Annotated in this window: 49 protein-coding genes and 4 pseudogenes (2 of these 53 cut by a window edge); 27 read left to right on the top strand and 26 right to left on the bottom strand. The window is 72.4% G+C overall.

What is annotated here, in order from left to right:
• Window positions 1-1,323, top strand: the 3' portion of a protein-coding gene (locus tag ACFY3N_RS27655; protein ID WP_390819452.1) for a uroporphyrinogen-III synthase. Its footprint begins 375 nt before the window's first position; 1,323 of the gene's 1,698 nt are visible here — the last part of the coding sequence; the start codon falls outside the window, past its left edge; its stop codon occupies window positions 1,321-1,323.
• Window positions 1,324-1,980: 657 nt separating this feature from the next.
• On the opposite strand, the gene ACFY3N_RS27650 is transcribed toward ACFY3N_RS27655, so the two are convergent.
• Window positions 1,981-3,735, bottom strand: a complete 1,755-nt coding sequence (locus ACFY3N_RS27650) for a LysM peptidoglycan-binding domain-containing protein (protein WP_390819451.1) — start codon at window positions 3,733-3,735, stop codon at window positions 1,981-1,983.
• 201 nt (window positions 3,736-3,936) lie between these two features.
• Here ACFY3N_RS27650 and ACFY3N_RS27645 point away from each other — a divergent pair, with 201 nt between their 5' ends.
• The gene (locus tag ACFY3N_RS27645) at window positions 3,937-4,164 is read left to right on the top strand and encodes a hypothetical protein (RefSeq protein WP_390819450.1); all 228 of its coding nucleotides are present in this window, start codon (window positions 3,937-3,939) and stop codon (window positions 4,162-4,164) included.
• Window positions 4,165-4,166: 2 nt separating this feature from the next.
• On the opposite strand, the pseudogene ACFY3N_RS27640 reads toward ACFY3N_RS27645, so the two are convergent.
• From ACFY3N_RS27640 to ACFY3N_RS27630, 3 genes and pseudogenes are all read right to left on the bottom strand, one after another.
• A pseudogene (locus tag ACFY3N_RS27640) lies at window positions 4,167-4,693 on the bottom strand (SMI1/KNR4 family protein).
• A 113-nt stretch (window positions 4,694-4,806) separates the two neighbouring features.
• Window positions 4,807-5,391 carry a class I SAM-dependent methyltransferase gene (locus tag ACFY3N_RS27635; RefSeq protein ID WP_390819449.1) on the bottom strand — a complete coding sequence of 195 codons (585 nt, stop codon included), beginning with the start codon at window positions 5,389-5,391 and terminating at the stop codon, window positions 4,807-4,809.
• Between the two features lie 211 nt (window positions 5,392-5,602).
• On the bottom strand, window positions 5,603-6,061 hold the full coding sequence (locus ACFY3N_RS27630) for a glycine-rich domain-containing protein (RefSeq protein WP_390819448.1): 459 nt from the start codon (window positions 6,059-6,061) through the stop codon (window positions 5,603-5,605).
• A 184-nt stretch (window positions 6,062-6,245) separates the two neighbouring features.
• On the opposite strand from ACFY3N_RS27630, the pseudogene ACFY3N_RS27625 reads away from it, so the two are divergent.
• Together ACFY3N_RS27625 and ACFY3N_RS27620 are read left to right on the top strand one after the other, a co-directional pair.
• Window positions 6,246-6,491: pseudogene (locus tag ACFY3N_RS27625) on the top strand (helix-turn-helix transcriptional regulator); the annotation flags it as partial.
• Between the two features lie 90 nt (window positions 6,492-6,581).
• Window positions 6,582-7,574: a transcriptional regulator gene (locus ACFY3N_RS27620; protein ID WP_390819476.1), complete on the top strand. Its 993-nt coding sequence runs from the start codon at window positions 6,582-6,584 to the stop codon at window positions 7,572-7,574.
• 221 nt (window positions 7,575-7,795) lie between these two features.
• Here the strand turns inward: ACFY3N_RS27620 and ACFY3N_RS27615 are convergent, their stop codons facing one another.
• From ACFY3N_RS27615 to ACFY3N_RS27590, 6 genes are all read right to left on the bottom strand, one after another.
• A complete protein-coding gene (locus tag ACFY3N_RS27615; protein ID WP_390819447.1) occupies window positions 7,796-8,446 on the bottom strand; it encodes a DUF4232 domain-containing protein in 651 nt (216 codons plus the stop codon).
• A gap of 357 nt (window positions 8,447-8,803) precedes the next feature.
• Window positions 8,804-10,408, bottom strand: a complete 1,605-nt coding sequence (locus ACFY3N_RS27610; RefSeq protein ID WP_390819446.1) for a carboxylesterase/lipase family protein — start codon at window positions 10,406-10,408, stop codon at window positions 8,804-8,806.
• Between the two features lie 183 nt (window positions 10,409-10,591).
• Window positions 10,592-11,521, bottom strand: a complete 930-nt coding sequence (locus ACFY3N_RS27605; RefSeq protein WP_390819445.1) for a hypothetical protein — start codon at window positions 11,519-11,521, stop codon at window positions 10,592-10,594.
• A gap of 99 nt (window positions 11,522-11,620) precedes the next feature.
• The gene (locus ACFY3N_RS27600; protein ID WP_390819444.1) at window positions 11,621-12,061 is read right to left on the bottom strand and encodes a peptidase inhibitor family I36 protein; all 441 of its coding nucleotides are present in this window, start codon (window positions 12,059-12,061) and stop codon (window positions 11,621-11,623) included.
• Between the two features lie 205 nt (window positions 12,062-12,266).
• A complete protein-coding gene (locus ACFY3N_RS27595; RefSeq protein WP_390819443.1) occupies window positions 12,267-13,238 on the bottom strand; it encodes a D-2-hydroxyacid dehydrogenase family protein in 972 nt (323 codons plus the stop codon).
• A gap of 239 nt (window positions 13,239-13,477) precedes the next feature.
• Window positions 13,478-14,689 carry a hypothetical protein gene (locus tag ACFY3N_RS27590; protein ID WP_390819442.1) on the bottom strand — a complete coding sequence of 404 codons (1,212 nt, stop codon included), beginning with the start codon at window positions 14,687-14,689 and terminating at the stop codon, window positions 13,478-13,480.
• Window positions 14,690-14,985: 296 nt separating this feature from the next.
• On the opposite strand from ACFY3N_RS27590, the gene hemB reads away from it, so the two are divergent.
• Window positions 14,986-15,987 carry a porphobilinogen synthase gene (gene hemB / locus ACFY3N_RS27585; protein ID WP_390819441.1) on the top strand — a complete coding sequence of 334 codons (1,002 nt, stop codon included), beginning with the start codon at window positions 14,986-14,988 and terminating at the stop codon, window positions 15,985-15,987.
• On the opposite strand, the gene ACFY3N_RS27580 is transcribed toward hemB, so the two are convergent.
• Complete coding sequence (locus ACFY3N_RS27580) at window positions 15,981-16,691, bottom strand: DUF4232 domain-containing protein (RefSeq protein ID WP_390819440.1); 711 nt, start codon at window positions 16,689-16,691, stop codon at window positions 15,981-15,983. The two genes, hemB and ACFY3N_RS27580, sit on opposite strands and share 7 nt — an antisense overlap.
• A gap of 213 nt (window positions 16,692-16,904) precedes the next feature.
• Between ACFY3N_RS27580 and ACFY3N_RS27575 the strand changes: the two genes are divergently transcribed.
• A complete protein-coding gene (locus tag ACFY3N_RS27575; RefSeq protein ID WP_390819439.1) occupies window positions 16,905-18,467 on the top strand; it encodes a helix-turn-helix domain-containing protein in 1,563 nt (520 codons plus the stop codon).
• Between the two features lie 172 nt (window positions 18,468-18,639).
• Here the strand turns inward: ACFY3N_RS27575 and ACFY3N_RS27570 are convergent, their stop codons facing one another.
• Complete coding sequence (locus ACFY3N_RS27570) at window positions 18,640-19,209, bottom strand: sigma-70 family RNA polymerase sigma factor (protein ID WP_390819438.1); 570 nt, start codon at window positions 19,207-19,209, stop codon at window positions 18,640-18,642.
• Window positions 19,210-19,819: 610 nt separating this feature from the next.
• On the opposite strand from ACFY3N_RS27570, the gene ACFY3N_RS27565 reads away from it, so the two are divergent.
• The 3 genes and pseudogenes from ACFY3N_RS27565 to ACFY3N_RS27555 all read left to right on the top strand — a co-directional run.
• Window positions 19,820-20,176, top strand: a complete 357-nt coding sequence (locus tag ACFY3N_RS27565; protein ID WP_390819437.1) for a peptidase inhibitor family I36 protein — start codon at window positions 19,820-19,822, stop codon at window positions 20,174-20,176.
• A gap of 445 nt (window positions 20,177-20,621) precedes the next feature.
• Entirely contained in the window at window positions 20,622-21,455 is an 834-nt protein-coding gene (locus ACFY3N_RS27560; RefSeq protein WP_390819436.1) for an alpha/beta fold hydrolase, read from the top strand.
• A gap of 180 nt (window positions 21,456-21,635) precedes the next feature.
• Window positions 21,636-21,870: pseudogene (locus ACFY3N_RS27555) on the top strand (IS5/IS1182 family transposase); the annotation flags it as partial.
• A 35-nt stretch (window positions 21,871-21,905) separates the two neighbouring features.
• Here ACFY3N_RS27555 and ACFY3N_RS27550 read toward each other — a convergent pair.
• Window positions 21,906-25,085 (bottom strand): BTAD domain-containing putative transcriptional regulator, encoded by a 3,180-nt coding sequence (locus ACFY3N_RS27550; protein WP_390819435.1) that lies wholly within the window; start codon window positions 25,083-25,085, stop codon window positions 21,906-21,908.
• Between the two features lie 622 nt (window positions 25,086-25,707).
• Here ACFY3N_RS27550 and ACFY3N_RS27545 point away from each other — a divergent pair.
• Window positions 25,708-26,856: a serine hydrolase domain-containing protein gene (locus ACFY3N_RS27545; RefSeq protein ID WP_390819434.1), complete on the top strand. Its 1,149-nt coding sequence runs from the start codon at window positions 25,708-25,710 to the stop codon at window positions 26,854-26,856.
• 499 nt (window positions 26,857-27,355) lie between these two features.
• Here ACFY3N_RS27545 and ACFY3N_RS27540 read toward each other — a convergent pair whose 3' ends face one another.
• Window positions 27,356-28,069 (bottom strand): AAA family ATPase, encoded by a 714-nt coding sequence (locus tag ACFY3N_RS27540; protein WP_390819432.1) that lies wholly within the window; start codon window positions 28,067-28,069, stop codon window positions 27,356-27,358.
• Between the two features lie 171 nt (window positions 28,070-28,240).
• Here ACFY3N_RS27540 and ACFY3N_RS27535 point away from each other — a divergent pair.
• Window positions 28,241-28,818 (top strand): annotated as a pseudogene (locus tag ACFY3N_RS27535) (aminotransferase class I/II-fold pyridoxal phosphate-dependent enzyme); the annotation flags it as partial.
• 31 nt (window positions 28,819-28,849) lie between these two features.
• Here the strand turns inward: ACFY3N_RS27535 and ACFY3N_RS27530 are convergent.
• Window positions 28,850-29,662, bottom strand: coding sequence for a helix-turn-helix domain-containing protein (locus ACFY3N_RS27530; protein ID WP_390819431.1), 813 nt, complete (start codon window positions 29,660-29,662; stop codon window positions 28,850-28,852).
• Window positions 29,659-30,498, bottom strand: coding sequence for a peptidoglycan-binding protein (locus tag ACFY3N_RS27525; RefSeq protein WP_390819430.1), 840 nt, complete (start codon window positions 30,496-30,498; stop codon window positions 29,659-29,661). Before ACFY3N_RS27525 ends, ACFY3N_RS27530 begins: the two co-directional genes overlap by 4 nt.
• A gap of 288 nt (window positions 30,499-30,786) precedes the next feature.
• Between ACFY3N_RS27525 and ACFY3N_RS27520 the strand changes: the two genes are divergently transcribed.
• The gene (locus tag ACFY3N_RS27520) at window positions 30,787-31,236 is read left to right on the top strand and encodes a peptidoglycan-binding protein (RefSeq protein ID WP_390819429.1); all 450 of its coding nucleotides are present in this window, start codon (window positions 30,787-30,789) and stop codon (window positions 31,234-31,236) included.
• A 69-nt stretch (window positions 31,237-31,305) separates the two neighbouring features.
• On the opposite strand, the gene argS is transcribed toward ACFY3N_RS27520, so the two are convergent.
• Entirely contained in the window at window positions 31,306-33,054 is a 1,749-nt protein-coding gene (gene argS, locus ACFY3N_RS27515) for an arginine--tRNA ligase (RefSeq protein ID WP_390819428.1), read from the bottom strand.
• Window positions 33,055-33,259: 205 nt separating this feature from the next.
• Between argS and lysS the strand changes: the two genes are divergently transcribed.
• Window positions 33,260-35,002: a lysine--tRNA ligase gene (lysS, locus tag ACFY3N_RS27510; RefSeq protein ID WP_390819427.1), complete on the top strand. Its 1,743-nt coding sequence runs from the start codon at window positions 33,260-33,262 to the stop codon at window positions 35,000-35,002.
• Between the two features lie 65 nt (window positions 35,003-35,067).
• Here lysS and ACFY3N_RS27505 read toward each other — a convergent pair whose 3' ends face one another.
• From ACFY3N_RS27505 to ACFY3N_RS27495, 3 genes are all read right to left on the bottom strand, one after another.
• Window positions 35,068-36,399, bottom strand: a complete 1,332-nt coding sequence (locus ACFY3N_RS27505; RefSeq protein ID WP_390819426.1) for a DUF2637 domain-containing protein — start codon at window positions 36,397-36,399, stop codon at window positions 35,068-35,070.
• A 90-nt stretch (window positions 36,400-36,489) separates the two neighbouring features.
• Window positions 36,490-37,362 carry a DUF3558 family protein gene (locus ACFY3N_RS27500; protein WP_390819425.1) on the bottom strand — a complete coding sequence of 291 codons (873 nt, stop codon included), beginning with the start codon at window positions 37,360-37,362 and terminating at the stop codon, window positions 36,490-36,492.
• A gap of 130 nt (window positions 37,363-37,492) precedes the next feature.
• Complete coding sequence (locus tag ACFY3N_RS27495) at window positions 37,493-38,299, bottom strand: DUF3558 domain-containing protein (protein ID WP_390819424.1); 807 nt, start codon at window positions 38,297-38,299, stop codon at window positions 37,493-37,495.
• 216 nt (window positions 38,300-38,515) lie between these two features.
• Here ACFY3N_RS27495 and ACFY3N_RS27490 point away from each other — a divergent pair, with 216 nt between their 5' ends.
• Window positions 38,516-39,709 carry an RtcB family protein gene (locus tag ACFY3N_RS27490; protein ID WP_390819423.1) on the top strand — a complete coding sequence of 398 codons (1,194 nt, stop codon included), beginning with the start codon at window positions 38,516-38,518 and terminating at the stop codon, window positions 39,707-39,709.
• A gap of 43 nt (window positions 39,710-39,752) precedes the next feature.
• Here ACFY3N_RS27490 and ACFY3N_RS27485 read toward each other — a convergent pair whose 3' ends face one another.
• Together ACFY3N_RS27485 and ACFY3N_RS27480 are read right to left on the bottom strand one after the other, a co-directional pair.
• Entirely contained in the window at window positions 39,753-39,986 is a 234-nt protein-coding gene (locus ACFY3N_RS27485) for a hypothetical protein (RefSeq protein ID WP_390819475.1), read from the bottom strand.
• Window positions 39,890-40,666: an SDR family NAD(P)-dependent oxidoreductase gene (locus ACFY3N_RS27480; protein WP_390819422.1), complete on the bottom strand. Its 777-nt coding sequence runs from the start codon at window positions 40,664-40,666 to the stop codon at window positions 39,890-39,892. Before ACFY3N_RS27480 ends, ACFY3N_RS27485 begins: the two co-directional genes overlap by 97 nt.
• 108 nt (window positions 40,667-40,774) lie before the next feature.
• Here ACFY3N_RS27480 and ACFY3N_RS27475 point away from each other — a divergent pair, with 108 nt between their 5' ends.
• Entirely contained in the window at window positions 40,775-41,209 is a 435-nt protein-coding gene (locus tag ACFY3N_RS27475) for an ester cyclase (protein WP_390819421.1), read from the top strand.
• A 6-nt stretch (window positions 41,210-41,215) separates the two neighbouring features.
• Here the strand turns inward: ACFY3N_RS27475 and ACFY3N_RS27470 are convergent, their stop codons facing one another.
• Window positions 41,216-41,551: a YnfA family protein gene (locus ACFY3N_RS27470; RefSeq protein WP_390819420.1), complete on the bottom strand. Its 336-nt coding sequence runs from the start codon at window positions 41,549-41,551 to the stop codon at window positions 41,216-41,218.
• Window positions 41,552-41,647: 96 nt separating this feature from the next.
• On the opposite strand from ACFY3N_RS27470, the gene ACFY3N_RS27465 reads away from it, so the two are divergent.
• The 6 genes from ACFY3N_RS27465 to ACFY3N_RS27440 all read left to right on the top strand — a co-directional run bounded on the left by ACFY3N_RS27465 (window position 41,648) and on the right by ACFY3N_RS27440 (window position 47,312).
• Complete coding sequence (locus ACFY3N_RS27465) at window positions 41,648-42,148, top strand: MarR family winged helix-turn-helix transcriptional regulator (protein WP_390819419.1); 501 nt, start codon at window positions 41,648-41,650, stop codon at window positions 42,146-42,148.
• Window positions 42,149-42,415: 267 nt separating this feature from the next.
• Window positions 42,416-43,510, top strand: coding sequence for an LLM class flavin-dependent oxidoreductase (locus ACFY3N_RS27460; RefSeq protein WP_390819418.1), 1,095 nt, complete (start codon window positions 42,416-42,418; stop codon window positions 43,508-43,510).
• Window positions 43,507-44,133: an FMN reductase gene (locus ACFY3N_RS27455; RefSeq protein WP_390819417.1), complete on the top strand. Its 627-nt coding sequence runs from the start codon at window positions 43,507-43,509 to the stop codon at window positions 44,131-44,133. Before ACFY3N_RS27460 ends, ACFY3N_RS27455 begins: the two co-directional genes overlap by 4 nt.
• A gap of 73 nt (window positions 44,134-44,206) precedes the next feature.
• A complete protein-coding gene (locus ACFY3N_RS27450) occupies window positions 44,207-44,926 on the top strand; it encodes a response regulator transcription factor (protein WP_390819416.1) in 720 nt (239 codons plus the stop codon).
• Entirely contained in the window at window positions 44,927-46,357 is a 1,431-nt protein-coding gene (locus ACFY3N_RS27445; RefSeq protein WP_390819415.1) for an ATP-binding protein, read from the top strand.
• 289 nt (window positions 46,358-46,646) lie between these two features.
• Window positions 46,647-47,312, top strand: coding sequence for a maleylpyruvate isomerase family mycothiol-dependent enzyme (locus ACFY3N_RS27440; protein WP_390819414.1), 666 nt, complete (start codon window positions 46,647-46,649; stop codon window positions 47,310-47,312).
• Between the two features lie 47 nt (window positions 47,313-47,359).
• On the opposite strand, the gene ACFY3N_RS27435 is transcribed toward ACFY3N_RS27440, so the two are convergent.
• On the bottom strand, window positions 47,360-48,241 hold the full coding sequence (locus ACFY3N_RS27435; RefSeq protein ID WP_390819413.1) for an NAD(P)-dependent oxidoreductase: 882 nt from the start codon (window positions 48,239-48,241) through the stop codon (window positions 47,360-47,362).
• Window positions 48,242-48,337: 96 nt separating this feature from the next.
• Here ACFY3N_RS27435 and ACFY3N_RS27430 point away from each other — a divergent pair, with 96 nt between their 5' ends.
• The gene (locus ACFY3N_RS27430; RefSeq protein WP_390819412.1) at window positions 48,338-48,712 is read left to right on the top strand and encodes a winged helix-turn-helix transcriptional regulator; all 375 of its coding nucleotides are present in this window, start codon (window positions 48,338-48,340) and stop codon (window positions 48,710-48,712) included.
• 332 nt (window positions 48,713-49,044) lie between these two features.
• On the opposite strand, the gene ACFY3N_RS27425 is transcribed toward ACFY3N_RS27430, so the two are convergent.
• Complete coding sequence (locus ACFY3N_RS27425) at window positions 49,045-50,016, bottom strand: ferritin family protein (protein WP_390819411.1); 972 nt, start codon at window positions 50,014-50,016, stop codon at window positions 49,045-49,047.
• Between the two features lie 240 nt (window positions 50,017-50,256).
• Between ACFY3N_RS27425 and ACFY3N_RS27420 the strand changes: the two genes are divergently transcribed.
• Complete coding sequence (locus ACFY3N_RS27420; protein ID WP_390819410.1) at window positions 50,257-50,574, top strand: SDR family oxidoreductase; 318 nt, start codon at window positions 50,257-50,259, stop codon at window positions 50,572-50,574.
• 316 nt (window positions 50,575-50,890) lie between these two features.
• On the top strand, window positions 50,891-51,634 hold the full coding sequence (locus ACFY3N_RS27415) for an SDR family oxidoreductase (RefSeq protein ID WP_390819409.1): 744 nt from the start codon (window positions 50,891-50,893) through the stop codon (window positions 51,632-51,634).
• Between the two features lie 173 nt (window positions 51,635-51,807).
• Here the strand turns inward: ACFY3N_RS27415 and ACFY3N_RS27410 are convergent, their stop codons facing one another.
• Window positions 51,808-52,416: a hypothetical protein gene (locus ACFY3N_RS27410; protein ID WP_390819408.1), complete on the bottom strand. Its 609-nt coding sequence runs from the start codon at window positions 52,414-52,416 to the stop codon at window positions 51,808-51,810.
• Window positions 52,417-52,717: 301 nt separating this feature from the next.
• Between ACFY3N_RS27410 and hemL the strand changes: the two genes are divergently transcribed.
• The 3 genes from hemL to ACFY3N_RS27395 form a co-directional block, all read left to right on the top strand.
• A complete protein-coding gene (gene hemL, locus ACFY3N_RS27405; protein ID WP_390819407.1) occupies window positions 52,718-54,034 on the top strand; it encodes a glutamate-1-semialdehyde 2,1-aminomutase in 1,317 nt (438 codons plus the stop codon).
• A gap of 41 nt (window positions 54,035-54,075) precedes the next feature.
• Window positions 54,076-54,723, top strand: coding sequence for a histidine phosphatase family protein (locus ACFY3N_RS27400; protein WP_390819474.1), 648 nt, complete (start codon window positions 54,076-54,078; stop codon window positions 54,721-54,723).
• 244 nt (window positions 54,724-54,967) lie between these two features.
• Window positions 54,968-55,385, top strand: partial view of a hypothetical protein gene (locus ACFY3N_RS27395; protein WP_390819473.1) — the 5' portion only. Its footprint extends 908 nt past the window's final position; only the first 418 of its 1,326 coding nucleotides appear in the window; the start codon lies at window positions 54,968-54,970; its stop codon lies beyond the right edge, outside the window.

The raw sequence follows: 55,385 nt of genomic DNA, 5'->3' as shown, positions 1-55,385 counted from the left end.
GCCGAGGAGATGCTGGCGTGCGCCTCGGCCGGGGTGCCGTTCGAGGTCGTCCCCGGTGTCGCGGCGGCGGTCGGCGTACCCGCGTACGCCGGTGTGCCGCTGCGCGACGCCGAGGGCGCGGACGTGCGGTTCGTCGACGCGCGCACGGCGTCCGACCGGTGCTGGACCGAGGTCGGGGCGTCGGACGGCACGGTGGTCGTCTCCACCACGCTGGACTCCGTGGCCGCGGCGGCGGGCGAACTGGTGTCCGCCGGACGCAAGCCCGACACCCCGCTGACGGTGACGGTCGCCGGTACGACGACCCGGCAGCGCACCTGGACGGCGACGCTCGGCACGATCGCGCAGACGCTGAAGCAGGCGAAGGCGCTGCCCTCCCCGGAGGGCGGCCGGCCGGTGATAGCCGTGGTCGGTGAGCGCAGCGCCGCCGCCCAGCGGGACCGGCTGGCGTGGTTCGAGTCCAAGCCGCTGTTCGGCTGGAAGGTGCTCGTACCGCGCACGAAGGAGCAGGCGGCGTCGCTCTCCGACCAGCTGCGGTCGTACGGGGCCGTGCCGCACGAGGTGCCGACGATCGCCGTCGAGCCGCCGCGCACGCCCCAGCAGATGGAGCGGGCGGTCAAGGGCCTGGTGACGGGCCGCTACGAGTGGATCGCGTTCACCTCGGTCAACGCGGTGAAGGCGGTCCGCGAGAAGTTCGAGGAGTACGGTCTCGACGCGCGCGCCTTCGCGGGGATCAAGGTCGCCGCGGTGGGCGAGCAGACGGCGAACGCGCTGATCGCCTTCGGCGTGAAGCCGGACCTGGTGCCGAGCGGCGAGCAGTCGGCCGCGGGCCTGCTGGAGGACTGGCCTCCGTACGACCCGGTCTTCGACCCGATCGACCGCGTCTTCCTGCCGCGCGCCGACATCGCCACGGAGACCCTGGTCGCCGGTCTGATCGAGCTGGGCTGGGAGGTCGACGACGTCACGGCGTACCGGACCGTGCGCGCCTCGCCCCCGCCCGCGGAGACCCGCGAGGCGATCAAGGGCGGCGGCTTCGACGCGGTGCTGTTCACGTCGTCGTCGACGGTCCGGAACCTGGTGGGCATCGCGGGCAAGCCGCACAACGTGACGGTGATCGCCTGCATCGGCCCGGCGACGGCGAAGACGGCGGAGGAGCACGGCCTGCGGGTCGACGTCATGGCGCCCGAACCGTCGGTGCACAAGCTGGCGGAGGCCCTGGCCGACTTCGGCACCCGCCGCCGGCTGGCCGCGCTGGACGCGGGCGACCCGGTGACCCGGCCGAGCGAGCGGCGGCCGGGGGCGCGCAGGCGCCGGTCGACGACGTGAGGTCGTAGGCGTGAGGTGGTGGCGGGGTGTGCCGTGAGGGCACGCCCCGCCGCTGTGCGTTGCGGCTTGGGTGGTGCGGTGGTGGGTCGACGATTGGAGCGGTTCTCCATCGGCACGCCCGAAACCCGCAGGTGGCCGGCGCGCGGCTCTGGAGAAACGCTCCCATCGTTCTGGCTCAGGCCACCGGCCATCCCAGCACGGTCAGCTCGGGCCACTGCCGGCGCCGGCGTGCCGCCTTGGCCTCGTACTGCGCGTCCATGACGGCGGGCAGCACCTTCGGCACCCGCGGATGCCCTGCCTGCCGCTGCCGACGCGCTGAGGGGAGGCCTGCCGCACCGGGCATCTCACGGACGGCCGTCGGTCACCCCTCCGTGTCGGGGTCACCGATCCCCGTGGTGATCAACTGCCGCCGCGGGAAGGGGCGGTCGGCGGGGCGGAGCCCGGCGAATCCGGGTACGGCCTGCTCCTGGTCGGGGAGCCGGCCGACCGCTGGGGCGTGCGGATGGGTCCGGTGCCGTGCAAGACCGTGTGGGCGGAGCTGGACCTCGGCCGGTGAGTCCGGTCCCAGTGGGGCGATCGCTCGAGGCGGAGCGTCCCTTCCGGGGGCGCTCCGCCTCGTCGTTCCTCGCGGACGGCTCCGTGCCTCGGGAATGCGTCCTACTTGGACTTCGACCTGGGCGTGAAGACCAGCAGGCGGTCCAGGAGGAGCGAGGAGAGGGCGGGGTGGGTGAGGGTCTCGGGCTGCATGTAGGCGCGTGCCACGGCCTGCATGCGGCTCATGTCGACCGGCCGGTCGGCGCCGTACTGCGCGCAGAAGTCGGTTCCGGCGGAAGGCAGTTCGGTGACGTGCGGTCCGGTCGGCCCGGCGTCGCCGGCCCGGCTGAAGGCCCACGCGTAGAGCTTGTCCGCGTCCGGGCTGTCGGGGAGGTAGTCGCGGGCGGTGCCCCGCAGGTCCCGGTGGTTCTTGGCGGTCACCGAGACGGCGGCCTCCTCGTCGGCGTAGAGCGAGATGCTGGAGTAGCTCGCCTGCCGGGTGGCCACGTGGTTGGTGCCGTAGGCGACGACGAAGGAGCCGTCCGGGAGGCTGAAGCTCGGGCTCAGCGGGTCGTCGGCGTCGTTGGACAGGGCGCCGATCCCGGGCGTGGGGGGATCGATCACCTTGTTGGACTGCAGCCCCGGGTACGACTGCTCGAAGCCGCGCTCCGTGACCACGTCGCGTGCCTCGAAACCCGGGTGGGCGTCGATGATGCGCTGCCGCAGCTCCTGCAGCGAGGGGTTGAGGTCGAGCTCGGTGGCCCCGGTCCCGGCGGTGCGCAGCCGGGGTACGGGCAGCGGGGCGGGGGCGTACACCGGTTTCGTCTGGTCGGCCGAGGCGCCCTTCGGCCGTACCCGCAGGATCTGGAGCGGGGGCGCGTCGCGGTAGGCGTCGAGCGCCTTCTCGAAGCCGGGCTCGGGCGCGGCCGTGCGGATGCCGAGCAGGAACTGGTCGGCGTCCTCGCCGAGGCCCAGGCGGAACATGGCCGAGGGGACGGTCGCGTCGTTGATCGCGCCGCCGAGCCCGGAGGCGGCCAGCATCTGGTGCACCTCGGCCCGGGTGCGCTCGTGTCCCGTGATCACGAGGGCGAACGGCTGCCCGAAGGGGGTGGGGCCGGCCGTCTTCACGGTTCCCCTGTTGACCGGGTCGCCGACCGCGGGCCACAGGACCGGGCCGGTGTGCAGGGAGCCCCGCACCATGGTGAGGTCGAAGGAGAAGTAGGCCTCCGGCGGCGGTGTCGTCCCGATCAGGACCACGGCCTCGTCCTCGCGCAGGCGCCAGGTCACGGGCGGGTTGGTGTTGGCCGTCTGCCCCGGCACCTCGGGCAGGTTGGTGACGATGTACGGCGACTGGGGGTTGGGCCACATGCCGCTGAACAGGGTGCCCTCGCAGTACCTGCGGTTCAGGTCGAACACGGCCTCGGAGCCCGCCTGGGACACGTACCCCGACTGTGCCACCTGGCGCTGGAACCGCGCGACGTGCGGGTCGGCCGGGGCCTGGCTGCTCTTGCCCGCGCCGGACGGCTCGGGCGCGGGGGCGTGGATCGCCGTCCCGGCGAAGATGCGGTGTCCGTCGTCGCCGGACGGGAAGCCGTGGGCGTGCGCGGCCTTCTCGATGCCGTCCCGGCTGGCGCGGTAGAGGTCGGGCCACCTGGCTCCGGATCCGTAGATCTCCTCCGCCATGGACCAGAGGGTGTCGCCGTCGGTGACGGTGCGGACGTTCTCGCCGTTGTCCGCCGCGTCCTTCGCCGGGAGCGGCGGTGGGGCGGTCAGTGCGGTGGGCACCGGGGCGGCCGTCGCGGGCCGGGCGAGGGCCGTGGGCGCGGGGCAGAGAACCGTGCAGCCGGCTGCGATGCCGCTGACGGCCGTCACGGCCATGCGGCGTCGGCGGGGCGCCTTCGGGCGTCGTATCGGGAGTTTCTGCACACAGGGCTCCGGGGGTGCGAGTGCGGAGAGTTGTCGCTCATCACGCTATGTGCTCCTTCTGGGGTATGCATGTGGCGTTCACTCGCATGGCGGAGGCTCTGGCCGACTTCGGCGCGCGACGCCGGCCGGCGGCCCGGTGACGAGACCCGGCGAGTGGCGGCCGGGGGCGCGGAGGCTTCGGTCGACGACGCGGGGCAGGGCGCCCTTCCGGGCGCCTCTCCTCGTCCGGCCTCCAGCGTCCCGGTCACGGAACTCCTGGCGGAAGTCGCGGTCCACGGCCTGCTGCTGGTCGAGGAGTCGGCCGACGACCGGGGTGTGCTGCCGGGGCCGTCCCCGTGCAGGACCGTGTGGGCCGAGCCGGAGCCCGGCCGCTTCCGGTGAGGTCAGCGGCAGAGTGCCTCGATGTCCTCGGCGAAGGTCGGGAACTCGGCGCGGGCCTCGGCGATGACGGCGCGGGCCGGCCGCCGGGGGTGGTGGTGTGGCGTTCGGCGAGTGCGGTGAGGGCCGCGTCGGGCCGCGGCCCGCGGTCCTCGTACAGCACGGCCTCCCAGGGGCCGCAGCCATCGGCCAACATCCACAGGAAGTCGGAGAGGTTACCGGCCACCACCCCGCACTCGCCCTCCGAACCCATGAAGACCACGGGCTGCTCGGCGAGGGGGCGGCCGGGCCGCCCGTACCAGAGGGCCGCGAGACCGCCGGTGCCGTCCTGTCCGAACACCCGGTGGGCGTCACCGTCGAGTTCGGGGTTCCCCGTCCACTGGCGCAGCCGGCCGGTGGTCTCCTCGGCCGAGCAGAAGGCGTCGTAGGGCTCGAAGTCGATCCCCTCGCCGTCGGCGTAGTCGATCTCCGTGCGGGCCAGGTCGGCGAGGGCGGGGGGAAGGGCGCGGTCGTCGTCGGTCGTCCGGTTCACCCGCGCACCGTAACCGCCGGTACTGACAAGGGCCCGGAGGACGACGCCTCGGGTGACGGGGCACCGGAACCGGGAAGAGGGATTCTCAAGGGGGCCTTGGGGCGTCTGCCCGGTCAGGCAGGAAGCCGCGCTTCGACAATGATCGTGCCCAGCGCCTGGTCGGTGGGCGCGGGAAGACACCGTGCCCGGACGTCATGGAAGCCGTGCTCGTGTGCCAGGTCGGCCCATGTTCCGGGTAGATGGCACCAGCGGTCCACAGCCATCTCCCTGCCCTCCGGACCCTTCCCGTACATGGGTCCGCGACCGTCGAGGTGTTGGGGGGTCTCGCCGTGCGAGAAGGCGAACACCCCGCCTGGCGAAAGCCGTTCCGCCACCAGCGGGAAGAGTTCTCCGGGGTCGGTGAACCACGCCGCTCCCCAGATCGAGTAGATCGCGTCGTACGTCTGGTCGCACACACGGAGGAAGGCACACGCCTCCCCCTCCTCGATCGTCAGGCCGGGGACGTCCTTCCACCACCTGCGAGCCCGCTCCACCTGCACGGGGGACAGATCCAATGCCGTGACGCGTACTCCCCGGCGCGCCAGCCATGACGCCTCCCGACACTCGGCCGCCCCCAGTTCCAGCGCGCTACGCGGCCGGCCGAGCAGTTCGGCTCCCGGGCCGTGACCTTCGTACTGAGTCCACTCGAAAGCCGTCACGTCGGGAGGCGGCGACGGTCCGTCCCGGTCCGGTTTGTAGCGGTCCCAGAAGAGGACGGGATCGTGTGACGTGCGGGGCATTGGCGTCCTTGGGAGGGAGCGGGCACGGTGCTGGAGCACCGTAGCCGTGGCCCACCCGCGACACGCCATGAAGACGCGAACGGATCCGGGTGTCCACCGACGGCACCCGGACCCGGCCGTAACCGACCGATCAGTGGCAGTTCTCGCCCGGCCTGCACGGACCGCATTTCGCGAAGTCGCGTTCCCACAGCTTCCAGTCCACCGGGAAACCATTCTCCGTGATGATGCGGGCCGTGCGCTCCACCGAGCCGTCGTACTTGAACTCGATCTCCGGAACGTGCTCCAGGAACCGGCCGTCGAAGTGCCGGGCGCAGAACTCGCGGTAGTTCTTCGTGTCCAGGATGAAGACGTGGACGGCGATGTCGACCAGCCGGCCGCAGCACATCTCCAGTCCCTGATCCCACTTCTCCATCGCCGTGACCAGGTACGTGACCGCCGCGGCGAACAGCCGCTCGGCCATGACCTCGTCGAACGGGTGGTCGCGCATCAGGAGCTGGATCTCCCTCTCCCAGACTTCCGGCTCGACATACTCCTTGGGGTCCCGCATCGCGGGGGCCGTCTTCGGGGCGCGCTCAAGGGCTGTCGCCATCGTGGCTCTCCTCCTGTGTGCCGCGTACCCGCTCCTTGCCGGCGGGCCGCATCACCACGGCACCACCTCGCAGGCCTCGGACGTCATCAACGCGCGGTCCACGCAAGCCGTGTGCAGAAGGTGCACGTCCCCTGGGCGCGCCGCTCCACGCCCTCTACCGTGGACAGACGGTCCTGCTCCTGCCATGGGGGGAGGCGCGATGCAGCGCACCATCGACCCGTTGTGGAACTCGTCCAGGGTCCGCTTACTCATGGAACGGTGTGATCCTGGAGGGTTGATCAGAATTGGCCGGGCCTGGCACGGCTGGCGCCAGGCAGACCTCGGTCGTCGGCTCGGCTGTTCGGCGTCCACCGTCTCGCGGCTGGAGAAGTCCGGTCGTGTCAGCGATCTGCGTCTGTTGCAGCGAGCCGCGTGCGAAGTCGGAGTACCACCGGACGTCCTGGGAGCGGCACTGGGTCTCACGGGCCTGCGAGCCACTAGTGTGGCGTCGAACGGTCCACGCCACACCGAGGAGGACCCGATGCGACGCCGTACGCTGCTCGCAGCGGCAGGCCTGGCCGTCCCCACGTCTCTTCTGCTCGGCGTGGAAACGGCCCTTGCGGACATGCCCGCTCCTTCGGGATCGTCGGTGCCCCTCGACGTGCGTCTGGCTCGTGCGCGTGCCCTTTTCGACACCGGCCGGTATGGCGCTCTGCTGGAAGCACTGTCGGACCTCCTTGCCACGGCCCACGCCCGTATCCGTGAGCGTGCGGAGATCGACTACGCGCGCCTGTCAGCCTGCTACTCGCTGACGGCTCAGGTGCTGGTGAAGATCGGGCGATACGACCAGGCGCGGCTCACCGCGGACCGCGCAAACCTCTACGCGGATCTGTCCGGCTCTCCGCTGGCCTCAGCGGCGGCGGCCCGTGAACTGGGCATCGTGCTGCGTCACCAGAATCAGGCGGACACGGCGCAGCGGCTCGTCCTCAAAGCCGCCTCCAGCATCGAGGCCACCGGCTTCAACACCCAGGCACAGGCAGCGGCGTACGCGCAACTGCTCTGCACCACGTCGTACACGGCGGCTCGCGCGGGCGACCGCGACCAGGCGCTGTCGATGATGGGTGAGGCCACGCGGGCTGCCCGCGACCTGCCCGCCGTAGTGCCGGCCGGTCGTCTCTTCGCCATCACCCCCGCCTCCGTGCAGCTGTACCAAGTGGGTGTCCACTGGGCGCTCGGGGACGCTGGAGCCGCGATCAGAGCAGGTGGGCAACTCCGCCAGGAGCAGTTCACCACCGCGGAACGCAAGGGACGTCTGCACACCGACATGGCCCGCGCCTGGTGGCAGTGGGGGAAGCCCGAACAGACCGCACAGTCCCTGCCGGCCGCCTTCCGTGTGACACCCGCCGAAGTCCGGGACCGGCCCAGCATGCGGGCGATCGTCAAAGAGCTGTATCGCTCACACCCCCGTGTCAGCGGCGTTCGTGAGCTGGGCCGTACGGTCCTCGCCGACGGGCCACGAACCGGAGCCAGGTAGTACGGGACCCGGCGGACGCGAGTACTCGCGGTGTGGACCGGGACCCGGAGCGAGCCGCCCTTGTCGCGCTGCTGCGGCGATGGGATCGTCCCGGGGGCGAGCTCACCGAGCGGGTCGGGGCCGGCCGCCGGGGTATGGGGTCGGGGACGGTGCCGTGCAGGACCGTGTGGGCGGAGGGGGAACTCCGCCTCCGGCGGTGACCCCGGTGCTGTCGGTGCGGGTCAGCCGCCCTGGCCGGCGCTTCCGATCGGGCCGACCCGTACCGGGGAGCCGGAGCCGTCCGTGACGGGCAGCGTGGCGGCGCCCGGCCAGTCGAGGGTGACCGACTTCGTCTCGTTCGGCGGGGTCACCACGAGACCGGTGATGCGGACGCCGGAGCCGCCCGTGTCGTTGGTCGGGTAGGAGATGGAGAAGGAGATCGACTTGCCGTCCTTCAGTACGGTCGCGGGGGCCGACTCGCCCGTGCGCTCCGCGGATACCGTCCCCGCGTTGGTCTTCAGGTCCACACCGGCGAAGCCCGCGATCGAGCAGTCCCGGCCGCCGCCGTTCGTGAACGTCACCGCGACGGTATTGTCCTCGTCGCCGTCGATGGTGCTGTCCGTCGCCGTGACCTCCAGTTCGTCGGTGCGGCACTTGCCGATCGTGCCGCCCTCGTTGGAACCGGTTCCGGCGACCGTGCCCTGCTCCTCGTCCGAGTCGTTCCCGGCGGATTCCTTCGCGGTGCCCTGGGCCGGTCCGCCGGAGTCCGAGCCACCCTTCGAGGAGGAGGACGAGTTGCTCCGGTCCGTGGTGGCGTCGTCGTTCTGGCAGGCGGTGAGCGAGAGGCCCGCGACGACGGCCAGGGCTGCGATGGTGAGCTTGTTGACGCGCATGGTGTCTTCCTCGGTGTCGGTCGGTGTGCCGGCCCGTCGGCACGGGCGGCGTCTCCGAGTACCAAGAGCCGCCCGGTCCGTCCGCCGTTTCGCCCGACCACCCGCTAATACAGCCCTGTTACAGGCTGAGACGGGCGCGGCGCACGACCGCCGCCGGGTCCATCCCCGTCCGTACCGCGCCGGGGCACGCCGCAGGCCCGGCCGGGACGGCGGTTCCCGCGCCGTTCCGCGCCCGTTCGCGGCCGCCGTCCGCCGGGACGGATCCGTGACCCGGCGGGCCTTGACCGCGGCCGGTGACGTGCCCTCCCCGCCGACGCCCGGGGGGTCCCCTGCGACATCGTCACCACGGTTTCCGGGTCAACCGGTGTGCAGGGACGTCCAGAAGGCGTAGCGGTGGTTCTCGGCGAAGTCCACGGGGTGGATGCCGTTCGGGCCCGAGGCGAGGGACTGGGTGTTCAGGGCTGCCGGGGTGGTGGGCTTCCAGGGCGCACGGCCCTTGTGGGCGAAGGTGCTCCAGAGGCGGATCATCCGGTCGGACAGGCGGTGCTGTGTCCGGGTGAGCGGTTCGAAGGCGTCGAGGTCGAAGAGGTACGGAAGCTCGAAGGTGTGTCCGGCTCCCACGGGGAAGGAGGGTTTCCGGTAGTTCGGGTCCGCGTACCAGGGGTTCTCCGTCTCGGCGAACTCGTAGGTGTACGTGGGCACGTGGCGGGACAGTGCCCGGCCGGTGTCGACGGTGGGCCGGGCCCATTCGGCGTCGGTCAGGGCCGCCGCGAGGGCGAGGGCCGGTGAGCCGTCGTACGCGGCGACGGGGTAGCGGGCGGCGACGGCGTCGGCCCGCTCCGTGCCGAAGGTCTGCGTCAGGTGGGCGCGGTGGTCGGCCTCGTCGAGGCGTGCGTCCGGGTCACCGGTGGCGGCCTTCTTGGCCGTCTCCAGGCCGTAGGCCAGGGCCCGGGCCTCGTCGCGGTTGATGCCCTGCAGCACCGGGACCTTGTTGAACCGCCCTGTGGAGAAGGCCTGTTCGGGGGTGCGGGGCAGCAGCCCGCCGCCGTGGACCGGTGCGTACTCGGGGCCCGTGCCGAACGGGTTCACCAGGTGCTCCGGGGCCGCGGTACGCCAGTCGTCCACGCCGGGCTTCCCCTCGATCCCGGCCGCCGTTGCGACCCCCTCCGCCAGGGCGTCCGCGCGGTCCCGTCGGCCCATGCCGGCCGTGCACGGGGCGCTCTGCAGGATGACCCGGTCGAAGAGGCCGGCCGAGGAAGGGGCCACCAGGTGGGCGCAGGTGCTGTAGCCGCCGGCGGACTGGCCGAAGAGGGTGACGTTGCCGGGGTCGCCGCCGAAGGCGGTGGCGTTGCGCTGCACCCAGCGCAGGGCCGCCTGCTGGTCGAGGAAGCCGTAGTTGCCGGACTCGCCGCCGTGCTTCTCCAGTTCCGGATGGGCCAGATAACCCAGTGCACCGAGGCGGTAGTTGACCGTCACCACGACGACGTCGCCCTGAGCGGCGAGCCGTTGGGTGTCCTGCATGGCGCCCGCGCCGTCCGTGTGGTCGCCGCCGTGCAGGTACACCATCACGGGCCGGGGGCGCCCGGCAGCGGCCGTGTGCGGGGTCGTGACGTTGACGAAGAGGCAGTCCTCGTCGTCGGAGTGGAGGCCGACCGGGGGCACGAGGCCCGTCTGGGGGCAGGCGGCGCCGGGTTCGGTGGCGTCCCGGACGCCGTCCCACCTCCCGGCGGGCGCGGGGGGTGCCCAGCGGCCTCGGCCGGTGGGCGGGGCGGCGTAGGGGATGCCCTGGAAGACGCGCGCGGTATCGGTCACCGTGCCCCGTACGGCACCCTTGTCGGTACGGACCACGGAGGGGCCGTCCGCCATACGGGCCGGGGTGGAGGCGGCCGCCGCGCTCGTGGTGACGGTGGCGCCCAGAACGAGAGCGCCGGCGCTGACTGCTTGTGCTGTCCGCTTCAACATGTGGACGAGCGTATGGATCCGGTGATCTCGCGGGCATCCGGTCAGCCACCGGTCCGGGGGTGGGGCTGGCACCCCCCCCGGCATCCGGAAGCGCGACCGGAGCGCCGAAGGGGCCGAGCACACCTCTTCGCCGGACGTCCGCGGGCGGTGCGAGCCGCGCGGCCCGCGGCGCGTGCGGGTGGGTCATTTCGCTTCGGCGACTATCTTTCGGGCGGCGGCAGCCTGCTGTTCCTGCTTTTTCTTCAGCGTGCGCAGATCCTTTTCGTTTTCTTTGATCATGTCGCGCTGGATTCTCTGCTCGGTGCTGAACCACGTGTCCAGCAGTCCGGTCCTCTCCTTGCAGGAGAAGTCGGCGAGCGCCGTCTTCTTCTCGGCTTCGGAGGGCTCGTCGCCTTCGAATTTCTGGGACTCGACGGCTTCGATCGGCGTGGTGTAGTCGTAGCCCTTTTCCTTCATGCAGTGCGACCATTTCGACATGGCGGCCTCGACCTTCGGATCGCGCAGGGAGTCCTTGTAGCTGCCGACGGCTATGCGGCTGGCGGCCGCGACGCCCGGCTCGTAGGCGTACGTCTTCCGGAAATCACTGATCGACTTGCCCAGGCATCCCTCGTCGGGGATCGTCTTGCCGTTGTATTTCGCGGGCTTCCCGGACCCCTCGGTTTTCGCCGCGCCCGGGTTGCCGTTCCCCGTCAGAACCTTCTGTTCCTCCGGGGTGAGGCCGCTTCTTTGCGTTCCGGCCGACTGCTCGGGCGGGAACCGGTATCCGTACTGGACCGCCGTCTGCCGGTCGGATATGCCGTAACGCCGATCCGCGACCTGCTGGGTCGGTGGAATCACCGCCGGGGTGTAGTCGATTCCGAAGCCCTTCATGCACGCGCGCGTCAGCAGTTCCTGCGCCGACTGGATCACCCGTTGCTCGTCCTGCGGGAGGCTGTACTCGGCGATGGGCAGCCGGTACGCGTACGACACGCTCCCGGCCGGCGCGGAGGCGGCGGGGGCCGGCGAGGCCGACGCGTGGTCCGGGGACGGCGCGGCCTGCTGCGCGCACCCGGTCAGGACCACCACCGACAGCAGTGACACCAGGACGAGCGGGCGCTGCGATGACTTCACCATGGGAGACAACTCTCGAACGACTGCGGACGCGGAAATTTCTTGATGCAAAAGAAAACCCTGCACGGGCCGCGTGGGCCGGTGCAGGGAATTCATGAGACCTCAGGCGGTCCAGGTGTAACAAGAGGTCGACGTGTAGCCGAATTGCAGGGAGGCGTTCTCGTTGTAGGTGTTGCGCAGGCGGGGCGCGGCGGCCCGCGGCTTGAACGAGTCGCACGGGCCGCTGTAGTTGCTGTTGTAGAAGACCGTCATGTTGGCGTTGCCGCCGTTGATGAACGAGGCCGCGTTGTTCTTCACGGCCAGGCCCTGACCCGCGCCGGTGTCCAGGAACTTGTAGCCGGCGAGGTCGGGCACGCTGTCTTTCATGAAGGCCGTGCGCGAACCCTCGTAGCTGCTGTTGTAGAAGAAGACCCCGCACCATTCGGTGCTCGTGTCACATCCCTTGCCCGTGTAGGCCTGAGCCGTCGGGGCGGTCGTCAGCACCGCTCCGGCGGCTAGGGGCAGGACGAAAGCCAAGGGGAGGAACTTCCGAGCGATCTTCACGCGTCCTCTTTCTTGTCATATTCACCGTGACCTGGCTCGTGGACCCTAAGATGACGCGATGGGTGCGGCAATCGCTTTCCGGACAGGGCTGTGCCTGTTGGCCGGATCTTGCTCGCGGGGTTGCCGAAGGCGTACCGTTCGCCCGTTTTGATCATCCCGGGGGGCTCGGACCGGCTTCCTCCGCGATTCCGTTGGGGTTTCGCCGTCACGCAGGGGGCCGGCCGAGGCGGCGAATCGGGGCGCCGGCGAGGTAGGCCCCGATGTCCTCGACCGCCTGGCCGTAGTACGTGCGGTAGTTGAGTTCGGAGACGTAGCCGAGGTGCGGGGTGGCCAGGAGGCGGGGGGTGGTGCGCACCGGGTGGCCGGCGGGGAGGGGTTCCGTGTCGAAGACGTCGACCGCCGCGCCCGCGATCCGGCCCTCGTGGAGTGCGGTGAGCAGGGCGTCCTGGTCGACGAGTGCCGAGCGGGAGGTGTTGACCAGGTAGGCGGTCGGCTTCATCAGGGCCAGTTCGGGGGCGCCCAGGATGCCCCGGGTGGTGTCGCCCAGGACGAGGTGCAGGGAGACGTAGTCGCTGGTGCGGAGCAACTCCTCCTTAGAGGCGGCCAGTTCGACGCCGGCCCCGTCCGCGCGCTCCTTGGTGAGGTGGGGGCTCCAGGCCGTGACCTCCATGCCGAAGGCGAGACCCACCCGTGCCACCCGGCTGCCGATCCTGCCCAGCCCGAGCAGCCCGAGGCGGTGGCCGTGCAGGTCGGCGCCCACCGTCGACTGCCAGGGGCCGCCCGCCCGCAGGGCGTTGTTCTCCGTGACGATGCCGCGGGCCAGCCCGAGCAGCAGGGCCCAGGTCAGCTCCACCGGCGGGGTGGGGGAGCTCTGGGTGCCGCAGACCGTGACGCCGTTGCGTTCGGCGGCGGTGTGGTCGATCACCGAGTTGCGCATGCCGGACGCGACGATCAGCTTCAGCCGGGGGAGCCGGTCGAGCAGGGAGGCGCGGAACGGGACGCGTTCCCGCAGCGTCACCACGATGTCGAAGTCGGCGAGTGCCGAGGCCAGTTCGTCCTCGGTGGCGAAGTGCTCGGTGAAGGCGGTGACCTCCACCCGGTCCTGGACGGGGCTCCAGTCGACGATCGTGGTGGCGATGTCCTGGAAGTCGTCGAGCACGGCGCAGCGAAGCCGCATGACGGTCCTTTCCCATGAGGCCGGTGCCTCCGCCACGGCTCGGGCGGACGCCCCCGGATTGTCCGGCGAGCGGGTTCCCGGCGTCCACGACTCGGCCGGGCGGCCGGGACCGGAGGCCCTCACCCGGTGCGTCCGCGTTCCGGCCGCCGGCCGCCGGCCGTCGCCGCGACCGCCGACACGGCTCGGCGGCGACGAGCGCAGGCGCGTGTGCGGCCCGAACCCACGCCCGCCGGTGGGGCTCAGCCGCCGGTCCTCCCGACGTGGACCGCACGGGCGCGGGTCACGAAGGGGCGGGAGAGGAGCGTGACGGCGAGGGAGAGCACGGCCAGGGCGGTGATCGTCGGGCCGGGGGCGAGGTACTGGGCGAGGGCGCCGGCGAGCGCGGCGCCGAGGCCCTGCCAGGTCATGCGCCCCGCGGACTCGACGCCCTGGACCTGGCCGCGGACCGGGTCGGGGGTCAGCTCCAGGAGCCGTTCCTGGAGGGGGAGGGTGGCGGCGAAGCCGACGCTCGCCACGAACACGGCGGCCGCCGCCACCGGCAGGGGAGGGTGGAGGACGAACAGCAGGTAGGGGGCGGCGAGCAGCAGGCGCAGGGGGAACGCGCAGCGGTCCCGGAGGGCGGCGCTGAGGAGCCGGCCGACGGTCAGGTCGCCGAGGAGCATGCCCGCGGACCCGGCGGCCAGGAGGACGCCCGCGTGGCCGGGGTCGTAGGAGAGGAACAGGGCCTCGCAGCCGACGACCAGGCCGTTGGGGACCCACAGGTTCAGCAGCAGTGCGCGCGGGCCGGAGCGGGAGAGGAGCGCGGTGTTCGCCGTCCAGGTCTCGCGCAGGCCGGGGCGGCGGGGCGGGCGGATCGAGCGTTCCCGGACGGTCGCCGCCACCACGGCCAGTGCGGCGCCGGTCAGGGCCGTCGCGGCGACGAAGACCTCCTGCGGGCTCAGGTACCGCAGCAGTACGGCGCCGAGCGCGTAGCCGAGGACGGCCGTGCCGCCCGAGGTGATGTTCATCAGCGAACGCGCCGGGACGTACGCGGAGGCCGGCACCACCTCGGCGAGCAGCCCCATGCGTGTTCCGGTGCCCAGGGACTGGAAGAAGCCCAGGACCAGGAGGAGACCGAAGCGGGCGGCCAGGGGCAGTCCCGGCACCGCCTGTGCGGCGACCCCCGCCAGCGAGACGCACTGGAGCGCGACGAGGGTGCGGCGGGGGCGGTTCCCGTCCGCGACCGACATCAGCGTCATCGCGCCGAGCACGGTCGCGAAGGTGGCGCCGTACATGCTCACGGCCGTCAGGAACGGGGAGCCGGTCCGCCGGTCGACCAGCGTGCCGAGGGCGAAGCCCGAGAGGGTGCTCGCGGCGACCGTGAGGGTGAAGCTCGCGTACAGGCCGGCGAACTCCCGGTTGCGGAGCAACGCGCGGTAGGTGGTGGTGGGTTCGGAGGTGTCGGAAGGCATGAAAAAAGCCTCCGGACGCTCCCGTGGGGGCGCCGAAGGCCGACGTGGTGATTATAGCGCTCGGCCCGGAGCGACGCGGGTGGTTCCGGCCCTGCCGGACCCGCCGCGAGGCCACGACCGGTGGCCGGACGGGTGGGGGAGGTGGCCGGACGGTGGAGTGGCGGCCCGTCTCCTGCGGGGCGATCGACGCCACCACCGGTCGCGCCGGTGGTGGTGGCGACCCACGCGGGCCGCGGAGGCCCGGGCCGACTCCGCGTCGGCAAAGGCACGCGGGGGGCGGGCGTAGCGTAGGTGGCATGACGACGTACGGATCCTTCCCCGGCACGCGGCCGCGGCGTCTGCGTACCACCCCCGCCATGCGGCGCATGGTCGCCGAGACCCGGCTGCACCCCGCCGACTTCATCCTCCCGGCCTTCGTGCGCGAGGGCGCGGGTGAACCCGTGCCGATCTCGGCGATGCCGGGGGTCGTGCAGCACACCCGGGACAGCCTGAAGAAGGCGGCGGCCCAGGCCGTGGCGGCCGGGATCTCCGGGATCATGCTGTTCGGCGTGCCGGAGGAGTCCAAGAAGGACGCGATCGGGACGCCCGGCACCGACCCGGACGGGATCCTCCAGGTGGCCCTGCGGGACGTGCGGGCCGAGGTCGGGGACGACCTGCTCGTCATGTCCGACCTGTGCCTCGACGAGACGACCGATCACGGCCACTGCGGGGTCCTCGACGAGCAGGGGCGCGTCGACAACGACGCCACGCTGGAGCGGTACGCCGAGATGGCCCAGGTGCAGGCCGACGCGGGCGCCCACGTCGTCGGGCCGAGCGGGATGATGGACGGGCAGATCGCGGTCATTCGCGACGCGCTCGACCAGATCGGCCGGGAGGACGTGGCGATCCTCGCCTACACCGCCAAGTACGCCTCCGCCTTCTACGGGCCGTTCCGGGAGGCCGTCGCCTCCTCGCTGCAGGGCGACCGCAAGACGTACCAGCAGGACCCGGCGAACGTCCGCGAGTCGATGCGCGAGCTGGCGCTCGACCTGGAGGAGGGCGCCGACATGGTGATGGTGAAGCCGGCGGGCCCGTATCTGGACATCCTCGCGCGGGTCGCGGACTCGGTGGACGTGCCGGTGGCGGCGTACCAGATCTCCGGTGAGTACTCGATGATCGAGGCCGCCGCCGAGAAGGGCTGGATCGACCGGGACCGGGCGATCCTCGAGACGCTGACCGGCATCAAGCGGGCCGGCGCGCGCAACATCCTCACCTACTGGGCCACCGAGGTGGCCCAGAAGCTGAGCGCCGTTCAGTAGGTGAGGGCCTCGTCCATCGACTGCTGCCAGTACGTCACCGCCATGCTGCTGTCGTAGTACACGCCCTTGGCCGGCAGCGACGGGACCGCGGACGGGCCGCCGCTGCTGTTCGGGGTGCCGCCCTGGAAGCCGACGGTGAGCTCGCGGCCGGTGGTGCCGCCGTCGCCGCTGCCGTCGGCGGCCGACAGGAGCACGCCCGCGTACGCCGTCTCGCCCGGGGCGAGGGTGACCACGGCCTGCGGCTTCGACGCCTCGACGGGCTGCGGCACCCACTGCATCCCGTCGAAGCGGAGCACCGGGTAGTAGGGGAGGTCGCAGGTCCGCGAACCCGAGTTCTCGACCGTGATCAGCATGTGGTTGACGGGGCGGGGGACCGGCCGGGCCTCGACGGTGGTGTTGGAGCCGTTGCAGGTGACGCGGGCCTGCGAGGCGTCGTCGGCGGAGCCCTTCGTGTCACCGTCGGCCTTGCCTCCGGTGCCGGTGCCTCCGGTGCCGGTGTCCTTGTTCCCGGTCCGGGAGGGCTTGTCCGAGGCGGAGTCGTCCTTCGCGGAGCCCGAGGGCGTGTCCGTGGTCGCCGTCGCGCTCGGCTGTGACGTGCCGGCGCCCTCGTCCTCGGTGCCCGTGCCGTCCTCGCACGCCGTGAGGGCGAGGGCGGCGAGGGCGGCTCCGGTGGCGGCGAGCAGACGGATGCGGGACGTACGCATGGCGAATTCCTGTTCGTGAGTACGGCTTCGGGGTGACCGCTCGACCGGGGACCGGGAGCGGCGTGCTTGGATGACCAGAGCTTGTTCGGTGATCCGTCCCGGTCGCCAGGTCTGGCGGGGCATCCGGGACGCTGGAACGCTCATACCGCTGTCGACCTGGGGAAACGACCATTCCCTGGAATGGCGGAATGGGACGCGGGGGTGGGAGGAACGGTGTCGCAGGACACGGCGGCGGCGGAGTTCGCCGCACGGTTGAGGGAGCTGAAGGAGCGGTCCGGGCTGAGCTACGGGGTGCTCGCCAAACGGCTCCACATGAGTACGTCGACCCTGCACCGGTACTGCAACGGCGACGCGGTGCCGGTGGAGTACGCGCCGGTGGAGCGGCTGGCCCGGCTGTGCAGGGCGAGCCCCGGGGAACTGGTCGAGCTGCACCGCCGGTGGGTGCTGGCGGACGCGGCACGGGGACGGAAGGGGGCGCCGTCGGAGGGGGCGGCGCCCGCCGGGGACACGGCGTCCGTGGGGGAAGGGACGTCCGCGGGCGCACCGGCACCCGCGGGCGAACCGGCGAAGGACGCCGCGGTGGCCCGGGACCAGGACGCGGCGGTCCGGGACCAGGACGCGGCGGTCCGGGACCAGGACGCGGCGGTCCGGGACCAGGACGCGGCGACCCGGGACCAGGACGCGGCGACCCGGGACCAGGACGCGGACGGCCGCCCGGTGGCCGGGCGGCCGGCGCCGGGGCAGCCCGCGGCCGAGGGCCCGGCGGGGACCCGGGAGGCCGAGATTCCGGCGGTCACCGGCCCCGGCGAGGTCCGCACCCGTCCCCGCCGTATCCGTACCCGTACCGCCGTCCTCGCGGGGATCGCCGTGGCCGCCGTGCTCGGCGGGGTCACGCTCGCCCTGGGTCTGCCGGACGGTGGCGACGGGGGCGGGGGCGACCGGAAGGACACGGCGGGAACCGCGACCCTCGACGCCGGGGCGGACGGCAACAAGGACGTCACCGCGTCACCGTCCGTCTCCGTCTCCGCCTCCGCGTCCCCCTCCACCTCCGCGTCGGCTTCCCCGTCCGCGAAGGCCGAGGAGACACCCCGCACCCCGGCCACTGCCTCCGCCGCCCCGGCGGATGGCGGTGACGGGGGCGCCGCGCCGCTGACCGTGCAGGCCAACCCGTACGCGTGGCAGGCCCCCTGCGCGCACCGGTATCTGATCAACAGGCCGGCGAGCGAGGTGGAACCGCCGCCGCAGGAGCCGGGCGCGGCGGCGTGGGCCAGTGCGTTCGGGGCCGTCTCGTCGGGGGAGCAGTACGTGCAGCTCACCGTGCAGGGGACCGGGGACGAGACGGTGGTCGTGCAGGGACTCACCGTGCGAGTGGCGGGCAAGCGGTCGCCGCTCCCCTGGAACGACTTCGTGATGGGCTACCCCGGTGTGGGCTGCGGCGGCAACGTGCCCACGCGTTCCTTCACGGTCGCCCTCGACGCCGCGCGCCCGGTCGTGACCCCGGCGTCCGGGCAGCGGAACTTCCCGTTCTCGGTGAGCGAGTCGGACCCCGAGGTCTACTACGTCACGGCCGGCACCGCCGCGTACGACGTGAGCTGGTACCTGGAGCTGAGGTGGTCCAGCGGCTCCCGCAGCGGCACCCTCACCGTGGACGACAAGGGGCGCCCCTTCCGCACCAGCGGCAACGACGGGCGACCGGCGTACGAGTTCCCGCTGGGCGGCGAGGAGTGGGTCCCGGAGGGCACGACCACGTCCGACCAGGGCGTGTCCGACGAGTGATCTCTGCGAAGCCTCGGTGCCCGAGGCCGGAGGAGGGGGCATGGGGACCGAGCCGGAACTGTGCTCGGGGCGACCCGCGCGAAAGGGGGCGTCCCGGGACGCCTTGCTGCGGGGTTCCCACGAGCACGGGGACCCGGCCGGACGTCACGGCCCGCACTCCGCCGGGCCGTGACTACACCCCGGACACCCCCCGCCTCTCCAGCGCCTTCCGCAGCGCCCGCACGGCGTAGAAGGCGCGGCTCTTGACGGTGCCGGGCGGGATGCCGAGGTGCTCGGCCGCCTGGGCCACGCTGTATTCCAGGTAGTACATGACCCGGATGACGGTCCGCTGCTGCTCGTTCAGTTCCCGCAGCGCCTCCAGCACCATGTGGGAGGTGAGAGTGGAGTCCGTGCCGTCCCAGGCAGCGTCCCACTCCTCGACCGGCATCAGCTCCAGCGGCCGTACCCGCCGGGCCCGGTAGTGGTCGAAGACGAGGTTCCTGACCACAGTGAGCAGCCACGGCCGGACGTGCTCGCCACGGGTGCCCAGGAACCGGGCGTGCTTCCAGGCACGGGTCGCCGTCTCCTGGAGGATGTCCTCCGCCTTGTGCCAGTCACCGTCCAGCAGTCGCACGGCGTACCGGACGAGCAAAGGCCCGTACCGCTCGTAGATGTCCTGGACGAAGGCGTCGCAGTCGGGGGCCGACGCGACGTGCCGGGTGTCCGCCCGCGCTGGAGCGAGGGTGGCGGTCCCTGTCGCCATGGTCCCGTTCATGGGTGGTGCCCCATCCTGTTCAAGTGTTCTGTGGCCCGTTTCCCGCACGGGCGGGGAAGTGGGTCAACACTCTCCGGAGGACCTTGGCCAAACCTTTTCGGCTCCTTGCCGTGCCGGGCTGCCGTTTCCTGTCGCCGGCCCCGGTCTCGTCTCGCGCCCGGCGCGGCGGTGCTTCGAGCCGGCTCTCAGGCGCATCGGAAGGGCACGGACCGGCCGGGCGGGCACGCCCCACCGGCGTGCGGCCGGCATCCGTCGGACGGACGCCGTGCACCGGGGCCACGCCGCCCCGGTGCACGGGCGGCTCCCTGCTCCCGCCCGCACCGCAGATGCCGCGGGCGAGGGCCCGCAACGCCGCCATCGGTGCTTCCCCGCCACCGAAGGCCTGCCGCCGGTGGTCCGCCGCACGAGACGCAAGGCCGCGAGGCCGCGAGATGAACCGGCGCGTTGTTCCGGGCGTTCACAGGAGAGGGACGCACATTCGGGGAGCACAGCGCGTGGTCCCCGCGACGGATTCTGCGCCGGGCCTTCCGAGAAGCGCTCCTGCACCCACACCGTCCCGGCGTTCCCCCCGGTTGTCGAATCATGAAGAGGAACATCTGTGATCGGTTCACGCTTTCGCCGCGTCCTGCTGTCCGGAGCGGTGCTCGCCGGCGCCCTGGTGACGCTCAACGCCCCGGCGGCGCAGGCCCACTACAGCCAGTGCCCCTCCGGGCACTTCTGCGTCTGGCAGCACAGCAGCTACGAAGGCCGCTTCTTCTCGAGCGACCGTGACACGGCCAACGTCGGCAGCTACATGAACGACCGCACCACCTCGGTCTGGAACCGGACCAAGCGCACCGTCTGCATGTACCGGCACGAGAACTACGGTTACCCCATGGGGTGTTACGGGCCCGGCGGCTCAGTCGCGGCTCTGCCGATCCACAACGACGAGCTGACCAGCTTCCGGTTCGCGTAATCCCGGCTTGCCGGGGCGGAGGTTGTCGCCCGACCGCGGATGTGGTGCACCGCCCGGTCGTGGCCGGGCGGGACCGGGACGGCCGGGGTGACTCCTTCGGGCAGGTCGACGCCCCGGCTCGCCCCTCCTGTGCCGCCGGGTTCACCAGGCCATGCGGCGGCACGAGGCCCGGGCCGCCCTCGGTCCGGGTCGCTGAGCGGTCCGGGCCGTACCGGTGAACCGGACCTGACCTTGGAACGTAGGGCATGAAGAAGACGCCCGCACTCCGGCAGCCGGGTCGGAGCGAAGCTCTGACACCCGGTGCCGGCCGCGAAGAAGAAGGCGGCCCGCACGGTCCGCCGACCGGCGGTTGCGCTCCGCACCGTCATCTCCCCCCACCACGGTCGTAACCGTCACCCGACACCGCCACCACCGGATCCGTCCACAACGGAAGGCAGCAACCACCATGCCGTTCATCACCGTCGGCCAGGAGAACACCACCGACATCGAGCTCTACTACGAGGACCACGGCACCGGGCAGCCGGTCGTGCTGATCCACGGCTACCCCCTCGACGGGCAGTCCTGGGAGAAGCAGTCCGCGGCCCTGCTGGAGGCCGGCTACCGCGTCATCACCTACGACCGGCGCGGCTTCGGCCGTTCCGGCCGGCCCACCACCGGCTACGACTACGACACCTTCGCCGCCGACCTGAACACCCTCCTGGAGACCCTCGACCTGCGCGACGCCGTCCTCGTCGGCTTCTCCATGGGCACCGGTGAGGTCGGCCGCTACCTGGGCACCCACGGCTCCGCGCGGATCGCCAAGGCCGCCTTCCTCGCCTCCCTGGAACCCTTCCTGCTCAAGACCGACGACAACCCGGACGGCGTCGACGGCAGCGTCTTCGAGGGCATCGAGCGGGCCGTCACCGCCGACCGCTACGCCTACTTCACCGCGTTCTACCAGGACTTCTACAACCTGGACGAGAACCTCGGCACCCGGATCGGCGAGGAGGCCGTGCGCCACAGCTGGAACACCGCCGCCGGCGCCTCCTGGTACGCCTCCCTGGCCTGCGTGGCCACCTGGACCACCGACTTCCGCACCGACATCGCCAAGATCGACGTCCCCGCGCTGATCCTGCACGGCACCGCCGACCGCATCCTGCCGATCGAGTCCACCGGCGAGCCGTTCCACCGGGCGCTGCCGCAGGCCGAGTACGTCGTCGTCGAGGGCGCCCCGCACGGCCTGCTGTGGACCCACGCCCAGGAGGTCACCGACGCCCTGCTCGCCTTCCTCGCCAAGTGAGCAGCGACGCCCGGACCCTTCCCGCCGGCCGGTGAACCGCACGCGCTCGTCGGGGCCGACGGCGAACGCGAGCAGGACGGGACGACGCCCGGGCGGTACACATCCGCTCCCCGACGGCCGGTCACATGAGGGCCGGCCGCGGGCAGGACGATTCACCCATGGCCGGACGGGTGAATCGTCCTGGTCCCCGTCCGCGGCCACGGAGCCGCCGAGCAGCCGGAGCACCACCGCCGTCGCACCGGCCCCCAGGTCGTCGGCACGGCACCCGACTCGTCGTCGTCGGCCGACCGTGGCCGGCGACCGCAACGACTGCAGGGCAGGAGATCCGTCCGGTGCCAAGGACGCCGCCGGCCGTGCCACGGTGATCGCGGACGGCGGCCGCCGGGGCACCGGCCCGGTCCTCCCGCACCGCCGACGATCCGCCCCGGCGGCGGGGGCGGGCGGCAACTCCTATTCCTGTCTTGAGGCATGGAGCCCGCGCGCAGGATCTCCCGGAGTCGGGAGCCGATGGCTGCCGACGGCCCTCTCCGGCGCGGTGGGTGCGGAGTCCGCCTCGGCGTCCAGTGTGGTGAGCCGGTCCCGGACCTGCTGGGCGCTGTGGGACAGCGCCTGCCGTTCGGCGGCGGCGAGCGCACGCACCCAGTGCGCTCGGGCGGCCTCCCGGTCTCCCATGGCCAGGCGGGTGTCGCCCAGTCGCATCTGCACGCCGACGGCGTTCCTGTGGTCGCCCAGTTCCTCGAACGCCTCCAGCGCCCGTCGGTAGCTGGCCAGCGACTCCTCGTACCGGCCGAGCTGACGGAGGGGGTAGGCCAGGACGTCCCAGCCCTGGGCCTGCTGCCATGGGGCGTCCAGGCGCTGGTACAGGGCGCCGGCCTCCTCGCCGTACGCGAGACTCTTCTCGAGCTGTCCCAGGTTGGCGTACAGCCAGGCGAGTTCGACGAGGCATTCGGCCAGCCACAGCTCGTCCCCCATCTCCCGGGACAGTACGAGTCCTCGCTCGGAGGACGCCACGGCCTCCTGGATCCGGCCGAACAGATACAGCGCACACGCCTTGCAGTAGTGGGCGCGGGCCTGTTCGCCCACTGCGTCGAGTTCTTCGAAGAGCGTGGTGGCTTGCTGCAGGTGGTGCAGGGCCTGTTCCTGGTGCCCCAGGTAGCCGTGGATGCTGCCGAGGTCGCGTAGACAGCGGCCTTCCTCCATGCGGTCGCCGCGGCGTCGGGCCACTTCCAGGGCGGGGGTCAGCGCGGTGATGGCCTCCGGCCAGAACTCCCGGCGGTACAGGTACTCCTTCAGCGACCAGGCCAGTCCGGTGATGTGGTGGTCCAGCCTCCGGCTGACGGCGATGTGCAGCAGGCCGCTCAGCACCCGGTGCTCGGCGGCGAACCACCGGTTCGCCTGTTCCACGGTGGTGAGATCCTCCGGAGCGGCACCCGGGCTCGGTGAGCCGAGGTCGAGTTCGGGCAGTGAGTCCTGTTTGAGCAGCCGGTTGGCTTCACGGGCCGTGAACATGTAGTGGTCCAGGACCCGGAGCGTGGCGCGGTGGCGTTCGTCGGCGTCATGGGTGTGGGTGAGTTCGGTGGCGTAGCCGCGCAGCAGGTCGTGGAGGGCGAACCGGCCTGGCAGAGGCTGTTCGACGAGGCAGGAGCGGGTCAGTTCGGCGAGCATGCGGCGGGTTTGGGGGAAGGGGAGTCCGGCGAGGCCGGCGGCGGCAGGGGCGGTGATGTCGGGCCCGGGGTGGAGGGCGAGGAGGCGGAAGAGGCGGGCGGCGGGCCCGTCCAGGGACCGGTAGGACCAGGAGAACACCGCCCGGACGTCGGTGGTGGTGTCGAAGCCGGTGAAGGCGTCCAGGCCGCCGTGGGAGTGCCGCAGGTCGTCGGCGACGGTGTGCAGGGGGAAGGCCGGTTCGAGTTCGGCGCGGGCGGCGACCACGGCCAGTGCCAGGGGCAGCCGTCCGCACAACCGGATGATGTCGGCCGTGGCGGTGGGCTCGGCTGCCAGGCGCTCCGCCCCCAGTCGTCGTTCGAGCGTCTGCCGGGCCTCGGCCTGTGAGGGCAGCGCGAGGGCAAGGGGTTTGGCTCCGTCGGCCGCGATCAGACCCGGGAGCTGGTTGCGGCTGGTGACCAGGGTGAGACAGCCGGTGCCCGCGGGCAGCAGGGGGCGGACCTGCTGCTCGTCGCGGGCGTTGTCCAGGACGAGGAGGACGCGTCGGTCGGCCAGGAGGCTGCGGAACAGTGTGCTGCGGCCGGCGGTGTCCTCGGGTATGCGCTGGGCGGAGACGCCGAGAGCGGTGAGGAAGCCGTGCAGCGCGTCGCCGGGTTCCACGGCGGGCGCGTGCGGGTGGAATCCACACAGATTGACGAAGAGCTGCCCGTCGGGGAAGGAGGACGCGAGGTGGTGGGCGTGATGGACGGCGAAGGTGGTCTTGCCGACACCGGGGGCGCCGCTGATGACGACGAGGGGAGCACCGGCCGGTCCCGGCCGCCCGGGCGTGCCGCTCACGGCGGACAGCCATGCGCTCTCAGTCGTCCGTCCGGCGAACACCGGCAGGTCACCGGGCAGTTGCATCGGGCGCGCCAAGGGCGACGGCTCACTTCCACCGCCGTCCCCGATCGGGCGGTCGCTCGCACCGGACGGGTCCACCGCACCGGCGGTCGTGCCGGACGGCGTCGCACCGGCGGCCGGTTCGGAAGACGTGGCATCGTGGGCCGCGGCGACGGGCCGAGCGCCGAGGGGTGCGGTTCCGCCGTGTTCCTCCTGTGCCCCGGGCCCTGCCGGTCGGCTCGGATCACGGCTGTCCGCGGTGCCGGCCGCCGGGTCCGCGGCCTTCGCCGTCCCAGGCAGGAGCAGTGGCGGCAGGTCGTGGCGGAGGATGCCGTCGTGCAGGGCGCGCAGGGGAGGGCCGGGTTCGAGGCCGAGTTCGTCGGCGAGGTGCCGGCGCAGGTCCGTGTAGCGCTGCAGCGCCTCGGGGTGGCGGCCGGCCAGGTACAGGGCGCGCAGCAGCAGGGCCCAGCCGGTCTCTCGCAGGGGATGCCGCGAGGTCAGTTCCTGGGCGCTGTCCACGGCTTCGGTGATCCGCCCGTCCAGGAGGAGAGCGGTGGTGCGGATCTCCCGGACGCTCTGTCGCAGCTCCTCCAGGCGCGCGGCTTCGTGGGCGGCGAACAGGTGGTGCGCGGCATCGGCCAGCGCGGCGCCGCGCCACATGTTCAGGGCCCGTTCGGTTTCCTCCACGGCGCGGCCGGGCCGGCCCTGGTCCAGCAACCGGCGGGCCTGGGCGACGGCCCGCCCGAAGCGCACGGTGTCCCGGCTCTCGGGCGGGACGCGCAGGGCGTAGCCGGCGGGTTCGGTGACCAGTACCTCGAACGGTCGCCGCCCCCGCAGATGCGCGGGTTCCAGGACCGCGCGGACCTTGCTGACGTGGGCGTGCAGGGAGGCCGTCGCCCCGTCCGGTGTCCCTCCCGGCTGTGGGGACCACAGCTCCTCGCACAGCGTCTCGGGGGCGACCGCACAGCCGTCCGAGAGCAACAGCCGGATCAGCAGCAGACGCTGTTTGCGCCGCCCCGGATCCAGCACCGTGCCCGCCCGCCGCACCACCAGCGGACCCAGCAGCCCGAACTCGAGCTCATGTTCCACAACCGTCACCGTTTCCACTCGGCACCCCGCTCAACGATGTCACCCCCGCACGCGTATGACCCAAGGGCACGTGAGCGACCCGCTCCGGCCGCGGGATCGTTCGTGCCGTTCCCGCGGCGTCCGGGAAAGATCATCTGTGATGGACCTCCCCGCTGTTCACGGCACCGCCCGGTGCGGGCCCTGCCGGGGCCCGTGAGCGGGCATGCGCCGGGTGGCCCGGGACGAACCCATCCTGGCCGACGGCTGCGATCGCCACCACGCCGACCCGTCCTCCTGTCCGCGGCTCCTCCGGGCTCTCGGCCCGCTCGCCCACACGTCCGGGCCACCGGCCGCGACGTGACGACACGGCCGGCCGGCGGACCGACCGGCCGACGGCCTCTCGGGCTTCCCGTGCCGAACGGCCCGGGAAGAAGGCGTGGGGCACGCGCCCCCTTCCGGTGGGAGTCCGACGGGGGCGGGCCGGACCACCTGAATGATCACTTACGGGTGGACCCCGCGCAGGAGGGTCCTCCACGAAGCCGCCCTTCGAACCGCCGTTACAGGGCGTGAACCGGGGGACCGGTCATCTCGTTCAGTGATTGAGCGGATGTCGTCAACAGTTTTCGTCAACAGAGGGAAAAGCATGGTCACCGTCGAAGGAACCAGTACTGCTCGGTTCGCACCGGTCCGAGCGGCACTGGCGGCGCACATCGAGTCCGGCGAGGAGTTGGGGGCGTCGATCGCCGTCGATGTCGACGGCGTCATGGAAGTCGACATATGGGGTGGGCACGCCGACGAGGCACGAACCGTTCCGTGGCAGCACGACACATTGGTCAGCCTGTGGTCGGTCACCAAGACCCTCAGCAGTCTGGCGGCTCTTGTCCTCGTCGACCGGGGAGCGCTGGATCTCCACCGTCCGGTCGCGGAGTACTGGCCCGAATTCGCCGCCCGGGGCAAGCAGGACATAGAGGTGCGGCACGTCCTGGCGCACACCTCGGGTCTCTCCGGCTGGCAGCAGCCCTTCACCATGGACGACCTGTACGACTGGCCCACGGCGAGCACCCGGCTGGCCGAGCAGGCGCCCTGGTGGAAGCCGGGCAGTGCCTCGGGTTACCACATGCAGACCCAGGGCCAGCTCGTGGGAGAGCTCGTCCGGCGGGTCAGCGGCCGTACCCTGACCGAGTTCGTCGACACCGAGATCGCGGGGCCGTCGGAAGCCGACGTCCAGATAGGCGCGCGGGAAGTCGACTGGCAGCGTATCGCCGGGCTGGTGCCGCCGTCGCAGGCCCTCGAAGTACCCGCTGATCTCGATCCCGAGGCGATCTTCACCAAGACGTTGCTGGGGAGCCCGGCCCGGGACGAGCACGTCGACACCCCGCAGTGGCGACGCGCGGAGCTGGGTGCCGTCAACGGACACGGCAACGCACGAGGTGTGGCCCGTGCCCTCTCCGTGATCTCACGACGTGGCGAGGTGAACGGCCTTCGGCTTCTCTCCCCGGACACCGTGGACAGGATCTTCGACGTACAGGCCGACGGAGTCGACCTGTTCCTGGGCGTCCCTGTGCGCTGGGGCATCGGCTACGCGCTCGCCGACCGGAGGACCATGCCGCACATGCCTGCCGGAAAGGTCTGCTTCTGGATCGGCCGGGGTGGTTCGATCGTCATGATGGACCTCGACCGGCGCGTCACGTTCGCGTACACCATGAACCGGCTGGGCGACGGACTTCTCGGCTCGGAACGCACCCACGATTACCTCAGGCACGTCTACGAAGCTCTCGACGCCACGACCTGAAGCGCGTCCGTTCCCGCCCCGGAGGGCTGTCCTGCCCATACCGGGGTGACAGGCGGTGAGAACCCGTGCGGGCCGCGGACTTTGGGGCAGGAGCGGCAGCCGCCCCCGAGAGGCCCCGGCACCGGAGACGACGACGCCGACGCGGCCGGTGTGGGTGCCCGGGCGCCAGAACGTCGCGTCCGTCTCGTGCTCCTCGCGCAACGGGTGGCCGGCCGGGCTCCGGCCGATGCCGAACACGGGGGATCCAGCGGACTCCTCCACCCGCTCGCCGGACTTCGTCCGTGCCACCGGTCGTGCTCCTTCGGTCTGCATCCCGGCACCCACCTCACACCCGGAAACGGACACCGTCGCAGGAGCACCGGCCTGTGGACGGGGTTCGGCGAAGAAGCCGGTCCTGTGGACGGCGGCAGCGATGGTGACGACGCAGCACGGTCAGCGGGCCCGTCGGCCCATGCCGCCTTCCGCGTCGCCCGTGCGACGGGGGCCGAGGGGGACCCGCCTACGGCTCGACGATGTGCCGCAGATAGGTGTGCGGGTCGGCGAGATAGCGGCGCCAGTGATCCACGACCTCGAGCTCCCGCCAGGCGACCCTGCGCATGCCGTGCTCACCGACCTCGATGATGTCCGCGCCCGGCAGTGCGGTCAGCAGCGGGGAGTGCGTGGCGCAGATGACCTGGCCGCCCTCCTTGGCCAACCGGTCGATGTGCCCGATCAGCTCCAGGCACGAGGAGAAGGAGAGCGCCGCCTCCGGCTCGTCGAGAACATAGAGCCCGGCGTGGAGGAACTTCCCGCGGAACGCCGCGAGGAAGCCCTCACCATGGCTGACGTGGTCCGGCGAGAACCCTTCCCTGCCCAGGGCGTCGAGCGCGGTCTCGGCACGCAGGAAGAAGCCCTTGCGGGCCGACCAGCTGGTGGCCATGCGGCGCCCGCGCCCCGGGGCGGCGTCGAATTTCACACGCTCGCCGAGGGCGGACCTGCCGCGCGGGGAGGCGTAGCGCCAGTCGTGGGAACCACCGTAGGAGTCCAGGCCGAACCCCTCCGCCAGCGCCTCGACCAGGGTCGACTTCCCCGAGCCGTTCTCACCGACCAGAAAGGTCACCGGTGCGGTGAACCGCATTCCTTCGTCCAGCAGTTGTCGGACGCAGGGCACCGACCAGGGCCAGGTTCCGTCGTCGTACGAGGAAAGACGGGCATACGCGCGTTCGATGATCACGCGACCAGTGTCACCCGCACCCGGAAAGCGTGGGCGCCCCGCGCAGCCGGTGTCAGTACATCGCGCCCGTTGCCGCCGGGGCTCCGGTCGGTCACGCGACCGTTCCCATGCGTTGCGCGGCGGCACCCTTGAGGCCTCCGGCCCGGACCGGGGCCGCGACCGCACCGGCGTGAAGCAGTCGCCGCCCGGCGCGGACCGTGGATCGTCGAGGACGACCCGTACGGCGAACTGCGCCACGAGGGCGAACGCGTGCCGTGGACCGCCGCCCACCCCGGCGCCGGGGACCGCACCGTGCTGCTCGGCAGCTTCTCCAAGGTCATGGCCCCCGGCCTGCGCCGCGCCTGCGCCGTCGCCAAGCAGGCCCCGACCTGCACACCCCCACCGTCAACCAGCTCGCCGTGGCCCGCTACCTCGCCGACAACGACCTCGACGCCCACGTCCGCCGCGTCGCGGCCGCGTACGGCGCACGCCGCGACGCCATGCTCGCGGGCCTGCCCGGCGCGCTCCCCGAGGGCTCGACCTGGACCCGTCCCGAGGGCGGCATGTTCCTCTGGGCCCGCCTTCCGGAGCCGTACGACACCACGGCCCTGCTCCCCGAGGTGGTCCGGCACGACGTGGCGTACGTCCCCGGCGCCCCCTTCCACGCCGCCGGCCCGGACCGGGCCACGATGCGGCTCTGCTTCGTCACGCAGACACCGGACGAGATCGCGGAGGGGCTGCGGAGGCCGGCGGCGGGATTGCGCGACTGAGGTGCGCCGCCGCGGGGTGCCGCCGCGCGGATCAGCGTACGGTCGCCTCGAAGCACTCCCGCTTCCCCGCGCGGTGGAAGCAGGCCCGTACGACCGTGCCCGGCACCGTCGCGGTCATGGGCGTGTAGAGGTAGGCCTTCGCGTCCAGGACGTCCGCCACCTCGGCGGAACGGGTCGGGCCGGCCGCGGTCATCTCGATGCGGTCGCCCACCGCGGTGGCCCACATGCGGGCCCAGCTCGTCCCGCACCGCCTGCTGTGCCGCAGCTCCAGCCGGGCTCCGGCGGTCGTGCGGTACGAACCGAGGGTGTCCGGGCCGTTGCCGCAGAGCATGTTCATCGGATCCTTGCCCTCGCAGGCGGCGCCCCGGCAGCGTGGCGGCGGCGGGGCGGCCTCGGAGGACGGGGACGCACGCACCGTCCCGGCGGGGCCCGGCTCCAGCAGGGCGGCCGCCGTCACGCCCCCGGCCAGCACGGCCAGCACGGCCGTGAGCACCGCCGTGAGGCGCCACGGCCGAATCCGGGGCGCTCCATCGGGTGGCGGCGCGGGCGGGGGAGCGACAGGGGGCGGTGCGGCTTCGTCCGGCGGGGCATGGGCGGCGCGTCCGCTGTCCGCGGCCTCCGCGATCTCCCACAGCGCCAGGCAGCGCCCGTCCGGCTCGCCCGCCAGCCGGCACAGCGCCCGCACGGCCTCGCGGGGCGGCAGCGTCTCGCCCTTGAGGTAGCGGCCCCAGGAGGACCTGCTGAACGGCGTGCGCTCCTCCAGTCCGGTCAGACTCAGACCGGTGCGCTGCCGCAGGGCCCGCAGCGCGGAGGCCAGTTCCGCACGCTCCGGAGAAGGAGTCATCCCCGCAGGGCCTTCCAGGTGTGCGGGCCGACGATGCCGTCGACGACCAGACCGGCCCGCTTCTGCAGGCGTTTGACGGCCCGCTCGGTCAGCGGGCCGTAGATGCCGTCGATGTCGCCCGGTGGGTAACCCGCCCTGCGCAGCAGGCACTGCGCCTCGGCGACCGCCTTCCCGGCGTGGCCGTTCAGCAGGATCGCCTCCCGGGTCCGGCTGAGCCCCGCGTACCAGCGGCCGTCGACCCGTTCGACCCGGCAGGCGTACGACGGGGCCGACGGCTCGGACGCGGCCCCGGCGGGCGCGGCCGACGACACCGGCGGTGGCTGCGCCCGCTCCTCGTCGTCCCCGGTGATCCGGGTGACCAGGACCAGCGCCGAGGAGACCGCCAGGACCAGGGCCACGACCACCGCGACGACCGCCGTCCGGAAGGAACCGCGGCGTCCGGACTCCTCCGGCACCGGCACCTCCACGGTCCCCCCGGCCCCCGGCACCTCCACGGTCCCCCCGGCCCCCGGCACCTCCACGGTCCCCCCGGCCCCCGCCACCGGCCGGGCCTCCGCCGCCGCGTGCTCTCCCGTCCGCGCCGCCGCCGCGACGTCCCGCAGTGCCAGCAGGCGGACCGGGTCCTCGCCGGTGACCGAGGCGAGCGCCTCGACGGCCTCCCGGGGCGGCAGCGACCTGCCGCCGAGGTACCGCTCCCACGACGACGCGCTGTATCCCGTCTTCGCCGCGAGCTGACGCATGCTCAGCCCGCTGTGGTCCTTGGCCCGCCGTAAGCACACCACCAGCCGCCGCACCCGTGGGTCGAGTTCCGCGGGCAGCTCCTTCCAACGCGACATGCCTTCCCCCACTCGCGTCCGTGGTCCCGTCCCCGCCGCATTCTGCAACAGCATCCACGGTCCACCGGGACGGGAGGTTCCCGTACCCGTACCGAATCGGCCACCGCCCGCCGCACCCGTCCCGCGGCACCGTCCCGGCGGCCCGTGTCACCGCAGGTCACGGCCTGGGACGTCCCAGGGTGACGTCACTTCTGAGGCAACTGTGGCGCGTGCCGGTCCGGGTCCTCCAGTCTCGATGGCGAGCCGGCCGGTGCGGCCGGCACCGTTCATCCGACAGGGGGAAACACCATGCGAGCCACGACGAAGGCCTTCGTCGGTCTCACGACCGCCGTGGGGATCGCCGCCGGAAGCCTGGCGGCAGCGGGCACCAGCATCGCGGCACCCGCCCAGGACACCCGTACCGTCGCGGCCGCCGAGGTCGCGCCGCTCGCGGTGAACAACCTCGGCCTGAGCACGACCCGGGCCAAGTACTGGCAGTGCTGGCTCCGCGACACCGGTTACAACCCCGGAGCCATCGACGGACAGCTGGGCACCGACAGCTGGAAGGCCGCGCAGAGGAAGTTCAACGACCTGGGCTACAACGCCGGCACCGTCGACGGAGTCGTCGGGACCAACACGATCAAGGCACTGCAGCGCTACCTGAACCTCTTCGACTACGGGCTCGCCGTCGACGGGGTCGCCGGATCGCAGACCAAGGCCGCGTTCTCGGACTTCAACAGCGTCAACTACTGCGCCTGAGCCGGACGACGCCGCGGCCCGTCCTCCCATCGGGGGAGAGGACGGGCCGCGCGGGGTGGGTACGGGTGCTCAGAGGCGCTCGGGCGTCCGGATGCCCAGCAGGGCCATGCCCCGGTGGAGCGTGCGGGCCGTGAGGTCGCAGAGGAAGAGGCGGTTGGCCACCTGCTCCGGCGAATCGGCCTTCAGCACCGGGCACTTGTCGTAGAACGACGTGTACAGCGACGCCAACTGGTACAGGTACGCGGCCAGCTTGTGCGGGGCGTACTCCGCGGCCGCCTCGAAGACCGTGTCCCCGAACGCGTCCAGGTGCAGGCCCAGCGCGCGCTCCGCCCCGTGCAGGCCCAGCTCCGGGTGGGCCGCGGGGCGGACCTCGCCGGCCTTGCGGAGGATGGACCGGATACGGGCGTAGGCGTACTGGAGGTACACGCTGGTGTCGCCGTTGAGCGAGACCATCTGGTCCAGGTCGAACTTGTAGTCGCGGCTCGGCGACGTCGACAGGTCCGCGTACTTCACGGCTCCGATGCCGACCTGCGCGGCCCGCTCCCGGATCTCGTCCTCGGTGAGGTCCCGCGCCTTCTCCCGCACGACCTCCGCGGCCCGCTGCACCGCCTCGTCCAGCAGGTCCTCCAGGCGTACGGTCTCGCCCGCACGCGTCTTGAAGGGCTTGCCGTCCGCGCCGAGCACCGTGCCGTAGCCCATGTTGTGCGCGGTGACGCCGTCGTTCAGCCAGCCGGCCCGGCGGGCCGTCTCGAAGACCATCCGGAAGTGGAGCGACTGGCGCACGTCGACGACGTACAGCAGCGTGGTCGCGTGCAGGTCGACGACACGGTTGCGGATCGCGGTCAGGTCGGAGGCCGCGTAGCCGAAGCCGCCGTCGGCCTTCTGCACGATCAGCGGGACCGGCTGGTCGTCCTTGCCGCGGATCTCGTCGAAGAACACCACGAGCGCGCCCTCGGAGCGCACCGCGACGCCCATCTCCTCCAGGAGGCGGGCGGTCTCGGGCATGCCCTCGTTGTACGCGGACTCGCCGACGATCTCCTCGTCGCGGATCTCCATGTCGAGCTTCTCGAAGACGGAGTAGAAGTAGACCTTCGACTCGTCCACGAACTGCTGCCACAGTTCGAGCGTCTCCTTGTCACCGGACTGGAGGGCGACGACCCGCTTACGGGCCCGCTCCTTGAACTCCTCGTCCGAGTCGAAGAGCGCACGCGACGCCTTGTACACGCGGTTCAGGTTGCTCATGGCCTGCTCGCCGTCGACGTCGGCCGCGGGGGCCAGCTCGCCGGGGTGCTCGAACAGGTACTGGATGAGCATGCCGAACTGGGTGCCCCAGTCGCCGATGTGGTGCCGGCCGATCGTCTTCTCGCCGGTGAAGTCGAGCATGGCGCGCAGGGCGTCGCCGATGACCGCCGACCGCAGGTGACCGACGTGCATCTCCTTCGCCACGTTCGGCTGGGCGTAGTCGACGACCGTGACGCCCGCGTCCTCCTTCAGCGGCACGCCGAGGCGCTCGCCGTCCGCGAGCCGCGCGGCGAGGTTCGCGGTGATCGCCCGGTCGGCGACGGTGATGTTGAGGAAGCCGGGGCCGGAGACCTCGACGTCCTCGATCAGGTCGCCGGTGGTGATGCGCGAGACGACCTCGGCCGCCAGCTCCCGCGGGTTCGCCTTCGCCTTCTTGGCCAGCGCGAGGATGCCGTTGGCCTGGAAGTCCGCCCGGTCGCTACGTCGCAGCAGCGGGTCCGCCTCCGGCTGGGTGGCCGAGAGGGCGGACGTGAGCTGCCGGTTGACGAGATCGGTGAGCGATGTGACCGAGGCCATAGGGGTGGGTGCCGTTCTCCTCGTGGGTTCAGATAGACACGGTCAGTATCCCACGGGGGGTGAAGCGGTTTTCTCGCCGCGCACCGGCACGGCCCGCGCCACCCGGGGCGCCGGTGAAAAGGTGTTTTCGCCGTTGCCGCCGTTGCTGGGAGAATGGAGCGGTCAGCCGTGCGACCGTACCGGCTGCCCGAGCAGAAAGAAGGACGTGCCGATCGTGGCTCAGAGCACCGAGACCACCGACTGGGTCTCCCGTTTCGCGGATGAGGTCATCGAGGAGTCGGAGCGTCGGGCCCCGGGCAAACCTGTGGTCGTCGCGTCCGGGCTGTCGCCCTCCGGCCCGATCCACCTGGGCAACCTCCGCGAGGTCATGACCCCCCACCTCGTCGCCGACGAGATCCGCCGCCGCGGCCACCGGGTCCGGCACCTGATCTCCTGGGACGACTACGACCGGTACCGCAAGGTCCCGGCCGGCGTCCCCGGCGTCGACGAGTCGTGGTCCGAGCACATCGGCAAGCCGCTGACCTCCGTCCCCGCCCCCAAGGGCTCCGCGCACCCGAACTGGGCCGAGCACTTCAAGGCCGCCATGGTCGAGTCGCTGGCCGAGCTGGGCGTGGAGTTCGACGGCATCAGCCAGACCGAGCAGTACACCTCCGGCGTCTACCGCGAGCAGATCCTGCACGCCATGAGGCACCGCGCCGACATCGACGCGATCCTCGCCCAGTACCGCACCAAGAAGGCCCCCGCGAAGAAGCAGCAGCAGAAGCCGGTCGACGAGGCCGAACTGGAGGCCGCCGAGGGCTCCGGCGCCGCCGCCGAGGACGACGGCGGCTCCGGCGCCGCCGGGTACTTCCCGTACAAGCCGTACTGCGGCAACTGCGAGAAGGACCTGACGACGGTCACCGCGTACGACGACGACTCCACCGAGCTGACCTACGCCTGCACCGCGTGCGGCTTCTCGGAGACCGTCCGGCTGAGCGAGTTCAACCGCGGCAAGCTGGTCTGGAAGGTCGACTGGCCCATGCGGTGGGCGTACGAGGGCGTGATCTTCGAGCCGAGCGGCGTCGACCACTCCTCGCCCGGCTCCTCCTTCCAGGTGGGCGGGCAGATCGTCGGCATCTTCGGCGGCGAGCAGCCGATCGGGCCGATGTACGCCTTCGTCGGCATCAGCGGCATGGCGAAGATGTCCTCCTCCAAGGGCGGGGTGCCGACCCCGGCCGACGCGCTCCAGATCATGGAGCCGCAGCTGCTGCGCTGGCTCTACGCCCGGCGCCGCCCCAACCAGTCCTTCAAGATCGCCTTCGACCAGGAGATCCAGCGCCTCTACGACGAGTGGGACCGGCTCGACGCCAAGGTCGCCGACGGCAGCGCCCTGCCCGCCGACGCCGCCGCGCACTCCCGCGCGGTGCGCACCGCGAGCGGTGAGCTGCCGAGGACGCCCAGGCCGCTGCCGTACCGCACGCTCGCCTCGGTGGCCGACATCACCGCCGGTCACGAGGACCAGGCCCTGCGCATCCTCAGCGAACTGGACCCGTCCGACCCGTTGGCCACCCTGGACGAGGCCCGGCCGCGGTACGGCAGGGCCGAGGCGTGGATCAACACCCACGTCCCCGCCGACCAGCGCACCATCGTCCGCGCGGAACCCGACGCCGAGCTGCTGAAGTCGCTCGACGAGCAGGGCAGGCAGTCGCTGCGGCTGCTGCTCGACGGCCTCGCCGACAACTGGTCGCTGGACGGGCTCACCCACCTCGTCTACGGCGTGCCCAAGGTCCAGGCGGGCTTCTCCGCCGACGCCACGCCCAAGGAGCTGCCGGCGGAGATCAAGACCGCCCAGCGGTCCTTCTTCGCCCTGCTGTACCACCTGCTGGTCGGGCGGGACACGGGACCGCGGCTGCCCACGCTGCTGCTGGCCGTGGGGCAGGAGCGGGTGCGGGCGCTGCTCGGGGAGTAGGCGGAAGCACGACGACAGGGGGCGCCCGGTACCTGCCGGGCGCCCCCTGTCGTCGTGTGCGCGCCTTACGCGATGTGGTCCTCCTCCAGCTCCGCCGTGTGGCGCTGCTGGAAGCGTTCGGCGAGGGTCTTCAGCTCGCTCGGGTTCAGCGTCGTGCCGTAGGTCGCCTGGATGTTGTCACCGAGGACCCGGGGCGTCGGGTAGCTGCCGTCTATCGACTGACGGAACACCTGGTAGTACGCCTCCTCGTCCGGATCGGAGGCGGCGGCGCCGCCCTCGCCCAGCTCGCGGGTGCGGCCGCCGGGGACCACCGGGATGGGGAAGCTGCCGGTCTCCTCCGGAGAGGGCTCCTGGAGCGGCGGCTCCTCCTGGTACTGGTCCTGGTACTGCTCGGCCTGCCGCTGTTCCGCGTACCAGCGGGCGTACTCCTCGTCCGGGTCGTACGTGGGGTCGTAGCCGCCGTGGTACTCGACGGTCTGCGGGTCACGGGCGTGCAGCCACGGGTTGCCCGTGGTGTCCTCCTGGGGCTCGGGGTCCCGGTTGCCCTCGAGTTCCAGGCGCTGCTCACCCGCAGGCGCCTGAACGGCCTGGGGGGCACCCCCCTCGCCCACCCGTGCCGCCCCGGCGGCACGACCGCCCGCGACCGCGTCGGCGCGGTCGGCCGCGACCACCTCCGGGGCGCCGGGGGCCGGGGGGAGCAGCGCCGGCTCTATGCCCGCCGCCGCCAGGCCCGCCGGGGCCGTGTCGGCCAGGGGGACGCCGTACTTGGCGAGGCGCAGCGGCATCAGGGACTCGACCGGGGCCTTGCGCCGCCAGGAACGCCCGAAGCGGGAGCGCAGGCGGGCCTGGTAGACCAGGCGCTCCTGCTCCAGCTTGATCACCTGCTCGTAGGAGCGCAGCTCCCACAGCTTCATCCGGCGCCACAGCAGGAACGTCGGCACCGGCGACAGCATCCAGCGGGTGAGGCGGACGCCCTCCATGTGCTTGTCGGCGGTGATGTCCGCCATGCGCCCGATCGCGTGCCGGGCCGCCTCCACCGAGACCACGAACAGCACCGGGATCACCCCGTGCATGCCCACGCCGAGCGGATCGGGCCAGGCCGCCGCGCCGTTGAACGCGATCGTCGCCGCCGTCAGCAGCCACGCCGTCTGCCGCAGCAGCGGGAACGGGATGCGGATCCAGGTCAGCAGCAGGTCCAGGGCCAGCAGGACGCAGATGCCGGCGTCGATGCCGATCGGGAAGACGTAACTGAAGTTCCCGAAGCCCTTCTGCAGGGCCAGCTCACGGACGGCCGCGTACGAACCCGCGAAGCCGATCCCGGCGATGATCACGGCACCGAAGACGACCACGCCGATGAGAACCCGGTGCATCCGTGTCAGCTGCAGTGGCGCGGCCACCCGTACTCCCCTCCCAGTGCGTGTTGTTGCGCGCAACAGAGTGGCACATGTGTGCGGAGGACGGGCGGCCGGTTCTCGTTCAGGGCCGGTTCAGCTCTTGCTCGACGCCTTCGAAGCGGACTTCGAGGCGGACGGGGAAGCGGACTTCGAGGCCGACCCGGACGCCGACTTCGAGGGGGAACCGGAGGCCGACCCGGACGGCGCGGCATCCGTGCCGTTCGCCTTCGTCACCGAGGCCACCGCCTCCTTCGCCGCCTTCTGCGCGTCCTTCATCAGGTCGTCGGCGTCCGGCGTCCTGTCACCGGCGAGACCGGCGCCGTTGTAGTCGAGGGTGACCACCACGTTCTCGACGCGCGCCACGACCGTCTGCTGCTTGAAGGCGCCCTCCTTCTTCTTCAGGTCGTAGCGCACCGCCGTCGCCTCGTCACCGGTCCCGCCGACCGGCTCCGACTTGCTGCCCTTCGCGCCCTCGGCCGACTGGGCCTCCCGCACCTGCTTGTCGTAGTACTCCTGGGCGAGCTCGTCGCCCGGACCACGGGTGGTGTCCGAGTCGAAGCGCAGCAGCGACACGTTCAGCCAGCGGAACTGCGAGCCCTTCACACCGTTGTTGTCCAGGCTGCTCCAGGAGCAGCTGCCCCGGGTGGAGACGTCGTCCGAGGAACCCTCCTTGCCCGACTTCGCCTTCGGCACCAGGTCGTCCAGGGTCTTCTCGGACAACACCGCGCACGGCTCCGGGAGCCGCTGGTACGCCGCCGCCTGCACCGTCGGGGACGGGCTCGCGGACTGCGAGGCGGACGCGGAGGCGGCCTTGTCCTCACCGTCGCCGGAGCCGGAGTCCGAGGAGCAGCCGGCGGCGACCAGCATCACGGGGACGGCTGCCGCGCAGACAAGGACGCGGGTAAGGCGCTTCGCTCGCTCGGGCTGCTCTCGCTGTGCTCGTCGCTGCATGGTTCCTTCACTCATGACGCTCGTGTTCCCTGCGGTTTCCCTGCGGTCAAAACGGGGTCCGAGGGGTCACGGTACGCGGTGAGCCACCCGTGCGGCCCTCCTTCGCGTGCTTCGCGCGCAGGGGCGAAGGGGCCGCGGACCGTGCTCAGCCGCCCAGCGAACCGGCCAGCTCGGAGGCGAGTTTCCGTGCCCTGTCCTGCAATTCCTTGCTGTCCGGCACGACGCCGACGGTCATCGGCTGCTCCGCGTACTCGACGGTCACGATCACGTTGGACGTGCGGAACGCCACAGTCACCGTGCGCTGCTCGGCGGTCGAACCGGAGCTGCTCAGCTCGTCGTCGAGGAACGCCTCGTCGCCCAGGTCCTCCAGGAGGCGGGGCTGGAGGTCGGAGGGGGCGACGGACGGCGAGGCACCGGCGGACGACCCGGACGAAGCGGACGAACTCGGCTCCGTGGAAGGGTCGCTGGACGGAGCACCGGTCTCCGTGGTCGTCACCGTCGGCTCCGGGAGATGTGCCGCCTCCCGCCTGGTCGCGAAGAGTTCCCCGGCCTGGGCGTCGTCGCTGACGGCGTTGTCGTAGGAGACGACCCGCTCGAAGTCGACCAGCAGGTGGTCGGTCGCCGCCGCCGACTCCACCTTCCAACGGCAGCCCACCTTGCGGTCGGTGTCGTACGTGAGGGTCGCCTCGCCCGCGTACGCCTTCTCGCGCTGCGCCTCGTCGGTCATCTCCCCGATGCCGGGCAGGAGTTGGTCGAGCGTGGTGTCCTCGACCACGCCGCAGGGCTCGGGGAGCGTGGCGTACCTGCCGGGCTGGGCGGCCTGGGCGGTCGTACCGGCGCTTCCCGGGTTGGAGTTGTCCGACTGGCCGCCGTCGTCCGGGCTGCCGGTGCAGCCGGCCAGGACGGCCGCCAGGAGCGCGGCGACGCCGGATACGTACGCCTTCCGCTGCACGGTCGGGCTCCTCTCGACGGTGGGTGCGGGCCGGTGCCCGCCGGGTCTCCCCAGTGTCCCCGCTGGTTAATCGCTTGCCGCACGGGGGCGCCCCCGGCAGACAATGTGTATCGCACGCACTGCCGTGGACGCCGGTCCGTCATCCCTTTCCGCCGACCTTGGCGCCGGTTTTGCGATTCGATACTTCTGTTGGCTTTGTGGGGGAACGAGGGCGTTATGTCGTACGTGGAACTGCCGGGTGCGAAGGTGCCGATCCGGATGTGGACGGATCCGGCGACGGTGGAGGAGGGCGCCCTCCAGCAACTGCGCAACGTCGCCACCCTCCCGTGGATCAAGGGCCTGGCCGTCATGCCGGACGTGCACTACGGCAAGGGCGCGACGGTCGGATCGGTGATCGCGATGCGGGGCGCGGTGTGCCCGGCGGCGGTGGGCGTCGACATCGGCTGCGGCATGTCGGCGGTGAGGACGTCCCTGACGGCGAACGACCTGCCCGGCGATCTGTCGCGGCTGCGGTCGAAGATCGAGCAGGCGATCCCGGTCGGGCGGGGCATGCACGACGACCCGGTCGACCCGTCCCGCTTCCACGCCTTCGCGACCGGCGGCTGGGACGACTTCTGGGGCCGGTTCGGCGGAGTGGCGGATGCGGTCAAATTCCGTCAGGAACGTGCCACTAAGCAGATGGGAACGCTCGGATCCGGCAACCATTTTATCGAGGTCTGCACGGATACGACTGGTTCTGTCTGGCTGATGCTGCACTCCGGTTCCCGGAACATCGGCAAGGAACTCGCCGAGCACCACATCGGCATCGCTCAGAAGCTCCCGCACAACCAGAACCTGGTCGACCGCGACCTCGCCGTCTTCGTCGCGGACACCCCGCAGATGGCGGCGTACCGCAACGACCTCTTCTGGGCGCAGGAGTACGCGAAGTACAACCGCTCGATCATGATGGCGCTCCTGAAGGACGTGGTCCGCAAGGAGTTCAAGAAGGCCAAGCCGGTCTTCGAGCCGGAGATCAGCGCGCACCACAACTACGTGGCCGAGGAGCGCTACGACGGCATGGACCTGCTGGTGACCCGCAAGGGAGCCATCCGCGCGGGTTCCGGCGAGTACGGGATCATCCCGGGTTCCATGGGCACGGGTTCGTACATCGTCAAGGGCCTCGGGAACGCCGAGTCCTTCAACTCGGCGTCGCACGGCGCCGGTCGGCGGATGAGCCGCAACGCGGCGAAGCGGCGCTTCTCGACGAAGGACCTGGAGGAGCAGACGCGGGGCGTGGAGTGCCGCAAGGACTCCGGCGTCGTGGACGAGATCCCGGGTGCGTACAAGCCGATCGAGCAGGTCATCGACCAGCAGCGGGACCTCGTCGAGGTCGTCGCGAAGCTGAAGCAGGTCGTCTGCGTGAAGGGCTGACGCGGCGGGGCGACGAGGAGGGCGGGCCCCTGCGAGGGGCCCGCTACTTCGCGTGCGTCACCGCGTAGATCATGACGAAGGCCACGATGTGGATGCCGAAGAGGAAGTAGCCGAGGTAGTACCAGACGTAGCGTTCGCGCTTCTTCTCCAGGGCCAGGCGGCGCTGTTCGCTGTCGGGCATCAGGGCTCCCGGTGCACCTTGGTGTTGGAGGCCTGGGCGCGGGGGCGGACGATCATCAGGTCGATGTTGACGTGGGACGGGCGGGTGACCGCCCAGGTGATGGTGTCGGCCACGTCGTCGGCCGTGAGGGGGTCGGCGACGCCCTGGTAGACCTTGGCGGCCTTCTCCGTGTCGCCGTTGAAGCGGGTGAGGGCGAACTCGTCGGTCTTGACCATGCCGGGCGCGATCTCGATGACGCGCACCGGGCGGCCGACGATCTCCAGGCGCAGGGTCTCGGCGAGGACGTGCGCGCCGTGCTTGGCGGCGACGTAGCCCGCGCCGCCCTCGTAGGTGGCGTGGCCGGCGGTGGAGGAGACGACGACGACCGTGCCGTCGCCGCTCGCGTCCAGCTTGGGCAGCAGCGCCTGGGTGAGGTTGAGGGTGCCGAGGACGTTCGTCTCGTACATCGTGCGCCACTGGTCCGGGTCGCCGGTGGCGACCGGGTCGGCGCCGAGCGCGCCGCCGGCGTTGTTGACGAGGACGCCGACGGTTTTGAAGGCGGTGGCGAACTCGTCGACGGCGGCGCGGTCGGTGACGTCGAGCGGGTAGGCCGTCGCCGCGTGGCCGGCCGCGGTGAGTTCCCCGGCGAGCGCCTCGATGCGGTCCTTGCGGCGGGCGGTGAGGACGACGCGGTAGCCGGCCTCGGCGAGCCGGCGGGCCGTGGCGGCGCCGATCCCGCTGCTCGCGCCCGTGACGACGGCGATGCGGGACGCGGCGGGCGGTACGGCGGTGGCCATGGGCTGCTCCTCGGGCGTGCTGGGCGCGGTCGGGACTCGCGCGGCCAGCATAGGCGGGGGGCCGGTGGGACAATGGGACGGGTGGTCCTCCGGGGCAGGAGGCGGATCATGGGTGAGGCGCGTGAGGTCATGGACCGGCTCACGGCGGCGGTCACCACGGACCTGGACATGGACGCCGTGGCGGAGCTGTACGCGCGGGACGTGGTCGCCTGGGTGCCCGAGGCGGGGGAGCTGCACGGGCGGGACGAGATCGTCGCGTACTGGCGTCGGATGACGACGGCCGTGCCCGGGGCCCGGTACGAGCCGCTGCACGCGTTCGAGGTGGGCAGCGCCGCGATCGACGAGGGGTACTTCAGCGGCCGGAACACCGGGCCGTTGCGGGTGCCGGACGGGCGGTCCGTGCCGGCGACCGGGAAGGAGGTCAGGATCCGAGGGGCGGACGTCGCCGTCGTCGAGGACGGCAGGATCGTCAGCCACCGGCTCTACTTCGACCGGCTGGCCTTCCTGGAGCAGCTGGGGCTGTTTCCCGGGACGGCGGCCTGAGGCCCGTCAGCCGTTGCGCGGCGCCCACATGATCACGGCCATTCCGGCGAGGCAGACCAGCGCGCCGGTGATGTCCCAGCGGTCCGGGCGGTAGCCGTCGGCGACCGCGCCCCACAGGATCGAGCCGGCGACGAAGATCCCGCCGTACGCGGCGAGGACGCGGCCGAAGTGGGCGTCGGGCTGGAAGGTGGCGACGAAGCCGTAGGCGCCGAGGGCGAGGACACCGCCGGCCGCCCACAGCAGGCCGCGGTGTTCCCGTACGCCCTGCCAGACCAGCCAGGCACCGCCGATCTCCAGTACGGCGGCGAGGACGAAGAGGGCGGCGGAGCGGAGGATCGGCATGCGTGCAGCTTCGCATCCGGGTACATCACCTGATGGACGGCGTCCGGTACGGGCCGGGGGTGGGGACACATCCGAAGGAGCGGAGAGGAGCTGCGCATGCCGGAGACCGCGCGGGCGGGGCTGCTGGCGGAGCTGGCCGTGGTGTCCCGGCGGTACATGGCGGCCCACGCCCTGTTCAACCAGGCGCTCGCCGACCACCTGGGCCTGCACCCCACCGATCTGCAGTGCCTGAGCCTGCTGACGCTGGAGGGCGGCCCGGTGACCACGGGACGGGTGGCGGAGCTGACGGGGCTGACGACCGGCTCGGCGACGCGGCTGGTGGACCGGCTGGAGCGGGCGGGGTACGTGGTGCGGGAGCGGGACGCGGGGGACCGGCGGCTGGTGCTGGTGGCGGTGGTGCCGGAGCGGGCCGCCGAGTTCGGGCGGGTGTGGGAGCGCCTCGGCGGCGACTGGTTCGCGCTCTTCGACGACCTGGACGACTCCGAGCTCGCCCTGTTCATCGATCACATGAGGCGTACGACGGAGTTCAGCGCGGAGCAGGCGGCCCGGCTGCGGTCGGGGGATGCCCCGGACGGCCGGCCGGTCTCGGCGCCGTAGCGGCCTCGGGCCCGGTGGGCCTCGTCGGTGTGGGCCTCCGTACGGTCCTGCACGGCGGCCGGGGCAGGCCGGGGCCTTCGCCGGGCGGGGTGGGTGACGTGGGCGGGGCGCACGGGCGGGGTGGGTGACGTGGGCGGGGTGCGGGGGCGGCCGGCGCCGGCGCCGTGGGCGTCCGTGCGGGGTGTTCCGGGAGGGGGGAATAGGAGGGGGCGGGGAGCCGTTCCAGGGGTATAGTTGAACCGTCAACAACTTGGAGGGTGAGCGGCCATGCAGTTCGGGATCTTCAGCGTCGGGGATGTCACGCCCGACCCGACCACGGGGCGTACGCCGACCGAGCGCGAGCGCATCAAGGCCATGGTCGCCATCGCGCTGAAGGCCGAGGAGGTGGGCCTGGACGTCTTCGCGACCGGCGAGCACCACAACCCGCCGTTCGTGCCGTCCTCGCCGACCACCATGCTCGGCTACATCGCCGCCCGCACCGAGCGGCTGGTCCTCTCCACCTCCACCACCCTGATCACCACCAACGACCCGGTGAAGATCGCCGAGGACTTCGCGATGCTCCAGCACCTGGCCGACGGCCGGGTGGACCTGATGATGGGGCGCGGGAACACCGGCCCGGTCTACCCCTGGTTCGGGCAGGACATCCGCCAGGGCATCAACCTGGCGGTGGAGAACTACGCCCTGCTGCACCGGCTGTGGCGCGAGGACGTCGTCGACTGGGAGGGGAAGTTCCGTACCCCGCTGCAGGGCTTCACCTCCACGCCCCGCCCGCTGGACGGCGTGCCGCCGTTCGTCTGGCACGGCTCGATCCGCTCGCCGGAGATCGCCGAGCAGGCCGCGTACTACGGCGACGGCTTCTTCCACAACAACATCTTCTGGCCGGCCGACCACACCAAGCGCATGGTCGAGCTGTACCGGACCCGGTACGCCCACTACGGGCACGGCACCCCCGAGCAGGCCGTCGTCGGCCTCGGCGGGCAGGTGTTCATGCGGAAGAACAGCCAGGACGCGGTGCGCGAGTTCCGCCCCTACTTCGACGTCGCCCCGGTCTACGGGCACGGCCCGTCGCTGGAGGAGTTCACCGAGCAGACCCCGCTGACCGTGGGCTCCCCGCAGCAGGTCATCGAGAAGACGCTGTCCTTCCGCGAGTACGCCGGTGACTACCAGCGCCAGCTGTTCCTGATGGACCACGCGGGCCTGCCGCTGAAGACCGTCCTCGAGCAGCTCGACCTGCTCGGCGAGGAGGTCGTTCCGGTGCTGCGCCGGGAGTTCGCCAAGAACCGTCCGGCCGGTGTGCCGGACGCGCCCACCCACAGCTCGCTGCTGGCCGGAGCCAGGGCGAAGGAAGGAGCACGGGCATGAGGCTCGTCGTCGTCTCGGCGGGACTGGGCGTCCCGTCCTCCACCCGGCTGCTCGGCGACCGCCTGGCGGCGGTCGCCGCCCCGGCCGCGACCGCCCCGGAGCCCGGCCCGGCCGACGTCCGGGTGATCGAGCTGCGCGAACTCGCCGTGGAGATCGCGCACACCTTCACCAACGGCTTCCCGGGCCGTGCGCTGGCCGACGCGTTCGACGCGGTGGCCGGGGCCGACGGGCTGATCGTGGTCACGCCGGTGTTCTCGGCCTCGTACAGCGGGCTGTTCAAGTCGTTCTTCGACGCGCTGAGCGCCGGCGACCCCGAGGCCCTCGCCGGGAAGCCGGTGCTGATCGCGGCGACCGGCGGCACCGCGCGGCACTCCCTCGTCCTCGACCACGCGCTGCGGCCGCTCTTCTCCCACCTCAAGGCCGTCGTCGTCCCCACCGGGGTCTACGCCGCCTCCGAGGACTGGGGCGCCGAGGGCCTGAACGGCCGCGTCGAGCGCGCGGCCGGGGAACTGGCGGCGCTGATGGCCGGGCTGTCCACCGCCCGTCCGCTGTCCGTGCGGGACTCCTTCGAGGAGGTCACCCCGTTCGAGGAGCGGCTCGCCGCGCTGCGGCCCACCGGGTGAGAGCGCGGTAAGAAGCGGCCCCGGCGGACGGCCACCGGGGCCCGCGGACCGCGGCGGTTGGCAGACTGGGGGCGTGCCGCACACCGTTCTCCTCGCCGAAGACGACCGCGCCATCCGCAACGCCCTGGAGCGCGCCCTCACCCTGGAGGGCTACCGGGTCACGGCCGTCGCCGACGGCGTCGAGGCCCTCGCGCAGGCCCACCGCAGCCGGCCCGACGTGCTGGTCCTGGACGTGATGATGCCCGGCATCGACGGGCTCCAGGTGTGCCGGGTGCTGCGCGCCGAGGGCGACCGCACGCCGGTGCTGATGCTGACCGCGCTGGTGGAGACCGCCGACCGGATCGCGGGACTGGACGCGGGCGCCGACGACTACGTCGTCAAGCCGTTCGACGTCGAGGAGGTCTTCGCCCGGCTGCGCGCGCTGCTGCGCCGGGCGGCCCCGGTGGAGCCGGCCCCCGAGCCCGTGGCGGAGCCGGAGCCGGACACCTCCGGCCGGTTCGTGGAGGCGGCCGGGCTGCGGATGGACCCGCAGGCGCGCCGGGCCTGGCGGGGCGGGCGGGAACTGGAGCTGACCCGCACCGAGTTCGAGCTGCTGGAGCTGCTGATCCGCCACGCGGGCATCGTCCTGGAGCACTCCACCATCTACGACCGCATCTGGGGCTACGACTTCGGCCCCGGTTCCAAGAACCTCGCCGTCTACGTCGGCTACCTGCGCCGCAAGCTCGACGAACCCGGCGCGCCGCAGCTGATCCACACCGTGCGCGGGGTGGGTTACGTGCTGCGGGAGGGCTGAGTGTCGTACCGGCGGCCGGCTTCCCGCAGGCGGCTGCGGCTGCTGTCCCTGGGGACCACCTTCGCGGTGGCGTTCGCGGCGGTCACCGCCACCGTCACCGTGCTGGTCGGGATCCTGTCGTACAACGCGGCCGCCCGGCTGGTGCGGGTGGACCAGCAGTCCGTGTTCGACGAGGTCGTGCAGGACCTGCGGGACGAGGTCCGGGAGAACCGGATGTCGCCGATCGACTTCTCCTCCGCCGCGCCCGGCCACGACCTGGTGCGGCCCGCGCGCACCGACGTGCAGGTGCTCGGGCCGGACGGCGGCGTCCTCGACCCCGGCGACCCGGGGCTGCCGGTGGTCGGCGCCGACCGGCGGATCGCGAGCGCCGCGACCGCGGGGCGGGTGGTCGTGCACGCGGGCGTCGACGTCGGTGACGACGTCTACCGGGTGGCGACCGTCGCCCTGGGCGGCGAGCGGGGCGCGGTGCAGGTCGCGCAGGAGTTCAGCGACACCGAGGACCTGCTGCGGGCGCTCCAGCGGCGCACGCTGGTCCTGACGGCGGCGGTGGTGGTCGGCGCCGGGCTGTTCGGCTGGTGGCTGGCCCGGCGCATCACCCGCCGCCTGGTCGTCCTCACCAACACCGCCGAGGCCGTCGCCCGCACCCGCCGGCTCGGCATCCAGGTGCCCGTCGCCGGCTACGACGAGGTGGGGCGCCTCGGCCGCGCCTTCGACCGGATGCTGGGCCGGCTCGCCCAGTCCGAGGAGGATCAGCGCCGGCTGGTCCAGGACGCCGGGCACGAGCTGCGCACGCCGCTCACCTCGCTGCGCACCAACATCTCCCTGCTGCGCCGCATCGACGAACTCCCGCCCGGCACCCGCGAGGAACTGGTCGCCGACCTCACCCAGGAGGCCCGCGAGCTGACCGACCTCGTCAACGAACTCGTCGACCTCGCGGCCGGGCAGTCCGACACCGAGCCGCCGCAGCGGGTCGACCTCGCGGACATCGCCGAGGACGTCGCGGGACACGCCCGGCGCCGCACCGGGCGCGAGATCGTGGTGAGCGCGAGCGGCGACACCACCACCGACGGGCGGCCCGGGATGCTCACGCGGGCGCTGTCCAACCTGGTGGAGAACGCCGTCAAGTTCGACCGGGACGGCCGCGCCCCCGTCGAGATCCGCGTCGCCGGCCCGGCCCGCCCGGGCACGGTACGGGTGGAGGTGCGCGACCGGGGGCCCGGTATCGCCGCCGACGACCTGACCCGCGTCTTCGACCGCTTCTACCGCGCCGCCGACGCGCGTTCCCTGCCGGGGTCGGGGCTCGGTCTCTCCATCGTCCGGGAGGTCGCGCTCGCCCACGGCGGAGCGCCGTACGCCTTTCCCCGCGAGGGCGGCGGGACGGTGACCGGATTCACGGTGGGGGGCGTGGCCGGGCGGCCGGCGGAGGGGTGAGCGGTGCTTCCGGGCGCCGGCCGGGGGACGTCCGGCGCCCGTGCCGCACCCGCCGCCCGGTGCGCGGCCGCACCGGCCCGCCCGTCCTCCCGCCCGGCGAACTGCCCTCCCGCCCGGCGAACTGCCCTCGGCAGGAGTCCGGTCGGGCCCGCGCCGGAGAAAACATCCCCCCGGCGGCGATGACTTCGCTCCGGTGCGGGAGTCTCTATCGGGAACGCCCCCGCCGGACGTGTGCCGTCCGGGCCGGGGCAACGCAGATCACGGTCCTCGACAGGAGTCCAGCCCCCCCATGACTGATCCGGCACTGACAGCAGACCGCAATCGCGAGACCGGGGTCTGGCCCCTGATCCGCGCCGAGCGGGCGGCGCTGGCGGCCGATCTCGCCGCCTTGACGGACGAGCAGTGGGAGACCCCCTCGCTCTGCGCAGGTCTGACGGTGCGTGAGGTGCTGGCGCACCTGACCGCGGGCGCGAGCCTCAACACCGTGCGCTGGCTGGCCGGGGTGATCCGCTGTCGGTTCGACTTCGACAAGCAGGTGGCCGTGCGGCTGGCCGAGCAGCTCGGCGCGACCCCGGGCGAGACCCTCGAGCGTTTCCGGCGCGTCGTCCCGAGCACGACCAAGCCCGCCCTGCCCGCCATCGCCGTGCTGGGCGAGACGATCGTGCACGGGGAGGACATCCGGCGTCCGCTGGGCATCCGCCGCGACCATCCGGTCGAGGTCGTCACGAAGGTGGCCGAGTACTACCGGGGAACGGACCTCGTGGTCGTCGCCAAGGGACGCATCGGCGGCCTGCGGCTCGTGGCGGACGACGGTCCGTTCGCGACCGGTTCCGGTCCCCTCGTGTCCGGCCGCACCCTGGCCCTGATCATGGCCATGACGGGACGGGCGGCGTACTGCGACGATCTCGACGGCGACGGTGTGGAACTCCTCCGCAGCCGCTGCGGGACGGCGTGACACGACGCCGTGGCACCCGGCCCCCGTGAGGAGCGGGGGAACGCCGGTCAGCGCACGAGGAGGTCGACCACGCCCGTCAGGTCCTCCTCGCCGCTGCCCTCGGACAGACGGCGGCGCATCAACGCGAAGTACGGGGCGAGCAGTTCCGGGCTGACGCCCTGTTGCTCGGCGGTGCCCAGGAAGGTCGGCGTGCCGGCCACCTGCATCGCGAGGTTGGAGACGACCCCCTTGGTGTAGTCGCCGCTGCGCAGCTGGTCGGCGGTCTGGTGGACGGCCGGGGCCATCGCGACGAGCCAGTCGGCGAGCAGCGGGGCGAGCGACGTGGGGTCGATGTCCTCCTTGCGGATCAGGGCGAAGGCGTGCGCGGCCCCGGCGAACATCCCGTACATGGCGCTGAGCAGCGCCACGTCGTGGAGCGCCGCGAAGCCCGCGTCCGTGCCGACGTAGGTGGTGCCGGCCGGGACGCGCAGCGTCTCCGCGTGCCGCTCGAACAGCTCCCGCGAGCCGCTGTAGAAGACGTAGCCGCCGGCCTCGGGGACGCCGATCATCGGGGGGACGGCCATGATCCCGCCGTCCAGGTAGCGGGCGCCGCGCCCGTGGGCCCACGCGGCGCGGTCCCGGGCCTCGGCCGGGGTACTGGTGGTCAGGTTGACCAGGTCCCGGCCGGTCAGGTCGGTGCCGGCCAGCGTCTCCCCGACCGAGGCGTCGTCCAGCAGACAGACGACGACCAGCGGGTTCGCCGCGACGGCGGCGGCGGCGCTGTCCGCGACCTGCGCGCCCTCGGCGGCGAGCGGTGCGCAGCGGGCCGGAGTGCGGTTCCAGACGGTGACCGGGTGGCCGGCGGCGAGCCAGGCACGGGCCAGCGCGCTGCCCATCGCGCCGAGGCCCAGCAGGGTGACGGACGTCTTCTCAACGGTGTTCTGTGTCATGCCGACTAGGCTGGAAGCGGGCCCGGAGATGATCAAGTACGCACTTCGGAGTGGGTGGTTACCCCGGGGTGAGCGAGCACGTCGGAGGGGTGGGGCATGACGACGCTGAACCGGCCGGGCGCACCGGACGGACACGTCTGCGGGATCGACACCGCGATGGAGGTGATCGGCGGCAAGTGGAAGGTGCTGGTCCTCTGGGCGCTCCACGAGCACCCCCACCGCCGCTTCGGCGAGCTGCGCCGGCTGCTCCCGGGGATCACCGAGAAGGTGCTCGCCTCCCACCTGCGGGAGATGGAGGCGGACGGCGTGGTGCGTCGCGTCTCCTACGACGAGGTGCCGCCCCGCGTCGAGTACTCGCTGACCGAGGACGGCAGGCGCCTCAACGACGCACTCCGGCCACTGGCCGACTGGGGACGCGAGCGGACGGCCGTCCGGGACCGGGGGAGAAGCGGTTCACCTCTTCCCGGGTGACCCCGGGCGACTCCGGGTGACCCCGGGCGAGGCGGAGACGCGGCACGGTGTCCGGGCCGTGGAGGCACGACCGCAGCGGTCGGGCGGCGCAGCCGCGCGGTGAACACGCGGTGGGTCACGGCTGGCCCCGGTCGGTGTGAAGGGCCGGGCGGGGCAGGCGGCGACGGCCCTGCGGGCGGGCCGGGCCCCGTCCTCCAGCCTGCGCCGTCGCCGGGTGGACGGGCAGGGGCCGTTCGTCCCCGGGCGTGCCCTGCGCGCCCACGGCGGAGGGCACGCCGCGACCGGCCGGTCGGTCCGCGGTCCGCCCGGCCGGTGTCCCCGGTACGGGGCGGTCAGCGCAGGCGGTCGAGTGCCTTCTGGAAGGCGGCGGCGTGGCGGGCCTCGTCCGCGGCGGTGTCGCGGAAGAAGCGGGCGGCGGCGGTGTCACCGACGGCGGCGGCCCGCTCGGCGAACTCCGGGTACAGGGTGGTCGCCTCGTGGCGTTCCCCGGTGATGGCCGTGCGGAGGTTGTCCTCGGTGCCGCGCACCAGCCCGGCCAGGACCGCTTCGGCGGCGAAGTGCTCCCGCAGTTCGACCTCGGCCGTGCCCTCCCACAGGCGGGCCAGGGCCGGATGGCCGGTCTGCCTGGCGTGGGCGGCGAACAGCAGGTACGTGGCGTGGGCGAGCGCCTCGCCGTGCAGGGCGGTGTCCAGGTTGGCCCTGGTGCGGGCCGCCTTCACCTTCGGCGGCCCGGCGGGCACCGGCACCACGTCGGCCTTCGGCGGTGCCGGGACGGTGCCGTGGCCGGTGGTCACGGCCGTCAGGGCGGCGCGGAAGGCGTCGCGGTGGCGGCCCTCGTCGGCGGCGATCTCGCCGAAGAGCTCCGCGGCCTCCAGGTCCCCGTCCTGGCGGGCCTGTTCGGCGAAGCCGCGGTACATGACCTGGTGTTCGTAGGTCTCACCGTCGATGGCCTGGCGCAGGTTGGCGGCGTTCGTGCCGACCACGCCTGCCAGGTCGGCCGCCTCGTGCAGGTGCTCGTGCAGTTCGGTGTGCGCCGTGGCGCGGAAGAGCCGGCCGATGGCGTGGTGGCCCGCGTGGTCGGCCTCGGCGGCGAAGAGCAGGTACACGGCGTGGGCGTACGCCTCGCCCTTCATGGCGGCGTTCAGGTCGGCGAGGGTCTGCCGGTGGAGGGCCGGGGCGGTGGTGTGCGGGGCCGGGGGCGCACCACCGGCCGGGGCGGCGAGGGCCAGGGCCGGCACCGTCTGCGAGGCCGCGGTCAGCGCGCAGAGACCGACGACGAGCCCACGTATCGAATGGCGGAACACGTTGTCCTCCTTCAGGGGCGCCTAGGGGGCGACACCCCCACCACATACGACCCGATCCCGTGCTCCGCCGCTCCCTTGGACTGCCCCCTTCGGGTGGTTGACCCAGGGTGACCGGGAGCCGGCGCCCCCGTCCCGACGGGCGTGTTACGACGGGCCCCCGAGGCCCCGGAGCAGGCCCTTTGCCGTCGGCCCTCCGCGCCGGCGCCGCCACCGGCACCCCCGGCGACGGCTGTTCGGGTGATGCGCCGGGGCGCCCGCCGTCCCCGTGTCCACAGCGCCTCGAAGGCGGCGCTGAGCAACCTCGTGCACGACTGGGCCCGGCAGTCCCGGGAGCGCCGATTCCGGGTCGACCTGCTCAGCCCGGGACCCACCCGGACCCCTGCCCTGCTGCGCGCCGCGGGGCCGGACGCCGACGGGTTCGCCGAGGCCGTCGTGCCACTGGGGCGGCCGGCCGACCCCGGGGAAATCGCCGAGGCCGCCCTCTTCCTGGCATCGGACGCCTCGTCGTTCGTCACCGGCGCCGAACTCTTCGCCGACGGCGGCCACACCCGGGCCTGAACGACGGCCGGTGGTGCGCATCCGGTTCCCCCGAGGCGACGGGGCGCACCCCCGGCCGCGCGTGCGCGTCGAACGTGGCCCGGAGCGCCCGTGGCCATGAGATCGTGGCCGCGGCCTCTTCGGATGACGTCGGCCGCCACCCCGACCACCACTCCGGCGAGGACGGCCGCGAAGAGCTTGTCCCGCGGAACGCGGTCACCCGTGGCTCCGTCCGTATTCCTGCGGCAGCATGGACCGGTGGGTACGGGCAAGCAGCCGCCGATCTCGGATCTCCTGGACGTGCGGCGGCAGACGGGTCATCACGGCAGGGGGGAACATGGCGGTGCTCACGGGCAAGGCGGCTGTCGTCACCGGAGGCTCACGGGGGATCGGCCGGGCCGTCGTGCTGCGACTCGCGCGGGACGGAGCGGCCGTGGTCTTCAACTACGCGAGGAGCGGGGAAGCCGCGGACGAGGTCGTGCGACTGGCCGAGAGGGCCGGCGGAAAGGTCATCGCGGTCCGGCTGGACCTGGCCGAACCCGGCGCGGCCGAGGAATTGATGGGCACCGCCGAACGCCGGCTCGACGGCCTGGACATCCTGGTCAACAACGCGGCCGTGCACACCGAGGTCGTGCCCCTCGCGCAGACGGCCGAGGCCGATTACGACAGGGTGATGGCCGTCAACGCCAAGTCCGTCTTCCTCACCGTGCGTTACGCCGCACGGCACATGCGGGACGGCGGGCGGATCGTGAACATCTCCACCCTCAACACCGTCTTCCCCGCACCCGGCAACGCCCCCTACGCGGCCAGCAAGGGAGCCCTCGAACAACTCACCCTGGTGGCCTCACGCGAGCTGGGCGCACGCGGCATCACGGTCAACACCGTCTCGCCCGGTGCCACGGACACGGATCTTCTGAACGCGGCCAACGAGCCGGAGAAGCTGGCGATGGCCATCGGCATGACCTCGCTCGGACGCCTCGGCCGGCCCGAGGACCTGGCGGACGTGGTCGCCTTCCTCGCGGGACCGGACGGACGGTGGGTGACGGGCCAGAACATCCGTGCCAACGGAGGTGTCCTGTAGTGGCTTGCCGCGCATCCCCCGGCAGCGGGCCGCACCCCCTCCAGGGCTGCCCGGTGCGCCTCTGCGCTCCACGTATGAGCGACCGGAGCCCGGCGGACGAAGAGCCGCGGACCGGGGACGTCAACCGACGGCACCGCTCCGGTCCCGGCGCCCACGACCACCAAAACCCCGGCTCAGGGCCACACCAGGCAGTACGCCTGATGCCCCGCCTCGTGCAGCCGGTGGGAGAAGTCCTGCCACTCGTGCAGCAGCCGGTACACGTTGAACGCGTCCCGCGGGCCGCCGCGGTCCGGGACCGTCGACCAGATGAAGGCCGCCGCGCCGACCGCCTCCTCGCCTATGCCGCGCAGGGGGTCGACGACCGTCATGGGGAGCTTCACGACCGCGTAGTCGGGGTGCAGGACGACCAGCTCCAGGGGCGGGACCTTGTGCAGGGGGACGCCCTCGATGCCCGTGAGGACCATCGCGGCCATGGTCTCCGGCTTGATCTTGGTGAACATGCCGTTCATGCCGAGCTCGTCGCCGCCGAGTTCCTCGGGACGCATCGAGATCGGGACGCGGGCCGCGGTGGCGCCGTCCGGCGCGCCGAAGTATTTGTACGTCACCCCCACCCGACCACCATTCCTGCTCCCCGCCCCGCTCAGAGGGCCGATCCGCTCCGGCTCGCCGCGTGTCTGTCGCGTCTCGTCCGTGTCCTCCGCCTCGCGTCGGTGCCTTCCCCGCCGGGCACGTCGAGGACCCAGGTCATCGGTCCCCTCGCCCAGTCCGCCACCGCGATGCATATCTCCACCCGACTGCTTTTCTAGGACGCGTGGCCCCGCCGCGCAACCCGATCATCGTGTCAGTGACCTCCCCCACGGCCGCCCGCCGAAACGTGCGGTGAAACATCTGCCCGCGGGAGCTCCGCAGCCTCCGGCCGGCCCCGGCCGTGTGAGCTGTGTGTATCAGACGTCAGTTTCGCAGATCACGGCCGATCGGGGGCCGGATGCCGCAGGCCGCCCCTGGCCTACCCTGGACACGTCATACGCACCCGGAGCCGGGAGCCCCCCGGAATGTCGGAGAAGGTCGGAGAAGTCGCAGGTCATGAGCGAACTGCCATATTCATACGAAGCCCCGGTCTCGCAGGCGCTGTTCGACCGTGCCGCGGCCGTCACGCCCGGCGGCGTGAACTCGCCGGTGCGCGCCTTCCGCGCCGTCGGCGGCACACCCCGGTTCATGGTGTCGGGCACCGGCCCGTACCTGACCGACGCCGACGGACGCGAGTACGTCGACCTGGTCTGCTCCTGGGGGCCGATGATCCTCGGGCACGCGCACCCCGAGGTGATCGCCGCCGTGCAGGAGGCCGTCGCGCGCGGTACGTCCTTCGGCACGCCCGGTGAGGGTGAGGTCGCGCTCGCCGAGGAGATGACCGCCCGGATCGAGCCGCTGGAGCAGGTGCGGCTCGTCTCCAGCGGGACCGAGGCCACCATGTCGGCGATCCGGCTCGCCCGCGGGTTCACGCGGCGCACCAAGGTGGTCAAGTTCGCCGGCTGCTACCACGGGCACGTCGACTCGCTGCTCGCCTCCGCCGGCTCCGGGGTGGCCACGTTCGCACTCCCCGACACGCCCGGCGTCACCGGCGCCCAGGCCGGCGACACGATCGTGCTGCCGTACAACGACCTCGACGCCGTGCACGCCGCGTTCGCCGCGCACCCCGGTGAGATCGCCTGTGTGATCACCGAGGCGTCCCCGGGCAACATGGGCGTCGTACCGCCGCTGCCCGGGTTCAACCAGGGGCTGAAGGACGCGTGCGCCGCGAACGGCGCGCTGTACATCTCCGACGAGGTCATGACGGGGTTCCGGACCAGCCGGGCGGGGTGGTACGGCGTCGACGGGGTGCGGCCCGACCTGATGACCTTCGGCAAGGTGATGGGCGGCGGCTTCCCGGCCGCGGCCTTCGGCGGACGCGCCGACGTGATGGCCCACCTCGCCCCGGCCGGCCCCGTCTACCAGGCCGGCACCCTCTCCGGGAACCCCGTCGCCACCGCCGCCGGGCTCGCCCAGCTGCGGCTGCTCGACGACGCCGCGTACGAGAAGGTGAACGCCGTCTCCGCGCAGATCCGGTCGCTCGTCACCGAGGCGCTGACCAAGGAGGGCGTCACGCACACGCTGCAGAACGCCTCCAACATGTTCTCGGTGTTCTTCACCGACCGCCCGGTGCGCACCTACGAGGACGCCAAGGCGCAGGAGTCGTTCCGCTTCACCGCGTTCTTCCACTCCCTCCTGGAGAACGGCGTCTACCTGCCGCCGTCGTCCTTCGAGTCCTGGTTCGTGTCCACCGCGCACGACGAGCGGGCCGTCCAGCGGATCGCCGACGCCCTTCCGGCGGCGGCCCGAGCGGCAGCGGAGGCGACCGCGTGAGCATCCCGGAGAAGGGCGGCGACGTCACCGTCGTCCACCTCATGCGGCACGGCGAGGTCGAGAACCCGGACGGCGTCCTCTACGGCAGGCTCGCCGGCTACCACCTCTCCGAGCTGGGCCGGCGCATGGCCGACCGGGTCGGGGACCACCTCGCCTCCCGCGACGTCACGCACGTCGTCGCCTCCCCGCTGGAGCGGGCGCAGGAGACGGCCGAGCCCATCGCCAAGGCGCACGGCCTGGACATCGCCACCGACGGGCGGCTGATCGAGGCCGAGAACGTCTTCCAGGGCAAGACCTTCGGCATCGGCGACGGCGCGCTGCGCCGCCCGGCCAACTGGAAGCACGTCGTCAACCCGTTCAAGCCGTCCTGGGGCGAGCCGTACATCGAGCAGGTCATCCGCATGATGGGCGCGCTGGACGCGGCCAGGGACGCGGCGCGCGGACACGAGGCGGTGCTGGTCAGCCACCAGCTGCCGATCTGGATCGTGCGGTCCTACGTCGAGAAGCGGCGGCTGTGGCACGACCCGCGCAAGCGGCAGTGCACGCTCGCCTCGCTGACCACCTTCACCTACCAGGGGGACAGGATCGTCTCCGTCGGCTACAGCGAGCCGGCCCGTGATCTCGTCCCCCCGCACCTGCTCGCGGGCGCCAAGCCGGTGAAGGGGAAGGGCAAGGCCTTCGGGGCGTAGCTCCGGGGCATGACTCCGGGGCATGACTCCGGGGCGCGGGTTCCGGGGCGTAGCTCCGGGCATGACTCCGGGGCGCGGGTTCCGGGGCGTGGCTCCGGGGCGTGGGACGGGAAGCCCCGTTCGCACTCCGTTGCGAAACCTTCGCATGCGACGGGAACCCCCCGCGTCGTCACGTCCTCTGAAGGGGTGACCACCAGAGGACGTGACGAACGGGGTTGCCGTGCGCAGTCTCACCCGCAGGGGAATGCTCGGACTCGGAGCGGGAGCCGCGGCCGCGGTCCCGCTGGCCGGCTGCGGCGGCCCCGCCGGCCCGGACGGCGACGGCCGCCCCGGCGGTTCCCGCACCGGAGGCGCGGACCGGCCCGGGAAGCCCGGGCCGAGGCCGGAGCCGACGAAGACCGCCCGCCCGATCGGTGACGGCTCCACCTCCTTCACCGGCAGGCAGCCCCACCAGCCCGGCAGACCGGTGCCGCTGGAGCCGGGGCAGACCCCGCCGCAGTTCGTCGTCTTCTCCTGGGACGGGGCCGGCGAGGTGGGCAACGGACTCTTCCCGCGCTTCCTGGACCTCGCCAAGGAGCACGGCGCCGCCATGACCTTCTTCCTCTCGGGCCTCTACCTGCTCCCCGAGTCGAAGAAGCGGCTCTACGACCCCCCGAACAACC

The organism is Streptomyces sp. NPDC000348 (assembly GCF_042898795.1).
In the GTDB taxonomy this organism is placed as follows: domain Bacteria; phylum Actinomycetota; class Actinomycetes; order Streptomycetales; family Streptomycetaceae; genus Streptomyces.
The sequence above is the reverse complement of the archived record's forward strand: the minus strand, read 5'-3'. Positions and strand labels throughout refer to the sequence as shown.

What these genes read in the sequence shown, in the direction of transcription:
- ACFY3N_RS27650 (WP_390819451.1), bottom strand. Translation starts at nt 3,735, where the DNA reads ATGGCCGTGACGGCCGTCAGCGGCATCGCAGCCGGCTGCACGGTTCTC.
- ACFY3N_RS27630 (WP_390819448.1), bottom strand. Translation starts at nt 6,061, where the DNA reads ATGGCGACAGCCCTTGAGCGCGCCCCGAAGACGGCCCCCGCGATGCGG.
- ACFY3N_RS27620 (WP_390819476.1), top strand. Translation starts at nt 6,582, where the DNA reads ATGCGACGCCGTACGCTGCTCGCAGCGGCAGGCCTGGCCGTCCCCACG.
- ACFY3N_RS27615 (WP_390819447.1), bottom strand. Translation starts at nt 8,446, where the DNA reads ATGCGCGTCAACAAGCTCACCATCGCAGCCCTGGCCGTCGTCGCGGGC.
- ACFY3N_RS27610 (WP_390819446.1), bottom strand. Translation starts at nt 10,408, where the DNA reads ATGTTGAAGCGGACAGCACAAGCAGTCAGCGCCGGCGCTCTCGTTCTG.
- ACFY3N_RS27605 (WP_390819445.1), bottom strand. Translation starts at nt 11,521, where the DNA reads ATGGTGAAGTCATCGCAGCGCCCGCTCGTCCTGGTGTCACTGCTGTCG.
- ACFY3N_RS27595 (WP_390819443.1), bottom strand. Translation starts at nt 13,238, where the DNA reads ATGCGGCTTCGCTGCGCCGTGCTCGACGACTTCCAGGACATCGCCACC.
- ACFY3N_RS27590 (WP_390819442.1), bottom strand. Translation starts at nt 14,689, where the DNA reads ATGCCTTCCGACACCTCCGAACCCACCACCACCTACCGCGCGTTGCTC.
- hemB (WP_390819441.1), top strand. Translation starts at nt 14,986, where the DNA reads ATGACGACGTACGGATCCTTCCCCGGCACGCGGCCGCGGCGTCTGCGT.
- ACFY3N_RS27580 (WP_390819440.1), bottom strand. Translation starts at nt 16,691, where the DNA reads ATGCGTACGTCCCGCATCCGTCTGCTCGCCGCCACCGGAGCCGCCCTC.
- ACFY3N_RS27570 (WP_390819438.1), bottom strand. Translation starts at nt 19,209, where the DNA reads ATGGCGACAGGGACCGCCACCCTCGCTCCAGCGCGGGCGGACACCCGG.
- ACFY3N_RS27560 (WP_390819436.1), top strand. Translation starts at nt 20,622, where the DNA reads ATGCCGTTCATCACCGTCGGCCAGGAGAACACCACCGACATCGAGCTC.
- ACFY3N_RS27545 (WP_390819434.1), top strand. Translation starts at nt 25,708, where the DNA reads ATGGTCACCGTCGAAGGAACCAGTACTGCTCGGTTCGCACCGGTCCGA.
- ACFY3N_RS27530 (WP_390819431.1), bottom strand. Translation starts at nt 29,662, where the DNA reads ATGACTCCTTCTCCGGAGCGTGCGGAACTGGCCTCCGCGCTGCGGGCC.
- ACFY3N_RS27525 (WP_390819430.1), bottom strand. Translation starts at nt 30,498, where the DNA reads ATGTCGCGTTGGAAGGAGCTGCCCGCGGAACTCGACCCACGGGTGCGG.
- ACFY3N_RS27520 (WP_390819429.1), top strand. Translation starts at nt 30,787, where the DNA reads ATGCGAGCCACGACGAAGGCCTTCGTCGGTCTCACGACCGCCGTGGGG.
- argS (WP_390819428.1), bottom strand. Translation starts at nt 33,054, where the DNA reads ATGGCCTCGGTCACATCGCTCACCGATCTCGTCAACCGGCAGCTCACG.
- ACFY3N_RS27500 (WP_390819425.1), bottom strand. Translation starts at nt 37,362, where the DNA reads ATGAGTGAAGGAACCATGCAGCGACGAGCACAGCGAGAGCAGCCCGAG.
- ACFY3N_RS27490 (WP_390819423.1), top strand. Translation starts at nt 38,516, where the DNA reads ATGTCGTACGTGGAACTGCCGGGTGCGAAGGTGCCGATCCGGATGTGG.
- ACFY3N_RS27480 (WP_390819422.1), bottom strand. Translation starts at nt 40,666, where the DNA reads ATGGCCACCGCCGTACCGCCCGCCGCGTCCCGCATCGCCGTCGTCACG.
- ACFY3N_RS27475 (WP_390819421.1), top strand. Translation starts at nt 40,775, where the DNA reads ATGGGTGAGGCGCGTGAGGTCATGGACCGGCTCACGGCGGCGGTCACC.
- ACFY3N_RS27470 (WP_390819420.1), bottom strand. Translation starts at nt 41,551, where the DNA reads ATGCCGATCCTCCGCTCCGCCGCCCTCTTCGTCCTCGCCGCCGTACTG.
- ACFY3N_RS27465 (WP_390819419.1), top strand. Translation starts at nt 41,648, where the DNA reads ATGCCGGAGACCGCGCGGGCGGGGCTGCTGGCGGAGCTGGCCGTGGTG.
- ACFY3N_RS27460 (WP_390819418.1), top strand. Translation starts at nt 42,416, where the DNA reads ATGCAGTTCGGGATCTTCAGCGTCGGGGATGTCACGCCCGACCCGACC.
- ACFY3N_RS27455 (WP_390819417.1), top strand. Translation starts at nt 43,507, where the DNA reads ATGAGGCTCGTCGTCGTCTCGGCGGGACTGGGCGTCCCGTCCTCCACC.
- ACFY3N_RS27440 (WP_390819414.1), top strand. Translation starts at nt 46,647, where the DNA reads ATGACTGATCCGGCACTGACAGCAGACCGCAATCGCGAGACCGGGGTC.
- ACFY3N_RS27435 (WP_390819413.1), bottom strand. Translation starts at nt 48,241, where the DNA reads ATGACACAGAACACCGTTGAGAAGACGTCCGTCACCCTGCTGGGCCTC.
- ACFY3N_RS27430 (WP_390819412.1), top strand. Translation starts at nt 48,338, where the DNA reads ATGACGACGCTGAACCGGCCGGGCGCACCGGACGGACACGTCTGCGGG.
- ACFY3N_RS27420 (WP_390819410.1), top strand. Translation starts at nt 50,257, where the DNA reads ATGCGCCGGGGCGCCCGCCGTCCCCGTGTCCACAGCGCCTCGAAGGCG.
- ACFY3N_RS27415 (WP_390819409.1), top strand. Translation starts at nt 50,891, where the DNA reads ATGGCGGTGCTCACGGGCAAGGCGGCTGTCGTCACCGGAGGCTCACGG.
- ACFY3N_RS27410 (WP_390819408.1), bottom strand. Translation starts at nt 52,416, where the DNA reads ATGCATCGCGGTGGCGGACTGGGCGAGGGGACCGATGACCTGGGTCCT.
- hemL (WP_390819407.1), top strand. Translation starts at nt 52,718, where the DNA reads ATGAGCGAACTGCCATATTCATACGAAGCCCCGGTCTCGCAGGCGCTG.
- ACFY3N_RS27400 (WP_390819474.1), top strand. Translation starts at nt 54,076, where the DNA reads ATGCGGCACGGCGAGGTCGAGAACCCGGACGGCGTCCTCTACGGCAGG.